Source organism: Chryseobacterium sp. JJR-5R, assembly GCF_034047335.1.
In the GTDB taxonomy this organism is placed as follows: domain Bacteria; phylum Bacteroidota; class Bacteroidia; order Flavobacteriales; family Weeksellaceae; genus Chryseobacterium.
In genome coordinates, this window is the sequence record NZ_CP139137.1 from 1326438 (window position 1) to 1384108 (window position 57671).

General features: G+C 41.0%; 51 protein-coding genes (2 of these 51 cut by a window edge). 32 read left to right on the plus strand and 19 right to left on the minus strand.

The window, feature by feature from the left end:
• The 5 genes from rpsA to SD427_RS06145 form a co-directional block, all read left to right on the plus strand.
• Positions 1-612 carry the 3' portion of a 30S ribosomal protein S1 gene (gene rpsA, locus SD427_RS06125; RefSeq protein WP_320560394.1) on the plus strand. It extends 1194 nt beyond the left edge of the window, so only the last 612 of its 1806 coding nucleotides appear in the window; the start codon falls outside the window, past its left edge; the stop codon is at positions 610-612.
• A 380-nt stretch (positions 613-992) separates the two neighbouring features.
• A complete protein-coding gene (locus SD427_RS06130) occupies positions 993-3605 on the plus strand; it encodes a T9SS-dependent M36 family metallopeptidase (protein ID WP_320560395.1) in 2613 nt (870 codons plus the stop codon).
• 125 nt (positions 3606-3730) lie between these two features.
• The gene (locus SD427_RS06135) at positions 3731-6343 is read left to right on the plus strand and encodes a T9SS-dependent M36 family metallopeptidase (RefSeq protein ID WP_320560397.1); all 2613 of its coding nucleotides are present in this window, start codon (positions 3731-3733) and stop codon (positions 6341-6343) included.
• A 134-nt stretch (positions 6344-6477) separates the two neighbouring features.
• A complete protein-coding gene (locus tag SD427_RS06140) occupies positions 6478-7458 on the plus strand; it encodes a DMT family transporter (protein ID WP_320561022.1) in 981 nt (326 codons plus the stop codon).
• Between the two features lie 86 nt (positions 7459-7544).
• The gene (locus tag SD427_RS06145; RefSeq protein ID WP_320560398.1) at positions 7545-8540 is read left to right on the plus strand and encodes an alpha/beta hydrolase; all 996 of its coding nucleotides are present in this window, start codon (positions 7545-7547) and stop codon (positions 8538-8540) included.
• 157 nt (positions 8541-8697) lie between these two features.
• Here SD427_RS06145 and rplS read toward each other — a convergent pair whose 3' ends face one another.
• The gene (gene rplS / locus SD427_RS06150) at positions 8698-9054 is read right to left on the minus strand and encodes a 50S ribosomal protein L19 (protein ID WP_027386339.1); all 357 of its coding nucleotides are present in this window, start codon (positions 9052-9054) and stop codon (positions 8698-8700) included.
• Between the two features lie 290 nt (positions 9055-9344).
• On the opposite strand from rplS, the gene SD427_RS06155 reads away from it, so the two are divergent.
• Positions 9345-12083 (plus strand): fibronectin type III domain-containing protein, encoded by a 2739-nt coding sequence (locus tag SD427_RS06155; RefSeq protein ID WP_320560399.1) that lies wholly within the window; start codon positions 9345-9347, stop codon positions 12081-12083.
• Positions 12084-12198: 115 nt separating this feature from the next.
• Here SD427_RS06155 and SD427_RS06160 read toward each other — a convergent pair whose 3' ends face one another.
• Positions 12199-12576, minus strand: coding sequence for a hypothetical protein (locus SD427_RS06160; RefSeq protein ID WP_320560400.1), 378 nt, complete (start codon positions 12574-12576; stop codon positions 12199-12201).
• Positions 12577-12838: 262 nt separating this feature from the next.
• Between SD427_RS06160 and SD427_RS06165 the strand changes: the two genes are divergently transcribed.
• Together SD427_RS06165 and SD427_RS06170 are read left to right on the plus strand one after the other, a co-directional pair.
• Entirely contained in the window at positions 12839-13540 is a 702-nt protein-coding gene (locus SD427_RS06165; protein WP_320560401.1) for a CoA transferase subunit A, read from the plus strand.
• Positions 13541-13757: 217 nt separating this feature from the next.
• The gene (locus SD427_RS06170; protein ID WP_320560402.1) at positions 13758-14411 is read left to right on the plus strand and encodes a CoA transferase subunit B; all 654 of its coding nucleotides are present in this window, start codon (positions 13758-13760) and stop codon (positions 14409-14411) included.
• Positions 14412-14478: 67 nt separating this feature from the next.
• Here SD427_RS06170 and SD427_RS06175 read toward each other — a convergent pair whose 3' ends face one another.
• A complete protein-coding gene (locus SD427_RS06175) occupies positions 14479-15309 on the minus strand; it encodes a DUF4197 domain-containing protein (RefSeq protein WP_320560403.1) in 831 nt (276 codons plus the stop codon).
• A gap of 133 nt (positions 15310-15442) precedes the next feature.
• On the opposite strand from SD427_RS06175, the gene SD427_RS06180 reads away from it, so the two are divergent.
• The 14 genes from SD427_RS06180 to gldG all read left to right on the plus strand — a co-directional run bounded on the left by SD427_RS06180 (position 15443) and on the right by gldG (position 35369).
• Positions 15443-17665, plus strand: a complete 2223-nt coding sequence (locus SD427_RS06180; protein ID WP_320560404.1) for a beta-N-acetylhexosaminidase — start codon at positions 15443-15445, stop codon at positions 17663-17665.
• A 61-nt stretch (positions 17666-17726) separates the two neighbouring features.
• Positions 17727-18719, plus strand: a complete 993-nt coding sequence (locus SD427_RS06185) for a N(4)-(beta-N-acetylglucosaminyl)-L-asparaginase (protein ID WP_320560405.1) — start codon at positions 17727-17729, stop codon at positions 18717-18719.
• A 40-nt stretch (positions 18720-18759) separates the two neighbouring features.
• Complete coding sequence (locus tag SD427_RS06190; RefSeq protein WP_320560406.1) at positions 18760-19422, plus strand: copper homeostasis protein CutC; 663 nt, start codon at positions 18760-18762, stop codon at positions 19420-19422.
• A gap of 28 nt (positions 19423-19450) precedes the next feature.
• Positions 19451-19957 (plus strand): hypothetical protein, encoded by a 507-nt coding sequence (locus SD427_RS06195; RefSeq protein WP_320560407.1) that lies wholly within the window; start codon positions 19451-19453, stop codon positions 19955-19957.
• Positions 19957-22449, plus strand: coding sequence for a beta-mannosidase (locus SD427_RS06200; protein WP_320560408.1), 2493 nt, complete (start codon positions 19957-19959; stop codon positions 22447-22449). The genes SD427_RS06195 and SD427_RS06200 overlap by 1 nt, the downstream gene beginning before the upstream one ends.
• 266 nt (positions 22450-22715) lie before the next feature.
• Positions 22716-23624 carry an AEC family transporter gene (locus SD427_RS06205; protein WP_320560409.1) on the plus strand — a complete coding sequence of 303 codons (909 nt, stop codon included), beginning with the start codon at positions 22716-22718 and terminating at the stop codon, positions 23622-23624.
• A gap of 731 nt (positions 23625-24355) precedes the next feature.
• Positions 24356-26803 (plus strand): primosomal protein N', encoded by a 2448-nt coding sequence (gene priA / locus SD427_RS06210; RefSeq protein WP_320560410.1) that lies wholly within the window; start codon positions 24356-24358, stop codon positions 26801-26803.
• A 159-nt stretch (positions 26804-26962) separates the two neighbouring features.
• Positions 26963-28435 (plus strand): D-alanyl-D-alanine carboxypeptidase/D-alanyl-D-alanine-endopeptidase, encoded by a 1473-nt coding sequence (gene dacB / locus SD427_RS06215; protein WP_320560411.1) that lies wholly within the window; start codon positions 26963-26965, stop codon positions 28433-28435.
• Positions 28436-28516: 81 nt separating this feature from the next.
• Complete coding sequence (locus SD427_RS06220; protein WP_320560412.1) at positions 28517-30439, plus strand: M1 family metallopeptidase; 1923 nt, start codon at positions 28517-28519, stop codon at positions 30437-30439.
• A gap of 91 nt (positions 30440-30530) precedes the next feature.
• Entirely contained in the window at positions 30531-31727 is a 1197-nt protein-coding gene (kbl, locus tag SD427_RS06225; RefSeq protein ID WP_320560413.1) for a glycine C-acetyltransferase, read from the plus strand.
• An 11-nt stretch (positions 31728-31738) separates the two neighbouring features.
• Entirely contained in the window at positions 31739-32266 is a 528-nt protein-coding gene (locus SD427_RS06230) for a hypothetical protein (protein WP_320560414.1), read from the plus strand.
• Between the two features lie 68 nt (positions 32267-32334).
• Complete coding sequence (locus SD427_RS06235; protein ID WP_320560415.1) at positions 32335-32889, plus strand: CopD family protein; 555 nt, start codon at positions 32335-32337, stop codon at positions 32887-32889.
• Positions 32890-32965: 76 nt separating this feature from the next.
• Entirely contained in the window at positions 32966-33694 is a 729-nt protein-coding gene (locus SD427_RS06240) for an ABC transporter permease subunit (protein ID WP_320560416.1), read from the plus strand.
• Between the two features lie 4 nt (positions 33695-33698).
• Entirely contained in the window at positions 33699-35369 is a 1671-nt protein-coding gene (gene gldG, locus SD427_RS06245) for a gliding motility-associated ABC transporter substrate-binding protein GldG (RefSeq protein ID WP_320560417.1), read from the plus strand.
• 76 nt (positions 35370-35445) lie between these two features.
• Here gldG and SD427_RS19055 read toward each other — a convergent pair whose 3' ends face one another.
• From SD427_RS19055 to SD427_RS06305, 14 genes are all read right to left on the minus strand, one after another.
• Entirely contained in the window at positions 35446-35682 is a 237-nt protein-coding gene (locus SD427_RS19055) for a type II toxin-antitoxin system RelE/ParE family toxin (protein ID WP_414017710.1), read from the minus strand.
• Between the two features lie 83 nt (positions 35683-35765).
• Positions 35766-36005, minus strand: coding sequence for a hypothetical protein (locus SD427_RS06250; RefSeq protein WP_320560418.1), 240 nt, complete (start codon positions 36003-36005; stop codon positions 35766-35768).
• Between the two features lie 53 nt (positions 36006-36058).
• Positions 36059-36256, minus strand: a complete 198-nt coding sequence (locus SD427_RS06255; RefSeq protein ID WP_320560419.1) for a hypothetical protein — start codon at positions 36254-36256, stop codon at positions 36059-36061.
• A gap of 81 nt (positions 36257-36337) precedes the next feature.
• Positions 36338-36781 carry a hypothetical protein gene (locus SD427_RS06260; protein WP_320560420.1) on the minus strand — a complete coding sequence of 148 codons (444 nt, stop codon included), beginning with the start codon at positions 36779-36781 and terminating at the stop codon, positions 36338-36340.
• Positions 36782-36966: 185 nt separating this feature from the next.
• A complete protein-coding gene (locus SD427_RS19060; RefSeq protein WP_414017721.1) occupies positions 36967-37050 on the minus strand; it encodes a bacteriocin-like protein in 84 nt (27 codons plus the stop codon).
• 262 nt (positions 37051-37312) lie between these two features.
• Positions 37313-38230: a helix-turn-helix transcriptional regulator gene (locus tag SD427_RS06265; protein ID WP_320560421.1), complete on the minus strand. Its 918-nt coding sequence runs from the start codon at positions 38228-38230 to the stop codon at positions 37313-37315.
• A gap of 273 nt (positions 38231-38503) precedes the next feature.
• Positions 38504-39343, minus strand: coding sequence for an SDR family NAD(P)-dependent oxidoreductase (locus SD427_RS06270; protein ID WP_320560422.1), 840 nt, complete (start codon positions 39341-39343; stop codon positions 38504-38506).
• Between the two features lie 103 nt (positions 39344-39446).
• A complete protein-coding gene (locus SD427_RS06275) occupies positions 39447-40250 on the minus strand; it encodes a hypothetical protein (protein WP_320560423.1) in 804 nt (267 codons plus the stop codon).
• A gap of 10 nt (positions 40251-40260) precedes the next feature.
• Positions 40261-40563: a hypothetical protein gene (locus SD427_RS06280; protein WP_320560424.1), complete on the minus strand. Its 303-nt coding sequence runs from the start codon at positions 40561-40563 to the stop codon at positions 40261-40263.
• Positions 40564-40854: 291 nt separating this feature from the next.
• Entirely contained in the window at positions 40855-41445 is a 591-nt protein-coding gene (locus SD427_RS06285) for a Crp/Fnr family transcriptional regulator (RefSeq protein WP_320560425.1), read from the minus strand.
• Positions 41446-41531: 86 nt separating this feature from the next.
• Entirely contained in the window at positions 41532-42269 is a 738-nt protein-coding gene (locus tag SD427_RS06290) for an SDR family oxidoreductase (RefSeq protein WP_320560426.1), read from the minus strand.
• Positions 42270-42463: 194 nt separating this feature from the next.
• Positions 42464-43033, minus strand: a complete 570-nt coding sequence (locus SD427_RS06295; protein WP_320560427.1) for a Crp/Fnr family transcriptional regulator — start codon at positions 43031-43033, stop codon at positions 42464-42466.
• A gap of 245 nt (positions 43034-43278) precedes the next feature.
• Positions 43279-44772 carry a hypothetical protein gene (locus SD427_RS06300; protein WP_320560428.1) on the minus strand — a complete coding sequence of 498 codons (1494 nt, stop codon included), beginning with the start codon at positions 44770-44772 and terminating at the stop codon, positions 43279-43281.
• Positions 44773-45230: 458 nt separating this feature from the next.
• The gene (locus tag SD427_RS06305; protein WP_320560429.1) at positions 45231-45659 is read right to left on the minus strand and encodes a DUF4268 domain-containing protein; all 429 of its coding nucleotides are present in this window, start codon (positions 45657-45659) and stop codon (positions 45231-45233) included.
• Positions 45660-45785: 126 nt separating this feature from the next.
• Between SD427_RS06305 and SD427_RS06310 the strand changes: the two genes are divergently transcribed.
• The 6 genes from SD427_RS06310 to SD427_RS06335 all read left to right on the plus strand — a co-directional run bounded on the left by SD427_RS06310 (position 45786) and on the right by SD427_RS06335 (position 50614).
• Positions 45786-46193, plus strand: coding sequence for an RrF2 family transcriptional regulator (locus SD427_RS06310; protein ID WP_056221567.1), 408 nt, complete (start codon positions 45786-45788; stop codon positions 46191-46193).
• Positions 46194-46278: 85 nt separating this feature from the next.
• Positions 46279-46971: a phosphoadenylyl-sulfate reductase gene (locus tag SD427_RS06315; protein ID WP_320560430.1), complete on the plus strand. Its 693-nt coding sequence runs from the start codon at positions 46279-46281 to the stop codon at positions 46969-46971.
• Between the two features lie 17 nt (positions 46972-46988).
• Positions 46989-47897 carry a sulfate adenylyltransferase subunit CysD gene (gene cysD / locus SD427_RS06320; RefSeq protein WP_320560431.1) on the plus strand — a complete coding sequence of 303 codons (909 nt, stop codon included), beginning with the start codon at positions 46989-46991 and terminating at the stop codon, positions 47895-47897.
• Positions 47898-47989: 92 nt separating this feature from the next.
• Entirely contained in the window at positions 47990-49231 is a 1242-nt protein-coding gene (locus tag SD427_RS06325) for a sulfate adenylyltransferase subunit 1 (RefSeq protein WP_320560432.1), read from the plus strand.
• 116 nt (positions 49232-49347) lie between these two features.
• The gene (locus SD427_RS06330; protein ID WP_320560433.1) at positions 49348-50232 is read left to right on the plus strand and encodes a sulfite exporter TauE/SafE family protein; all 885 of its coding nucleotides are present in this window, start codon (positions 49348-49350) and stop codon (positions 50230-50232) included.
• A 91-nt stretch (positions 50233-50323) separates the two neighbouring features.
• Positions 50324-50614 carry a putative quinol monooxygenase gene (locus SD427_RS06335; protein WP_320560434.1) on the plus strand — a complete coding sequence of 97 codons (291 nt, stop codon included), beginning with the start codon at positions 50324-50326 and terminating at the stop codon, positions 50612-50614.
• A 130-nt stretch (positions 50615-50744) separates the two neighbouring features.
• Here the strand turns inward: SD427_RS06335 and SD427_RS06340 are convergent, their stop codons facing one another.
• Positions 50745-52049, minus strand: a complete 1305-nt coding sequence (locus SD427_RS06340; protein WP_320560435.1) for a T9SS type A sorting domain-containing protein — start codon at positions 52047-52049, stop codon at positions 50745-50747.
• 192 nt (positions 52050-52241) lie between these two features.
• Positions 52242-53069 (minus strand): T9SS type A sorting domain-containing protein, encoded by an 828-nt coding sequence (locus SD427_RS06345; RefSeq protein ID WP_320560436.1) that lies wholly within the window; start codon positions 53067-53069, stop codon positions 52242-52244.
• 95 nt (positions 53070-53164) lie between these two features.
• Here SD427_RS06345 and SD427_RS06350 point away from each other — a divergent pair, with 95 nt between their 5' ends.
• The 4 genes in view from SD427_RS06350 to SD427_RS06365 are tightly spaced (at most 35 nt apart) and all read left to right on the plus strand, a layout consistent with a single transcriptional unit that may run on beyond the window.
• The gene (locus tag SD427_RS06350; RefSeq protein WP_320560437.1) at positions 53165-55267 is read left to right on the plus strand and encodes a TonB-dependent receptor plug domain-containing protein; all 2103 of its coding nucleotides are present in this window, start codon (positions 53165-53167) and stop codon (positions 55265-55267) included.
• Between the two features lie 12 nt (positions 55268-55279).
• The gene (locus SD427_RS06355; protein WP_320560438.1) at positions 55280-56395 is read left to right on the plus strand and encodes an HmuY family protein; all 1116 of its coding nucleotides are present in this window, start codon (positions 55280-55282) and stop codon (positions 56393-56395) included.
• Between the two features lie 35 nt (positions 56396-56430).
• Complete coding sequence (locus SD427_RS06360; protein ID WP_320560439.1) at positions 56431-57309, plus strand: heme/hemin ABC transporter substrate-binding protein; 879 nt, start codon at positions 56431-56433, stop codon at positions 57307-57309.
• A protein-coding gene (locus tag SD427_RS06365) for an iron ABC transporter permease (RefSeq protein ID WP_320560440.1) crosses the window boundary here: on the plus strand, positions 57293-57671 show its 5' end (the start). 665 nt of this gene lie beyond the right edge of the window; the window shows 379 of its 1044 coding nt (coding positions 1-379); its start codon is at positions 57293-57295; its stop codon lies beyond the right edge, outside the window. The genes SD427_RS06360 and SD427_RS06365 overlap by 17 nt, the downstream gene beginning before the upstream one ends.

The following is a 57671-nucleotide window of genomic DNA, read 5'->3' on the forward strand; positions in this document are numbered from 1 at the left end:
GTAGGTACCGTAAGAAACTTTACCAACTTCGGTGTATTCGTAGAATTGGAAGAAGGAATTGACGGATTGATCTATATCTCTGATCTTTCTTGGACTAAGAAAATCAAGCACCCTTCTGAGTTCTGTGCCGTTGGTGATAAATTAGATGTTATCGTTCTTGAACTTGATATCCAGGCAAGAAGATTATCTTTAGGTCACAAGCAATTGACGGACAACCCTTGGGATGCTTTCGAAACCAAATATGCTGAAGGAACAATCCATGCAGGTAAGGCGGTAGAAGTACATGATAAAGGTGCTTCAGTACAGTTTGAAGATGTTGAGGTTGAAGCTTTCTGCCCGTCAAGATTATTGGAGAAACAAGACGGATCCAAAATCAAGAAAGGTGAAGAGGCTGATTTCAAAGTAATCGAATTCAACAAAGAATTCAAGAGAGTAGTGGTTTCTCACACAGGAATCTTCAGAGACGAAGAAAAGAAAAATTCCAGAGAATCTTCTAACAACAGATCTAACAACAATAACATGTCTTCTTCTTCAAACAATGAAGAAAGATCAACTCTTGGAGATATCGATGCATTAGCAGAATTGAAAAGAAAAATGGAAGAAGGTAAATAATCCTTTAATCACTTCATTTGATAATATTGAGCCACTCGTTTGAGTGGCTTTTTTTATTTTAATATTACATTTTCAACCTTAGAAGACAGTTTAAGAATCATAGCTTTACATTTTTTAAGCAGGTTTAAATCTTATTCCGGGATACACGCCAGAAGATCCAGCAGTTTTTTTATGGGTATTCAGATCTGCTTCATCACCTCTGATCTGCAGGATATTGCACTTTAAGCTGAATGTAAACGGGCTCTAATATGAAAAAATATAATGCTTAAAGAAACAGGATTATTCTGATAGCCGATAAAGTAGAGTTATTTTTAAATAAATATAAATAATATGTTATTTTATTATTAAATATTTGTAGATTAGCGACTCTATTAATGTATATGAAAAAAATAGTTTTACCCCTATTGTTTGCAGTTTCTGCAATCATTCCTTCCGTTCTGTTCGGACAAGACAATGAGAAGTTGATTAAAGATTATATTTCTCAAAATAAAATCAGGGAATATAAAAAATCTGATCTTACCGGATTTATTATCGGAAATGTGGATACATCAAAATCAATGAATGGCGATGTTGTAAAATTTCAGCAGATGTACAATGGCTTTCCTGTATATAATGCTGAAGGGACTGTGCTGATAAGGGAAAATAAAGTGGTTTATTATACAGATACATTTTTAAAAGATTATCAGTCGGCAGCCCCGAACAGCGTTTCTGTCAATAAAATTACAGCATTACAAAAAATTGCACAAGATCTGCAAAAACAGGAAATTGGATCTTATCCGATTCTCGGATTTAATGATCCTGACCCGGGAAATATAAAAGTTGTCAAGCAGAGATTAGTATATGTAGAAGATGCGGGAAGCTTAAAACTGGCGCATGAATTTTCTTTTCCTGAACCGGGATCATCGAGTTACTGGGATATTCTGGTAGATGCGTCCAATGGGAAGATCATCAGCAAGTCTGACCTGAATGTATCATGTAATTTCCATCATGATGCTTATTCCCATGATTATGACCATTCTCATAATCACAATGCATTTGTGGGTCCAATTAATAAAACGCAGCAGTCGGAGTCAGCAGTTTCATTTTTAGCACCTGATAACGCTTCCTATAATATTTTTCCGTTGCCGATAGAAGCTCCTACATTCGGATCAAGGTCTGTAGTCAGTAATCCGTGGATTCTTGCAGCATCACCGGAAGGATGGCATTATGACGGAACAACGCGCTATACCAATACAAGAGGGAATAATGTGTATGCTTACGAAGATGGTTCTGCTACGAATATACCAGGGCTTTCTCCGGATGCAGGCGCGTCCAGAAACTTCAATTACCCTTTCAGTATTAATGCAGACCAGTTCAGCAATCAGAATGCCTCTATTACGAACTTATTTTATGTAAATAATAAAATCCATGATATTTTCTACTTGTTTGGTTTTACACCGGCAGCGAGGAATTTTCAGAATGCCAATTTTAGTCTGGGTGGTGTAGGAAATGATTATGTGCAGGCCGAAGCCCAGGATGGCGGAGGAACGAACAACGCAAATTTTGCCAGTCCCAGTGACGGAAACAGGCCAAGGATGCAGATGTTTATGTGGAATACTGTAAACAGGCTGTTTTTTTACAATGCACCAAGTACAGCCGTACCACGCCAGCCGGCAACGGGAGCCGCCCAGTTTGGAAACCCTCTTGATCCTACCGGCGTTACGGGCAATGTTCAGTTATCTTCAGTACTGGATGGATGTACAGCAATACCTGCGGGTTCACTTACGGGGAAAATCGGCTTAGTGGAAAGAGGTACCTGCGCTTTCACCGTTAAAGTTAAGAATGCACAGAATGCAGGAGCAAACGCTGTGATAATTTACAACAATACAGCTAACGGAAATACCATCGGCGGTATGTCCGGGACAGATGCTACCATTACAATCCCGTCAGTATTGATCACCAATACAGAAGGAGAATATATCAAAAGCCAGCTTGCCACGGCTACCACAGTAAATGTTACTTTGAAAGATGACCCCGCCACCAGTGTAACTCCGGATGGAAGTTTTGATAATGGGATTGTCATTCATGAATACGGACATGGAATCTCCAACCGGTTGACAGGAGGCGGAGCAAACTGTCTGAATTCGTCAGCAGATAAAGAACAGATGGGTGAAGGATGGTCTGACTTTTTTGCTTTGATGCTGACTAATAAGCCGGGAGACAATGCTTCTGTTGCAAGAGGTATGGCTACTTATGCTGCCGGACAGGCAAATTCGGGAGGAGGAATAAGGCCTGCTAAATATTCTCCGGATTTTACGGTCAATGACTATACATACGTTGATAGTAACGGAATGGAATATACAAACTCAAGCGGACAGATTGTTCCGGATGTTCATTCCATAGGATTTATATGGGCAACCATGCTTTGGGACCTTCACTGGCAGTATGTTGCAAAATACGGGTATTCTTCAGACGTAACGGCCAATGCAACAAATGGGAGTTCCAGAGTACTTCAGCTGGTTACTAATGCTTTAAAGCTTCAGCCGTGTAATCCTACCTTTGTTGAGGGCAGGGATGCAATTCTGCAGGCAGAATTGGCCATGACACAGGGTGCAGACCGTTGTATGATTTGGAGGACTTTTGCGAAAAGGGGACTTGGGGTAAGTGCTTCTGCAGGGTCCAAAACCAGTATCAATGACCAGGTCCAGGACTTCAGTGTGCCGGCAGACTGTGTACTGGCAACCGATGAAGTAAACGGCGTAAAAAATACAACCATATCCATTTACCCGAATCCGGCAAAGAATGAATTTTTTATCAACTTCCCGGATAAAACATTAGGAAAAGCAAGCGTTGAAATCTATGACATGTCCGGAAAACTGGTTTCTTCCGAAGATAAAATTTCTCCGGATTCAAAGAAAGCCATTTCTACAGAAAAATTAATTAACGGGACGTATATGGTAAAAGTAAAAGGAATCGGTATCGATGCCGCCTCTAAAGTTATCATTAAAAAGTAGTGTTGCACTGAATATAATATTATAATGACTGTTCTTTATAGAATGGTCATTATTATTTTAAAATGAATCACTAAAAAAGTTTTCGGTTGAATAATATTTGTAAATTAGCACCTTTATTAATCAATATGAAAAAGAGAACTCTACCCCTGATTTTTGCTGCTTTGGCAGTATTCTCATCTTCGGATTTATTTTCTCAGGATAATGAGAAATTAATTAAAGACTATATCTCTCAAAACAAAATCAGAGAATTTAAAAAACCTGATCTTAATAATTTTAATATAGATGTAAGTGACCATGCTGAAAGCATGAATGCTGATATTGTTAAAATACAGCAGATGTATAAGGGAATACCTGTATATAGATCTCTCGGTTCTGTTCTAATAAAAAATAATCAGGTTGCTTATTATAATGATTCTTTTGAAAAGGACTATGAAAGCGTGGATCCGAATGTTCCTGCAATTACCAGAGAAGCAGCTTTTAGAGCTGCCGCAAAAGATACGAATATAGAAGATCCAGGTAAAATTGCCATTCTGAATTTCCATGATGCTGATACTAAAGATATGCTGTTTGCAAAGCAACAGTTGGTATATGTAAAGAAAGATCAGAAGCTTATTTTGTGCTATGAATTCACCTTCCCTGAAAAAAAGACTTCAAATTACTGGGACATCTTGGTAAACGCTGCTACAGGAGAAGTTGTTGAAAAAAATGACCTTAATCTGAGCTGCGATTTTATAGATCATCCTTATGAGCATTCCCATGAACATGCGTTAGTGGCATTTCCTTTAAATAAAGAGAATCATCAACAGTCCAGTCTGTTACTTGCTCCGGATAATGCGTCTTATAATGTATTTCCTTTCCCTGTTGAAGCTCCCACATTTGGCTCAAGATCAGTAGTTGCAAATCCGTGGAATCTTACAGCTTCACCCGAAGGATGGCATTCTGACGGAACAACTCACTATACGACTACTCAGGGAAATAATGTTTTTGCCTATCAGGATTTATATGATGATGATCTTTTTTCAGGCATAACACCGGATGGCGGTTCTGGCAGGAACTTTAATTTTCCTTATACGGCAGGGGCACTTGCTTTAACTAACCAGGATGCCGCTATTACCAACCTGTTTTATGCCAATAATATGGTGCATGATATTTTCTATAAATTTGGTTTTACACCGGCAGCAAGAAACTTCCAGAATAATAATTTTGGCTTGGGCGGATTAGGAAATGATTTTGTGAATGCTGAAGCGCAAGATGGCGGGGGTACTGTACCTACAAATACCGTTTCCAATTATAACAATGCAAACTTTGCAACACCTCAGGACGGAGGAAACGGAAGAATGCAAATGTATCTTTGGGTAAATGATTCTCAAAAATTATTCTATAATGCACCTGCTTCTGCAGCAGCAAGAACTCCGGTTTCTTTTACTGCCCAGTTCGGACAGCAGATTACAGGAGTTCCTGTAACAGGCAGCGTTAAATTATCACCCGTTTTAGATGCATGCACTGCTTTACCGTCCGGTTCGTTAAGTGGTTTTATCGGTCTTGCGGAAAGAGGAAATTGTGATTTCAGCATCAAAGTTGAAAATATGCAGAATGCGGGTGCTACAGGTGCTGTTATTTATAATGCTGCATCTTCAGCTGCTCCGGGAAATATGGGTGGGACTAATGCTAATGTTTATATTCTGGCAGAGCTGATCGATAATACAGAGGGTGAGTATATTAAATCCCTGTTAGCCAACAATACAACTGTTAATGTGTCAATGGGATACAGTACAAAACAGGACGGAAGTTTTGACAATGGAGTTATGATTCATGAATATGGTCATGGAATTTCAAACAGATTAACGGGTAATGGCTATTCTTGTTTACAGGCTTCACAAAGTAAGGAACAGATGGGAGAGGGCTGGTCAGATTTTTTTGCATTAATGCTGACTAATAAGCCTGGGGATAATGCTTCTGTTCCTAGAGGTATGGGTACCTATGTGTCAGGTGAAGGTATATCAGGCAACGGTATCCGGCCCGCTAAATATTCACCGGATTTTGCGGTTAATAGTTTTACATATGGAAATACGAATGGAATGGAATTTTTAAATGGATCCACTATGGTTCCTAATGTTCACTCTATCGGTTTTGTTTGGGCAACCATGCTTTGGGACCTTCACTGGCAATATGTTGCGAAATATGGATATGCATCCAATGTGACTTCCAATACAACAAACGGAAGTTCCAGAGTATTGCAATTGGTTACAGATGCACTAAAACTTCAGGTCTGCAGTCCGACTTTCATAGATGGAAGAACTGCAATTTTAACAGCCGAACTGGCAACTACACAGGGTGCAGACCGTTGTATGATCTGGAGGACTTTTGCGAAAAGAGGATTGGGTGTAAATGCTTCTGCAGGATCTAAAACCAACATCAATGACCAGGTTCAGGATTTCAGTGTGCCGGCAGACTGTGTACTGGCAACCGATGAGGTAAACGGCGTAAAAAATACAACCATATCCATTTACCCGAATCCGGCCAAGAATGAATTCTTTATCAACTTCCCGGATAAAACATTAGGAAAAGCAAGTGTTGAAATTTATGATATGTCCGGAAAACTGGTTTCTTCCGAAGAAAAAATTTCTCCGGATTCAAAGAAAGCCATTTCTACAGAAAAATTAATTAACGGGACGTATATGGTAAAAGTAAAAGGAATCGGTATCGATGCCGCAACCAAGCTTCTTATCAAAAAATAGTACGTAATATAATACAATATAATACATCACTTATTCTGACCCGGCACAAGCTTTGCTTGTGCCGGGTTTGTTTAGGCCATACGTCCTAAACAAACCTTATTGAAAATGTCGTACCTTTGCAGGCTGAAAAAAGAATTATGAAGAAGAATATACTGAAAGGAGTTTTGTTTGTAGGGATTGGCGCAAGCATCTATGGGATGTTGGCCACTTTTGTGAAGCTTGCGTATGAGGAAGGGTATACCACTTCGGAGGTAACAACCTCCCAGTTTGTCCTGGGATTAATCGGGCTTTTGCTGCTGAATTTTATCCAGACCATTACCTCTAAAAAAACGCTGCCTTCACCTACCTCAAAAGAAGTAAGGAATCTGATATTGGCCGGAACTTCATTGGGCTGTACAAGCTTATTTTATTATCTGTCGGTACAGTATATCAATGTTTCCATTGCCATTGTTTTATTGATGCAGTCGGTATGGTTCAGTGTTGTGGTGGAAAGTTTTTTAACAAAGAAATTACCCAATGCCAGAAAAATTATATCCGTAATTATCGTTTTAACAGGAACGGTCCTGGCCATCAATCTGATAAACACTGAAATTCATCTTGATGCAAAAGGTATTTTCTGGGGCCTGATGGCGGCGGCTTCTTATACAATGACGATGTTCACCTCCAATAAATTAGCGACTCATTTACCGGTTTTCAGAAAAAGCATCATCATGCTTTGCGGAGGTTCCGTAGTCATTTTTGTTTTCCTGTTTTTTGCTCAGCTCGGGCCTCTTCATTTTGAAGGTTTAAAATCAGTGTATCTGAACTTTACGGATAACACCGAACACATTCATGCGTTCCGGTATTCTATTTTATGGAAATATGGATTTGTTCTGGCTTTATTCGGAACGATTATCCCTCCGATTTTATTTAACATCGGTTTTCCCAATGCAGGATTGGGACTCGGAAGCATCGTTTCTTCACTGGAGCTTCCGGTTTCCGTGACGATGGCTTTTATTTTATTGGGAGAAAAAGTAGTGTTTATCCAGTGGGTAGGCATTGCTCTGATACTTTTTGCGATTGTTCTGATGAATTTACCTTCGAGAAAAGAACCAGCTGTTGCAGAAATATTATGACAACTGCAAAGCCATAAAAAATAACAATGAAAACCGTTCCTTTTGAAGCGGTTTTTTTAATTTTATAGATCTTTAAATTAAATTGTATGAAATATATTAAGAAAGCTGTTGTGGTCATGATGCTGTCCGTAGGTTCCAATGTACTGTTTTCGCAGGTAAAGCCTCTGGATGCAGAACTTGCCAATTATCAATATCCTTATACAGTATATTTTCTCAGTCTTAAATCTCAGAATAATGATCTGAAAATGGCCTATATGGATGTAAAGCCAAAAGCATCCAACGGAAAAACCATTGTACTCTTTCACGGGAAAAATTTTAACGGAGCATATTGGGAAAAAACGGCACGTGATCTTTCGGATAAAGGATTCAGGGTGGTCATTCCGGATCAGATCGGGTTTGGGAAGTCTTCAAAACCTCAGCATTACCAGTTTTCCTTTGCTCAGCTCGCAGAAAATACAAAAGCGGTTCTGGATGAACTGAAAATTGAAAAAGCCATAGTACTGGGACATTCCATGGGAGGGATGGTAGCCACACGGTTTACTTTGCAGTATCCTGAGACGGTACAGAAATTAATTTTGGAAAACCCGATCGGACTGGAGGATTACAAGACTTTTGCATCCTATCAGACCATTGATGATGCGTATCAGTCGGAATTAAAAAACACAGCTGAGTCATACAAAAACTACCAGTTGAAATTTTATTATGACAATAAATGGAAATCTGAATATCAGCCCTGGCTGGACCTGATCGCAGGCTGGACCCTCCATCCTGATTACCCTAAAGTAGCCTGGGATGCGGCACTGACTTCAGACATGATCTATAACCAGCCGGTATGTTATGAATTTAAAAATATTAAAGCCCCGACCTTGCTGATTATCGGGACCAGAGACCGAACGGCAATTGGAAAGGACAGGGCTCCTAAAGAATTACAGGATAAAATGGGGCAGTACCAGGAATTAGGAAAGAAAACGCAGCAGCAGATTCCCGGGTCCAGGCTGCTGGAAATTGAAAATGTGGGGCACCTTCCGCATATTGAAGTGTATGATAAATTCTGGAATGCGCTGTATGGTTTTATAAAATAGCGAAATTGGGCCAGTATCATAGCCCCGATTGCAGCGTAAATCCTTTTTTGAAGGAAAAGATTGCAGCGGAAAGCGGGAAACAGCTCCTGAAAATTAGCCAAGTAAAAAGCGACTGCTCAATAGGAACAGTCGCTTTTCGTATGTATTGTTGTCTGAATTATTTCTTTTTGTAAGCAGCGTCTTTAATTCTCGCTTTCTTACCTCTAAGATCTCTGAAGTAGTAGATTCTTGATCTTCTAACCTTACCTCTTCTGTCAACTTCAATTTTTTGCAAAGCTGGCATGTTGATCGGGAAAACCCTTTCTACACCAATATCACCGCTCATTTTTCTGATGGTGAAAGTTTTTGTAGATCCTGCACCTCTCAACTGGATTACCGTTCCTTTGAAGAACTGAGTTCTTGTTTTCTGGCCTTCTTTAATCTCGTAATACACAGTGATGGTATCACCGGCTTTGAATTCAGGGAATTCTTTTTTTGTAATGTACTTGTCTTGTACGTACTTTAATAAATCCATTATTAATAAATAAAATGTTTAGGCTAAGCAACTTACACGGACTTCGTCAGAGGTTGAATAACAGGTTGCAAATATATAAATACTTTTTAAATATTCAAAATAATTGTTTATTAAAAATAATGAAGTTCCGCATGCAATTCTGACTTAAAATTAACATTTCCTTTAAGTTGCCATCAGCCTTAGTTTATATGGCAGTTATAGTTTTGCCGGGTGATAAAAACCTGTCCGTACATGCTCTGGGCCATACAGTTCACCTTGTAAACGGACCTAAAACTTAAAACTGAAATTTTATGAAACATTATCTTCTCTTTTTCTTCTTTGTCGTCCAGATCGCATTTGGGCAGTCTTTATTTCCCTATCTTCAGAATCCGACACCCAATTCCATGATTGTTACCTGGAAAACGGCATCTAATAATGAAACCACAGTCACGTACGGAACTTCACCGGCTAATCTGAACGTTACCGTTACCGGGACCACCAATATTTTTTCAGATACCGGTTACAATAACAATTATTATTACCATACCGCAAAAATTACCGGCCTTCAGCCGAATACGAAATATTATTATAAAATTAAAACCGGCACCAGCGAATCTGCAGTATACAATTTCCGGACACTTCCTTTACCGGGGCAGGCGGCTACCGCAAACGGGAAAATCCGGTTCCTGATTATGGGAGACAACCAGATCAAGGCTGAACCGAGGTACGATTCCTTAACCTTAAATGCATATAAAAAGCTAAAGGAAAAATTTGGAGCGAATTCAGACCCTTCGGATAATATTGCTTTGACATTTATGGTGGGAGACCAGGTGGATGTAGGCACGCTGGATCATTATGAGAACGTACACTTCAAAAAGAACATCAAACTTTCGCCATACCTTCCGATCCAGACCACGGTGGGAAATCATGAAACCTACGGGACACTGGGAATGAATTCCTATTATGCCCATTTTTATATTGATGAGATTAAGTACAAAAATATCTCTTCGGGAAATGAGAATTATTATGCCCAGCAGGCCGGAAACGTTTTGTTTGTAAGCCTGAGCTCGGAACATACGGGTACCGCACAGCAGACCTGGCTTCAGCAGGTGTTGAATGAAGCCAACAATGATCCTACAGTAGACTGGATTATTTCTTTAAGCCACAGGCCTTACCAGGCGGAGCAATATGTAGGGGATATTTCAACCTGGGTAAGAAATACTGCCGTCCCGCTTCTGACAACATCCAATAAATACCTGATGCATGTAGGAGCCCATCACCATTTATACCACAGGGGACAGTTGAAAAACACCCCGAATTACCAGATCATTTCAGGAGGCACGGCCTGGGACCAATACTGGGGAATGTCCAATGAACAGGATTTTGATGATGTTCAGAAAACATTAACCGACTGGACATATCAGATTGTCGAGGTTGATGTCAATACAGGGAAAGTCGATATCGAGTCTTATTCAATCGGAGGTGTTTACCATAAGAAATACAATGAGCTGGTGGATACCTTTCATCGGTATAAAAATCAGCCTAAGCCTGTCAAGCCGTCGGTTACGAATATTTTTACCGCTCCCGTAACTTTACCTTTAACCTTGAACGGCAGCACTTTTTCAACAACAAACGGGGAATTACTGAACACCACACAATTCCTGATCAGCAAAGCGTCAGATTTCTCTGTGGTTGAAAAAGAACTGTACCGCGATTATGAAAACTGGTTCGGGAAAGACGGAAACGGAACGCCGGATCTCACAAAGAACCTGAATGCCAATGTTGATATTACAAAAGCAGAGATTGCAGCCAATTCAATAACCAACGGGGTCTATTATGTAAAAGTCCGTTACCGGGACAGGAACCTGGAGTGGAGTGACTGGAGCGATGCAAAACAGTTTGAAGTAACAGGAAGTATGGTATCCAACCCGACTTTTACTTTGAATAAAACCGAATATCTTCAGAACGAACCGATTACGGCAACTTTTACAGACGGTCCCGGGAATAACCAGGATTGGGTAGGTATTTATAAGAAAGGGCAGACTCCGGCCTCTGTAACTTCACAGGCGTATGTGTATACCAACGGGCAGACTTCAGGAACGGTTACCATCAATAATGGGTTGCCGAACAAAGGCCAGTATTTTGCAGGGTTCTTTGCCAATAATGGCTACACGGATATTGCGCCCAGAAAAAGCTTTTATGTAGGGCCGAAAGTTGTTTTAAATACAAGTGCAGATGAATATCCCGTAGGCGGAACTGTGGTTCTGAATTTTAACAACGGTCCTAACCTTACAAAAGACTGGATCGGGATTTATAAAATGGGTCAGGTTCCCGGGCCAACACCTTCCGTAAAATGGAGTTATGTAACCACCGCTTCAGGAACGCTTAACTTCACAGGGCTCCCGAAAGGATATTATTATGCCCAGTACTTTCTTGAAGACGGCTACACCTCGGTAGGAGAAAAGGTTTTCTTTAAAGTAGGGGATATTGTAACTGAGCTCTGGACGAACAAACCGGTGTATACATTGGGCGAAAATATTACGGCTTCATGGACAGATTCCCCGGGAATTATCAAAGACTGGCTGGGAATTTATCCGCAAAGTGTGACAACACCTGATGACAATTTTGTTTCATATACCTATTTCGACGGAATCACCCAGGGAACAAAAACCATTCAGGGCACAGCAGTTCCTGCAACGCCGGGCAGCTATTACCTGGTGATGTTTACCAATGATTCCTATACAGAAGTTTCAAACAGGGTTCAGTTCCAGGTTTCCGGGACATCGCTGGGAACAGAGGAAGTGAAGAGCACAGAGAAAAATGTGATTTTATATCCGAACCCAAGCAAGCCGGGTGAGCCGACCTTTATTAAAAGTGATTATCCGATTGAAAAAATACAGTTGATGTCAGTCAACGGGGATTTGCTGTACGAATCTAAAAATATCAACAACCAGCGGTTCTCTCTGGTGAATGAAAATCTTCCGAAGGGAATTTATTTTGTAAAAGTCCATACCAGGAAATTGTTTACGCTGAAACTGATTATCCAATAATAGTTGAGTACAGAATACTCTTAAAAAATTAAAGGTTTTAAGGAAACAGAATTAAATTGGATTAAAAAATGCGCGGGAAAATTTTAATTTTCCCGCGCATTTTATGTTGTGTACATTAATCATCTGTAGATTTTAATGCCCAGGCAATCAGGGGAGCCTGCATGAAAAGCCTTGCAAATCTCCGGTTGTCCGTATTCAGTCCGAATGAATCCCTTCTGTTTTTATACTGGGCAATATTGCCGGGAAGGACAGCTGCGAAAAATCCTGCAACAATTTTTCCCATCGTTTTTCTGTATTTTTCCGGGGTGGCAATCATGGCCGTACCCAGTGCAATCTCCGCAATTCCTGAATACACCACAGTATTATCTTTTTTCAGCGGGACCCATTCCGGGACCTGGGCCTGGAATTCTTTTCTTGCAAAAGTAAGATGCCCTATTCCTGCCGTGATAAGAAATGCGCCGAGCGCAATTCTTGAAATGTCTTTCGTTTCCATAATGTGATATTTAATTGTAACAACTGGTGCATCATACAGTAACCAAAATTCAGACCATGATAAGATATGCATCATGTACACTGTTCTAATATCGGATCTGTTTAATCATTTAAAAATCAAAATTTATCTGTATTACTCGCAGTTGCTGTTTAAGCAGGTCATTATTTTATCCGGAGAATTTTATCTTATGTCAAAATGAATCGCTGTTCTTCAGAATAAAGAAAAAGTATTAAATTAGGCCAACAGAAAAATCTGATATTTCATGATAGATAAAAGAGTAAAAAATGCAAAGGAAGCCATCGCCGGAATTACGGATGGAATGACGCTGATGCTGGGCGGATTCGGGCTTTGCGGGATTCCTGAAAATTCAATTAACGCTTTGGTAGAGAGCGATGTAAAAGACCTTACCTGTATTTCAAACAATGCAGGCGTTGATGATTTCGGCCTGGGGCTGTTGCTTCATAAAAGACAGATTAAAAAAATGATCTCTTCCTATGTAGGCGAAAATGCAGAGTTTGAAAGACAGATGCTTTCCGGTGAACTGGAAGTGGAACTGACCCCGCAGGGTACCCTGGCGGAAAAATGCAGGGCAGCACAGGCAGGCATTCCGGCCTTTTATACCCCGGCCGGTTTCGGGACGGAAGTGGCGGAAGGCAAGGAAGTAAAAGATTTCGACGGCAAGCCGCATATTCTTGAACATGCGTTTAAAGCAGACTATTCTATTGTAAAAGCCTGGAAAGGCGACCATGCCGGAAACCTTATTTTTAAAGGGTCGGCAAGGAATTTCAACCATCCGATGGCTGGTGCCGGAAAGATTACCATTGCTGAAGTGGAAGAACTGGTAGAGCCGGGGGAACTGGATCCCAATCAGGTTCACATTCCGGGAATTATGATCCAGAGGATTTTCCAGGGTGAAAAATTTGAAAAAAGAATTGAACAGCGCACCGTCCGGAAAGAAGGATAACGTCCGGAAAGAAGTTCAATTTTAAAATTCAGCAGTGGAAAAATGAAAGCCTGATAACCAGTACATAGTTTTTCTGACATGTTATTGATCGATATTTCAGAAGAAATTTAATTGAATGGTTCATTTCCGGCTGACGGAACCAGCAGATTATTTCCAAAAATAAAAAGATCGCAGCAGCTTTCAGATTGCCGCATCATCAAATTTTCAAATTAAAAGTATGTTAAGTAAAGAAGATATAGCAAAACGTATTGCCAGAGAAGTTAAAGACGGATATTACGTAAACCTGGGAATCGGAATTCCTACTTTGGTCGCCAATTATGTTCCGGACAATCTTTCCGTAGAATTTCAGAGTGAAAACGGAGTTCTGGGAATGGGGCCTTTCCCTTTTGAAGGACAGGAAGATGCAGATGTCATCAATGCCGGGAAACAGACCATCACCATCCTGCCGGGAGGTTCATTTTTTGACTCCGCATTCAGTTTCGGGATGATCCGCAGCCAGAAGGTAGATCTTACCATTCTCGGAGCCATGGAAGTTTCAGAAAACGGAGACATTGCCAACTGGAAAATCCCCGGAAAAATGGTGAAAGGAATGGGAGGTGCGATGGACCTGGTGGCTTCGGCCGAAAATATTATCGTGGCCATGATGCACGTCAACAAAGCCGGGGAAAGCAAGATCCTTAAAAAATGTACGCTTCCTTTAACCGGAATCAGCTGTGTTAAAAAGATCGTTACCGAATTAGCCGTTTTGGACGTTACACCAGCCGGTTTCAGGCTTGTGGAACGGGCACCCGGCGTTTCCGTGGAGCACATTATAAAATCTACGGAAGCAGACCTGATCATTGATGGTGAAATTCCTGAAATGCAGTTTTAAACAAAGTAAACCTTGTCAATGAACCGACAAGGTTTTTTTTAAGCTTCTTATTCAATACAAAAGAAAGCTATTTTCCATCCTGAGCCCCGAAAACCTTCTGCAGAATACTTGTCGTTCTCATGGCTGGCGTATTTCTGATGCCGCTTTCTTTCTGGGCTACCATCTTGAAAACACCGTTAATGGTTTCGGTAGTTACATATTCATTAAGATCAGTTGTCACCGCCTGTCCTGTAAACGTATTGTATTTTGAAATTAAATTAGACCATACTTTATCTGCACCTACTTTTCCCAGTGATGCTTTTACTTTCGGCTGAAAAGCAGTAAATAGCTGGCTTTGGGTTTTCCCCTGTAAATAGTTCGTAGCCGAATTATCGCTTCCCAGCAGGATATTCTTAGCATCCGTAATCGTCATTGAGGTAATGGCTTTGGTGAAGATCGGGGCCGCCTCTGTTACCGCGTCTTCCGCAGCTCTGTTCAGTAATTTCACGCCTTGGTCTGCCAGGCTTCCCAAACCGATCGAACGGAGGGTTGTATCTATTTTTCTTAATTTTTCGGGCATCAGGATCTTTACAGCTTCATTCTTTAAAAAACCGTCAGTCACACCCAGTTTTTTCACGCCTTCTGTTACGCCGAGGCTTAAAGCTTCTTTTAAACCTGAGGAAATTTGAGTTGAAGTCAGACTGCCGGTATTGACAGGGAAATTTATCCCTGAAGCATTCTGAGTTTTTGTGGTTGTAGTCGTAGCCGTGGAAGTACCGGTGTTTGTTGTTGTTTTTACCGGAGCATTCAGGTCAATTCCGGTTCTGTCTTTTACCTTAGATTTAATCGCATCGAAAATCTGTGCCTGCGCAGAAACTGAAAACAGCAGTATGGCTGCCAATCCAATCGTTTTTCTCATCATTTTACTTTTACAGGATTAGATGTTTTATTTTTTAATAAGTTAAAGCTTACTAAATTTTAGGAAAATAATTATCTTAGCCCAAACCTAATCCAGTACGATGATACGCTCAGCTTTTATACTTTTTATACTTTTGTCAAATACATTTTTTTCCCAGCACCGGTTAAATTTAATTCCTTATCCGCAGAAAGTTGAGCTTCAAACGGGAGAATTTGTTATTCCTGAAATAATGTCCCTGGATAAGGCGCTTCCAAAAGAAGAAACCGAATACTTTAAAAAGAAATCGAATTTAATCTTGAAATTTCAAAATTCCGGAAAGCCAAGCGCACATCTGGTATATTCCCAATTGACAGACTCAAAAAACTCAAAGCAGAATGACGAGTTTTATTCCCTGGAAATTACTTCCAGACAAATTTCAATTCAATCCTATACAAAGCAGGGTTATTTTCTGGCGCTTCAAACATTAATTCAGTTATTTGAAGAATTTAAAGAAAGCAAAAAGATCCCGGCCATGAAAATTGAGGATGAGCCGAGGTTTGCATGGAGGGGGATGCATCTTGATGTCTGCCGCCATTTTTTTACGGTGAACGAAGTAAAGCAATATATCGATTATCTGGCCATGTATAAGCTCAATACGTTTCACTGGCACTTAACCGATGACCAGGGTTGGAGAATCGAAATCAAAAAATATCCGAAACTGACACAGATCGGTTCAAAACGCAAAGAATCCATGATTGGAGCGTATGTTGACGATACCTATGACGGAAAACCGTACGGGCCGTTTTTTTACACACAGGAACAGATTAAAGAAGTGGTAAAATATGCTCAGGAAAGGCATATTAATGTAGTTCCGGAAATAGAAATGCCCGGCCACGCACTGGCTGCCTTATCGGCATATCCGAAACTGGCCTGTACCAAAGGGCCTTTTGAGCCGGCTACGAAATGGGGCGTTTTTGATGATGTCTTCTGCCCGAAAGAAGAAACATTTACATTTTTGGAAAATGTACTGGATGAAGTGATGGCGCTTTTTCCTTCACCATATATTCACATCGGCGGCGATGAATGCCCGAAAACAAGATGGAAAGAATGTGCACATTGCCAGGCTTTGATTAAAAAATATAACCTCAAAGATGAGCATGGCTTGCAAAGTTATTTTATTCAGAGAATTGAAAAATATGTAAACAGCAAAGGCAGGAAAATCATCGGCTGGGATGAAATTCTGGAAGGCGGATTGGCTCCGAATGCGGCTGTGATGAGCTGGACCGGGATCAAAGGAGGAGTGGAAGCTGCCAAATCAGCTCATTTTGCGGTGATGACTCCGGGTTCCTACTGTTATTTTGACCATTATCAGGGCGATCCGCAGACGGAACCTAATGCTTTCGGAGGTTTTACGCCTCTGGATAAAGTATACTCTTACCATCCTGTTCCTGAAGAGCTGAATGCTGCACAATCCGAATACATCCTGGGTGTACAAGCTAATTTATGGACAGAATATATCCTTGATTTTAAACAGGTTCAATACATGATTTTCCCAAGGTTATTTGCACTTTCCGAAGTAGGCTGGGGGACTTCTAAACCGGAAAATTACAAGGAATTTGAAAACAGGGCGGTTCAGCATTTTAAAATTTTAGATAAACTGAATATTAACTATGCGAAAAGCATCTACAATATTTCCGGAAAGGTAATTCCTGATCATAAGGGTGTTTCTTATGAACTTTCAACATCGCAGAATCCGGACGGCATTAAATTTACGATTGATGGAAGCAATCCGGTATCAAATTCAGCAACCTATCAGGATCCGATACCGGTTTTAAAAGCGATAACCATAAAATCTGCTTATTTTGAAAATGGAGAACTAAAATCTGCTGTTTCTTCCCAGGATTTTTCCCCTTCAAAAACAACTGGGAAAAAGATCATTTTAGAACATCAGCCCGGAGAAAATTATGCTTTTGGCGGCGCATTCACTTTAGTTGACGGAATTACCGGAAATGTAAAGCAACTGGGGAAAACCTGGCTGGGTTTTCAGGGGAAAGATGTGGTGGCAACCATCGATTTCGGACAGAACATGCCATTTTCAGAAGTGTATTTCAATACGCTGGATAATAAGGGAAGCTGGATCCATCTGGCAAAATCAGCGACGGTTTCTCTTTCGGATGATGGTAAAAACTTTAAAATAATCAAAGAAATCGGAAGAGAGGAAATTGTTTCGGCAAAAGGAAAAATCAATCTTAAAGTCGGAAATCAAAATTCTAAATATATCAGAGTCAAGATAGAAAATGCAGGGATTATTCCGGCAGGAAACCCGGGAGCAGATTCAAAAGCATGGTTGTTTGTGGATGAGATCGGAGCGAAATAAATGTACGCTTATTATTCATTGTATGAATACACTATTAAAATGATAATCTAAACTTTAAAAAATGTCTTCAAGAAGAAAATTTATAAAAACAACAGGGATATTGTCATCCGCACTCCTTTTAAACCCCTTGGATCTGTTCGCTGAAAACAGTCCTCAGCATAATACAGCGGTCAATAAGCCTGTCGTTCTTTCTACCTGGGATTTCGGTTTGCGGGCTAATGAAGAAGCGTGGACTATCTTAGGAAAAGGCGGAAGGTCTATGGATGCCGTTGAAAAAGGGGTACGCTTGATAGAGCTTGATCCGAATGAGAGAAGTGTCGGTTATGGCGGACGTCCGGACAGAGACGGCAGAGTGACGCTGGATGCCTGCATCATGGACGAAAATTATAACATCGGTTCGGTAGCCGGCCTGGAAAATATCAAGAACCCGGTTTCTGTAGCAAGAGCCGTGATGGAAAAAACGCCCCACGTTATGCTCGTAGGCGACGGTGCTCTGCAGTTTGCCCTTTCACAAGGCTTTAAAAAAGAAAACCTCCTGACGCCTGAATCTGAAAAAGAATGGAGAGAATGGCTGAAAGACAGCAAATACAAACCTATTGTAAACATTGAAAATCATGATACCATCGGGATGATTGCTATGGATGCACAGGGCAACCTTTCGGGAGCCTGTACCACGAGCGGAATGGCTTTCAAAATGCACGGAAGGGTAGGTGATTCGCCGATTATCGGAGCCGGATTGTTTGTTGATAATGAAGTAGGCGCAGCAACCGCAACCGGCCACGGTGAAGAAGTAATCCGGATGGTGGGAACTCATCTCGTAGTGGAACTGATGAGGCAGGGCAGGCATCCGCAGGAGGCCTGCAAAGAAGCAGTGGAAAGGATTGTGAAAATTACCAAAACAAGGAATAAAAACCTGAAAGATATCCAGGTCGGCTTTATTGCCATCAATAAAAAAGGGGAATACGGTTCGTACTGTATGCAGGACGGATTTAATTTTGCGGTCCATGACCGGAAAGGAAACCGGCTGGAAAAACCTGAATTCGCACTGAAATAATAGCAATAAGCAATAAATTTTCTATAAATTATAAATTCAAATGTCAAAAATAGAAATCGCCTGTTTCAACCCGGAATCTGCAATGGTTGCTTTTGAAAACGGTGCCGACAGAATAGAGCTCTGCGACGGATTAGCCGAAGGCGGAACAACGCCTGATTTTGAAACCGTGAAACAGCTCAGGCGAAAAATAAGCATTCCGCTTTTCGTGATGATCCGTCCCCGGGGCGGAGACTTTACCTATTCCGATGCCGAATTTGAACAGATGAAAAATGACCTGACCCAATTAAAATCTCTACAGGTCGATGGTTTTGTATTCGGGATTTTAGACGAGAATGATGAGGTAAACACGGAACAGAATAAAGAGCTGGCTGAACTTGCAAAACCTTATCCGTGTACGTTTCACCGGGCCTTTGACCGGGCCAAAGATTTAGAAAATTCTTTGGAAAAAGTAATTGAATGCGGTTTTACAACCATTCTCACATCCGGGCAGAAATCCAATGTTTCTGAAGGAAAAGAAAACCTGAAAAAACTGGTCGAATTATCTGCCGGAAAAATAGAAATCCTTGTCGGAGGAGGTCTGCGTTCCACAAATATTGAAGACATCAGGGATTTCACTAAAGCTGAATATTTCCATTCTTCTGCAATTACGGATGGCGGTGCTTTTGCGGATGCGGATGAGGTGGCTGCTTTGAAGCATACTTAACCTTTTTATTTTTAAATACAAAGTTTTTATGATGAAAAAGATAAGACGACAACTCACATTGTTTGCTGATAAAGCGGATGCTTTGGAGATAGAATATATTCGAAGTGAGTATAATCCTATACAAAAAGCAATGATTGATTGTCATATAACGCTTTGCAGGGAAGATGAGATTACACATTTAGACAAAGTACTGGTTAATTTATCTGCTTTAAAATTTCACCAACTGATATGTCAGCTTGGCAAGCCAAAACTTTTTGAGGATGAAAAGGGAATTTTTATTCCTGTATATGATAGTGAATCTCAATTTAATGAACTCAGAACACGCATTCTGAAAAATGGTATCGAAGCTCCACGGATACAAAATCCACATATCACGCTTTTACACCCAAGAAATTCAGTATGCTCCCAAGATATTTTTATTGACATAGTAAAAAGACAATTGCCGGCTCAGCTTACGTTTAAGACAATATCATTAATAGAGCAGAAAAATGATGAAAAATGGAAAATACTGCGAACATTTAAACTCTTGAATTAATGTTTAATAAATATTTCATCTTGTTCATTTCCTTACTAAGTTTTACAATCAAAAGTCAAACTTCTGTCAGAAATTTAAATCAGGAAAAATGGCAATTTAAAAATGCAAAAGAAACTTCCTGGCAGGCTGCCACGGTACCCGGAACGGTTCATCTTGATCTGCTGGATCATCAAGTAATTCCAGATCCTTATAAAGATGAAAATGAGAAAAACGTCCAGTGGGTAGAAAATGAAGATTGGGATTATCAGGCTTCATTTAAAATTTCACCAGAAGAGCTTGAAAATCAGAATGTTGATCTGGTGTTTAACGGATTGGATACGTTTTCTGAAATTTATCTGAATGGAAAACGGTTGAAGAAAACGGATAACATGTTCAGAAAATGGGAAATTCCGGTGAAGCAGTATTTAAAAACTGGGGATAATGTACTGCAGGTTAAATTCAGGTCTTCGGTAAATGCCGGAAAAGAATTAGCGAAAAAAGTCCCGTTTACAATGCCGGAATCTCCGCGAAGCTTTGCCAGGAAAGCACAATACCAGTTCGGATGGGATTGGGGTCCCAGACTGGTAACAGCCGGAATCTGGAAAGACGTACAGCTGAATTTCTGGAACCGCGCTAAAATAAAAAACGTAAGGATAGAGCAGAAAACAGTAACCGGCAAACCGGCAGAATTACAGATCCACACTGAAATTATTGCTCAGCGGGCCGGGAAATACAGTATTTCAGTAAACAAAAATATTCAGAATATTTCTTTAAAACAGGGAGCAAATACAGTTTCAGTCCCTTATCAGATCAAGAACCCGAAACTCTGGCAGCCTAACGGATGGGGTGAACCGAAGTTATATGATTTAAAAATTGCTTTATATAAAGACTCTGAAATTATAAGTGATGTAACGGAAAAAATCGGTTTAAGAACCGTTGAGCTTGTTCAGGAAAAAGATGCGGAGGGCAAATCTTTCTATTTTAAAGTCAATGGTAAACCGTTGTATGCAAAAGGAACCAACTGGATTCCTTCCGACAGTTTTACCCCAAGAATTACAAAAGAAAAATACAGGAAGCTGATCAGAGACTGCAAAGAGGCCAATATGAACATGATCCGTGTGTGGGGCGGCGGCATTTACGAGGACGAAGAATTCTACAGAGCCTGCGACGAAAACGGGATTCTGGTCTGGCAGGACTTTATGTTTGCAGGCAGTTTTTATCCGTCTGATGAAGATTTTCTCAACAATGTAAAAGAGGAAGTCAAAGACCAGGTCAAGAGGCTTCAGAACCATGCATCCATCGCGTTGTGGTGCGGGAACAATGAAATTGACGAAGCCATCGTCAACTGGGGCTACCAGAAGCAGTTCAAATATTCCAGGGAAGATTCATTACAGGTCTGGAAAGATTATAAAAAGCTCTTTCATGAATTTATTCCCCAAACACTTGATGAAGTTGCCGGAAAAGGTCAGGCGATCTATTGGCCGAGTTCGCCGTCAATCGGGTGGGGCCATAAAGAAAGCTTAACCGAAGGGGATTCTCATTATTGGGGCGTCTGGTGGGGCGAGCAGCCGTTTGAAATCTACAATGAAAAAGTTCCGAGATTTGCTTCGGAATACGGCTTTCAGGGAATGCCGGGCCTTGAAGCCGTAAAATCCATGTTTTCGGGAAAACCGGACTTAAGTCTGGAAAATCCAACCATAAAGGCACACGAGAAAAATTCCCGGGGCTTTCAGATTATTGATGAATACATGAAACGTGATTATACCGTTCCTAAAGATTTTGTGAAATATAATTACGTATCTCAGTTGCTGCAGGCCCGTGGGATGCAGACAGCCATTGAAGCGCACCGCCGTGCAAAACCGTACAATATGGGAACTTTATACTGGCAGCTGAATGACTGCTGGCCGGTGATTTCCTGGTCATCGGTTGATTATCTGGGCAACTGGAAAGCACTGCATTACCAGGTTAAGAGAAGCTTTGAAGGCCAGGTAGTTTTAACGGAAGAGAAAGGCGGAATGCTGAATTTTTACGGAATTAATGATGATTTCATGAAGTTTAATGAAGTCTATGTGAATTTCGATATTATTAAATTCAACGGTGAAAAATTAGGTTCGGCAGGAACTGCGGAAGGTAAAGGTTTAAATGATAACGGTATCGTAAAGTTTGATCCGTTTTCACTTGAGGAGATCATCGGGAGTTCAGACAGGAATGAGGTTTTTCTCAATATTCACATGAAGGACAAAAACCAGAAAATTATTGCCCGGAGTACCCATTTCTTTGCAAAACCGAAAGATTTAAAACTTACCAAACCCAATCTTAAAATCAGGAAAATTTCTTCCACGGAAATCGAAATTTCCACCGATGTCCTGGCAAAAGATGTTTATCTGATTGGAGATGTACATTTCAGCGACAATTTTTTTGATTTGCTCCCGAAAATGTCAAAGCGAATTATCCTGTCAAAACCTCTGGGAAAAATTGAGGTAATGAGCCTCTGGGATACGATGAATGAGTAATTCTGTGCTTGTGATCTGAATCAAATAAAGCAAAGCCAAGAATCTCAGGTTCCCTTAAAATCCTGAAAGTTTAAAATGCATATAAATATAAACACATTCCTAAAATCTCAATACATCTTAATGGTTCACTTAAAGAAAGATCTTCATTCAGGAGAATAGAAAACAACTGTTGCATTAAAAAATTACATGGCACTCTCAATTAAGATAGATTTCCATTCCCTAACTGAAAAATCAGCCGTAAATTTGCACCAGATTTATAAAAAGCAATGGTAAATTTTGTTCTGATCGCAGTATGCATTATCGCAGGGATGGTTTTCAAAGCAACAAAATCCATCCATCCTGATGCGCACAAAGGCATCAATACATGGATCCTCTACCTCGCGTTGCCTGCCGTTTCGTTCAAATATTTACCGAAGCTTCACTGGACCAGTGAAATGCTTTTTCCGATCATCGCCACTTTCCTGACTTCGGTTTTCTGTTTTTTCTTTATGATGTTTTACAGCAGGAGCAAAGGCTATTCCAGGCGGTCGAGAAGTACGCTGGAGTTGGTAAGCGGTTACAGCAACACGTCATTTCTGGGCTTTCCGCTCGTTTCCGCGTTTTATGGCGAGAGCCTTTTGAGCATTGCGGTCATCTGTGACCAGACCATGTTTTTCTCCCTTTCCACGTTGGGGATCATAGCCGCGATAAAGGGCGGAAGCAAATCAGGCAAAGTAAGCGCACGGCTGATCTTAAAACGGCTGCTTACCTTTCCGCCGTTGATGGGATGTATCGCCGCATTGATTTTATCCCAGTTTATCGATTTCACCTGGGCAGAACCATTCTTTGATAAACTGGCAGCCACCGTAAGCCCGCTGGCTCTGTTTTCGGTCGGATTACAGCTGAAATTCAACGGCTGGAAAAAATTAATCCCGCAAATGTCCGTTTCAATGCTGTACAAATTAATTTTAGCGCCCGCCGTTACTTTGTTGCTTGCCTTGCTTTTCGGCATAAAAGGGAATATTGCCAGAATCACTATTTTTGAATCGGCAATGCCGGCCGTTTTAACGTCAAGCATCATTGCAGAACAGTTCAGGTTGAATACCAAACTGGCCAATTTAACCATCGGATTCAGTATCGTTGCCGGACTGTTTACTTCCGCATTCTGGTATCAGATTATTAAAGTCCTGTTCTGAAATAAATCATACTGAAAGAAGTAAGCATCTGTTATTTTCCCATTACCCATTATTTATTTTCAGGAGCTGTTTCCCGCTTTCCGCTGCAATCTTTTTTTCAAAAAGGATTTCCGCTGCAATCGGGGCTAGGGTCGAGGCGGGTTTTATTACTGGTAATATAAGGTATTTAATTCACCAACTCAAAGTCATAAAGGAAAATAAAATCAACAGCATCTTACCACTGTTCCACGGAAGTAAATTGCTGTGGACAGGCATAACAGAATCAGCGTAATATGAAGAGGTTCATTTTAATCTGATCTTCGCTTTAAAATTCATCTTTTTTCCTGTCTTTTGAACAGTGAATAAAGTGAAAATAAAACTGTTCATTATTTTTGCCTCGGAAAATGTAAAATCCGTAGCATTGTCTTTTTTTGGTGTCCTTTTTAAAATTCTCAAGCATGTCAAACAGATCTCTCTTCTCTGTACCGTTTTCTTCAGATACAATCTCAAAGTCCGTTATTTTATCATTTTCAAATATTGGTTTTAAAATAACTTTTTGCCGGACGGAATGGTAATCTCCCCTTTTTTTAACAATATCTTTTCCTGAGCGTGAATAGCCGTGATAAAAGCAGAAGAAATAAAGAAACGGTGTTTTTCATGGTTGATCTATTAACTGATATCAGGTCTGTAAACGTAGAAAAAATTGCAGTTCTCTGAAGAAAAATCTAATTTTACACTTTAAAATATTTCACTTGCTGTACGCACAGATTGTTTTGCCGTTGAATTTAAAAGGGTCTTTTACCTATAAAGTCCCGGAAGAGCTGCAGCCCCAGATCCGGACAGGGATGCGGGTACTCGTTCCGTTCGGGGGAAAGAAAATTTACACGGGAATTGTTTTTGAGCTTCACGGCAACCAGCCGGAAAGCTTTATCGCCAAAGAAGTAATCAGTATCCTGGATGACAAACCCATTGTCCCGCAGGAACAGATCAGGTTCTGGAACTGGCTTTCAGATTATTACCTGTGCAGCTTAGGGGAAATTTACCGTTTTGCCTTCCCTTCTTCCCTGAAACTGGAAAGTGAAACCTACCTGAAACTAAAACCCAATGCAGCAGTTGATTTCGAGAACCTGGACGGCAATGAAATATACCTGATCCAGGCTCTGGAAATCAGGCAGCTGATCAACCTGACAGATATTGAGGCATTTATCCCGAAAAAGGATATCATTAAAACCATCAATTCCCTGATTGACCTGCAGTACATTGAAATTGATGAAAAAATTGCTGAAAAGTACAAAGCCAAAGAAATTGCTTACGTTAAAGTAAATCGTGAGGCCGTAAACAATCACAACCTTACGGACATTCTTCTGGGCCTGAAAAGGGCACAGAAACAGAAAGAGCTCCTGCTTCATATCCTGGAAAAACAGGCGGAACACCCTGAAGGGCATATAAGAAAATCGGAATTGTTTGAAGACGGATATTTTGCGAGCTCGCATTTTAGATCATTGGCCGATAAAAACCTGGTTGAAGAATATTCCATGCAAAAAGACCGGATTGAAAGCTATGAAGGGGAAATTGAAGCCCTGGAAGCACTTTCCGAAGCCCAGAAAGAAGCCAAGGCTGAGGTTGATGAAGCTTTCGAGGAAGGGAAAAATGTGCTGCTTCATGGCGTGACTTCATCCGGAAAAACCCATATTTATCTTGAAAAAATAGAAGAATGCATCAGCGAAGGGAAAAACGTCCTGTTCCTGCTTCCTGAAATTTCCTTAACCAAGCAGATTACCCGGAGGCTGGAAAAAAAATACGGGCGGCAGCTCGGGTTCTATCACCAGAAGCTTACCGATTTTGAACGGGTGGAAGTGTGGCGGAGGATCAGGCACAATGACATTAAAATCCTGATCGGGACACGGAATGCCCTTTTTCTGCCATTTGAAAACCTGGGACTGGTAGTAGTGGATGAGGAACATGATTCCGCCTACCGGCCAAGAGAGGTTTCCCCCTATTTCAATGCAAAGGATGCGGCGCTGGTACTGGGAAATTTTTATGGGGCAAAAGTGATTTTAGGTTCTGCGACCCCTTCCGTGGAAAGCTATTACAACGCCCGGAAAGATAAAATGAAATATGTTTTCCTGGATGAACGTTTCGGAAATGTCAGCCTGCCTGAATATGAGCTGGTTAATTTTAAGGAAGCTCAGGATTCCAAAAAAGTCTCCGGTAACTTTTCGCTGCAGCTGATTGATGAGCTCAAAAAAACCATCGAAGAAAAAAATCAGGCTATTGTCCTCCACAACCGCCGCGGCTATGCCAATGTAGTGGAATGTGAGACCTGCGGCTACGTAAACTACTGTTCCAACTGCGATGTGGTGATGACCTATCATAAAGCGGCCAATGAAATGAAATGCCATTACTGCGGCCAGCGGGCTTCCAAACCGAAGACCTGCCCGAAATGCCACTCCGAAAACCTCAATGAAAGGGGCGTGGGGGTAGAGCAGATCCACGAAGAAGTATCCAAATTATTCCCCGACCATGAAGTGGACCGCATGGACGTGGATTCCATGCGGAAAAAATTTGCCTATGAAAAGTTGTATGAAAAAATTGAAGAGGGCGAAACGGATATCGTAGTGGGAACCCAGATGATTTCCAAAGGCCTGGATTTTGACCATATTGAACTGGTTGCCATTCCCAAGGCAGATTCCATGCTGTACGTACAGGATTTCAGGGCAGAGGAAAGGGCATACCAGCTGATTACGCAGGTTTCCGGGAGAGCGGGAAGGGTTTCCGGGAAAGGGAAGATCATGATTCAGACCTTTAATCCGGAGCATTCTGTTTTCCAGCTGATTAAAATGAATAATCCGGCCAAGGTGTATAAATATATCTTAACGGAACGGAAAAAATTCCATTATCCGCCGTTTACGAAACTGATTATGATCGAGCTGAAGCACCGTAAGGAAGATAAGGTCAACCGGGCGTCCCAGTTTCTGGGGTCGGTGCTCAGGAAATACCTTCCCGAAGACTGTGTTTTGGGTCCCGAAAAAGCACAGATTGCAAAACTCAACAATCTTTATCAGTTCCAGATCATGCTGAAGCTCCCGCGGGGGAAAAAGTATGAAGAATATAAAAAGCTGGTCCTGTTAAGCCTGAATGAATTTTCAGAAATTACAGCTTACCAGAGTATCAAAAAAGATATATTTGTAGACTTTTAACATTTTTTAACAAACTTTATAAAGTTTTTATAAGGCCCCCGGGAACCTAAGTACAGCAATATTTTCTACATTTGGCCGTTGATTATATGTTTGGGCTCTTATTGTCAATTTAACCAATTGATTTTTAACCGATCCAAACTATAAGAAAATGAAAAATAGATGGTAAATTTCAGAAAGTATATTTCAGGTGTTGCGGTGCTGGCTTCAGGCTTTTTCCTTGCACAGTCTACCGTTTCCGCAGTTCTTTATTCTCAGGCTTATGACAATCAGAAAAGTAATCTAAACTTACCTTCTCCCATCACCGCGATGGCGGAGAAAGCTATTTTGTCGCCTAAGGAAATTGTTGATATTAATGTAAACACGATGATGGCCGACCCGGTGCTGAAAAATGCAACCTGGGGATTCGTAGTGTATGACCCGAAAACGAAGAAAGTAATCTCTTCATATAACGAAAATACGCCTTTGGTTCCGGCTTCCACCACCAAATTATTAACCACGGAGACGGCGATGAGCATGCTCGGTGAGAATTACCGATGGAATACCCAGCTGGAATATTCGGGAAGTATTGATGAAAACGGAGTATTGAACGGAAACCTTTATATTGTAGGAAGCGGTGACCCTTCCCTGGGAACCAACAAGGCGGGCGCCTGGTCTTACAGCAATATTGTTTCAGACTTCAGAGACGGGCTTTTACGTGAGGGAATCAAAAAGGTAAACGGTGATATTATCATTCAGACAGCGCTTTTCAAAGGCAATATTTCTAAGCTTCCGGAAAATGTTGTCTGGCTGGAAAATAATAATTACTATCTGCCTGCAGGAACTACCCGCGAAATCAACCCGGCCAATGAAAAACTGATCGTAAAAAAAACCGGTAACTTATCTGTAGAAAAGAAGTTTTTCTATGTTTCTCCGTACAACAGTCAGATGGTATATGCCGATATTTATGAAGGGAACGGTATCTTAACCACAAAACTGCCGGACGCTCCGGCTTATCTGGCCAATTCTTTCAGGACAAATCTGGTAAAAAGCGGAATTGCCGTAACGGGAAAAGTAACCCCGAAGATGACGGATGCTAATCCTGAAAACAGGAAACTTCTTTCAGTATACAAATCTCCGACTTTGAGTGATATTATTTATTATACCAACCAGCACAGCGATAACGGCCTTGCAGAGGCTTTGTTAAAAACGGTAGGATTCCAGAGCTTGGGAGACCAGACTACTGAATCCGGCAGGAAAGTGGTAACCCAGCATCTGAAAAACGAAGGTTTTGATATGATCGGCCTGAATTATATCGACGGGAGCGGATTGTCTAGAAGCAATAATGTAACCCCGATTGCGCAGGCTAAGTTCTTAACTTCTTTAATGGATGAAAAATATTATAAGACCTATTTCAGTTCATTACCGGTTGGAGGACAGTCGGGAACCTTAAAGAGAATGTTCATCGGTACCGGGAACGGACAGGTTTTTGCAAAAACCGGAACATTGAATAAAGTGAAGACCCTGGCGGGATATATGAAAACAAACTCAGGAAAGACACTTGTTTTTTCCCTGATGGTAAACAATTATGCAGGTTCGGTAGATATGGTGAAGAAAAGAATGGAAAAGATTCTGGAACCGGCTTTGGATTTGTAGAATGTTTTATACAGATATTGCAAAAACCTTTTAATCCATGATTAGAAGGTTTTTTTTATCTTTGACTTAATTTAATGGAATATGAAAAAAATATATCTTTTTGTTTTGAGTGTTGCTGTTTTTCAGCAGCTGTATTCTCAAAATGACAATCTTGAAAAAAAAGGACTGATTGCAAAGGAAATGAAATCTTTTGCCCATAAAATGGCTGCAGGAAATACCAATCCCAATACACTGAATTATGATCTTCAGTACCAGCGGATGGATGTTACCATTAATCCTTCTGTGTATAACATTTCAGGCTCAGTGACCTCGCATTTCAAGCCGAACCAGGCTATTAACAGCATTTATTTTGACCTCAACAACCAGATGCCGGTTTCACAGGTGACGTACCATGGCCAGAATCTCAGCTTTCAACAGCTTTCCACCAAAGAGCTGAAAGTTAATTTTACGGCTTCGCTGGCTGCCAATGTGCTGGATTCGCTTACCGTTTATTATTCCGGAGCCCCTTCCAACGCTAACAATGCTTTCTTCAACGGCACTCAGGGCGGAACAGCAGTCCTGTCAACATTAAATGAGCCGTACGGTGCACAGGACTGGTTCCCGACCAAACAGAGCCTGAACGATAAGATTGAAAAGTTCGATATTAAAGTCACCACGCCTTCCCAGTACAACGTAGCTTCTAACGGAAAACTGATGTCTGAGACTGCTGTGGGCAACGGACAGAAACGTACCTTCTGGAGAACGCAGTACCCAACGGCGGCCTATCTCGTTGCGCTTTCGATTACCAATTTTGTGAAGCTTAACGATACCATGGGAAATCCTCCCTTTCCGTTTGTAAATTATGTATTCCCTTCAACAGCTTCCAATACGTCCAGCATGAGCAATATTGAATGGACCAAAACCGTAATGAATACTTTTGAAACCTATTTCGGGCCTTATCCTTTCAGGAATGAAAAATACGGGCACATGGAATTCCAGGCCGGAGGCGGAATGGAACACCAGACCATGTCTTCAATGGGTTCGTGGGGCAGAGGGCTGATTGCCCATGAGCTTGCCCACCAGTGGTTCGGCGACAAAGTAACTTGCGGGGCATGGAATGATATCTGGCTGAATGAAGGCTTTGCAACCTTCGGGGAACACCTTGCCAATGAAAAACTGCTGATGTCCAATACGGAATTTTTAAACTACCTTCTAACCCAAAAAAATTATGTCACCGGCGCCCCTGGAGGAAGCGTATATGTAGCAGATTCAGATCTGGGAAATACCGGCGCTATTTTCAGCGGAAGGCTTTCCTATTCAAAAGGAGGCTATGTGCTGAGGATGCTGAAATGGATTTTAGGGGACACCGCTTTCTATCAGGCGCTTCAGCAATACCACTCAAGGCCGGCCCTTGCCTATAATTATGTAAAGACCCAGGACTTCAATGCTTCTTTATTACAGTCTACAGGACAGGATTTTACGGGGTTTTTCAATGACTGGATCTACGGGGAAGGCTATCCTATATATGACATCCGCTGGAAACAGACGGGAAATACACTGACATTCAGGGCATCCCAGACCCAAAGCAGTCCTGCGGTAAGCTTTTTTGAAATGTCGCTGCCGGTAAAAGTCAATGGAACAGGCGGTCAGGTAGCTTATTTTTCGCTCAACAATACAGTTAACAACCAGTATTTCGTACAGTCGGTAACCTTTCCGGTAGCCAGTGTGGAGTTTAATTATGACTATCAGATCCTGGAAAGGAATTCTACGGTAAGCATGGATGCCAATTTAGGAACTTCTGAATTGATAAAGGAAGCATTTGCTTTATACCCGAACCCTGCGAAAAACGAACTATATATCAAAGGAATTGATAAGCCTGCAGACTTTATTATTTATTCTGCAGACGGTAAATTGGTGAGAAGCGGAAAATGCGAGCCTGAAAAAGCGGTTGATATTTCAGCGCTTGTTCCCGGAATGTATGTTTTTAAAATAAAAGACAAGCCGGTTAAATTCATCAAAAAATAGCGGAGCTTGCTGTCAGCAAATAACACAGCCGTTTCATCATCGTGAAACGGCTTTTTTTTATTAAATTAGCACATCAAAAATTTATCAGAAAATGATCTCTAAAAAGTATCTTGAAAACCTACAGAACGAACTGCAGAATATTGAAAATGACGGTCTTTACAAAAAAGAAAGGATTATTACTTCTCAGCAGAGTGCGGAAATAGAAGCCAACGGGAAAAAGCTTCTGAACTTCTGTGCCAACAATTATCTGGGATTATCCAACCATCCGGAAGTGATGAAGGCTTCCCAGGATATGATTGGATCCCACGGGTATGGAATGTCGTCTGTTCGTTTTATCTGCGGGACTCAGGATATCCATAAGCAGCTGGAGCAGAAAATTGCTGAATTTTTAGGACTTGAAGATACCATTTTATATGCTGCCTGCTTCGATGCCAACGGCGGGGTGTTCGAACCTTTATTTACAGAAGAAGATGCGATCATTTCAGATGAACTGAACCACGCTTCGATCATTGACGGAGTCCGTCTCTGTAAAGCCGCAAGATACCGCTATAAAAACAACAACATGGAAGATCTGGAGGCGCAGCTGATTGCCGCTTCCGAAAAAAACCACCGTTTTAAAATTATCGTAACGGACGGCGTATTCTCTATGGACGGAATTGTTGCAGACCTGAAAGGCGTTTGTGACCTGGCAGATAAATACGATGCCTTGGTTATGGTAGATGACTCCCATGCAACGGGTTTCATAGGGAAAACAGGCCGCGGGACGCATGAAGCCAACGAAGTGATGGGCCGGGTAGATATCATTACCTCTACATTAGGGAAAGCTTTAGGCGGTGCCCTGGGCGGATTTACCTCCGGTAAAAAAGAAATTATTGATATGCTGAGACAGCGTTCAAGGCCTTATTTATTCTCCAATTCACTCGCGCCCGGAATTGTCGGGGCAGCGCTGAAAGTTTTGGATATGATCTCTGACGATACTTCTCTCCGTGACCGGGTGATGGAAAATGCAGAATATTTCAGAAAGGAAATGAAGGCAAAAGGCTTCGATATCCCGGATGGTGATGCCGCAATTGTTCCCGTAATGCTTTATGATGCGCCTCTGGCCCAGAAAATGGCTGAAAAATTGATGGATGAAGGAATTTATGTAATCGGATTCTTCTATCCTGTAGTCCCGAAAGGAAAGGCAAGGATCAGGGTTCAGCTTTCTGCAGCACATACCCGGGAACATCTTGATAAAGCCATTGCTGCATTCGAGAAAGTAGGGAAAGAGCTGGATGTGATTTCTTAAAAGGCAGGCGTATGAAAAAAATATTGCTGATCATCGGTTTTGTCTGTCTTCAGAGCCTCTCTGCACAAAACATTATGGATTTTGATCTTAAAAATGTTGAGCTGCAGGGCATGCAGCCTGTAAAAATAAACCGGGAAATGAAATCTGCCGGTATTACCGGGATGCCTTTTGTAACGGACAGTCCGGATGTAATTTCTAAAATTGCAGATGCTGGCATTGCCTCTAAAATTGCCAAAGTCTACGGGTTCATTTATAATAATCCCAAAGATGACCTGCATGACAGAGGGGTATATATTTATCAGTTCAAGACAAAAAAAGACCTTAATAATTATCTTGCCAAAAATTTTGAACAGCCCAACTACCGTGTTTTAGTGAAAGACCTTTTTTATATCCGCATCTGGAGCGATTACAGCTACCAGATAAAAGGCAGGGAAACAAGTGATGACCACTTAAATAAACTGGAAAAATATTATACCGGTTTAGGAGCGGAAAAAATCCTGTTAAAACCGGACAAATCCATTATTACCGTTGTGCAGTAAATCGTGAAAATGAATTACTGTGCAATGGGAATAAAACCGACCGTATTTCTTTCAAAAAATAAATAAAAATGCTTTATACAATAATAAAAGCGCTTCACATTATTTTTATGGTCAGCTATTTTGCGGGAATTTTTTACCTCGTTAGAATTTTTGTGTACTATAAAGATACCGACGGATTTCCGGAGGAAAAGAAAAAGATTTTAAGGGAGCAGTATATTTTTATGGCAGGAAGGCTGTGGAACATCATCACCGTTCCGGCCGGAATAATCATGGCGGTCTGCGGTCTGGTCATGATTTTCTTAAATACCGGATTAATGAAGACGCCCTGGTTTCATCTGAAACTGACCTTCCTTGTCGGACTGGCATTTTATCACTACTGGTGCTGGAAAAAAGTGCTGGAGCTAAAGAAACTTAACGGAGCTGAACTCGATACGGCAAATATCAAACTGAGGCAGGCCAACGAGATCGCCACCTTTATCCTGTTCCTTGTGGTATTTACAGTAATCCTGAAAAATGGAGTTATTGAATACTGGTGGCAATTAATCACCGGATTTTTCGTTCTGGTATTTCTGATTATGATGACCGTAAAACTGGTTAATAAAAGTAAAAAAAGTAATACATAAAATCAAGTTAAGAATGATGAAATATAAATTCCTTCGCCATTCATAACTTATGATTTACAACTCATAACTATAAAACATGTTTGCAATTTTAAAAAAAGAACTTTGGAGTTATTTCGGGAACTGGAGCGCATGGCTGATCATTGCGGCTTTCAGCCTGATTGCGACGCTGTTTCTGTTTTTTTTCGATAATGATTCCAATATTTTTGAAATCGGGACCGCTTCGCTCCAGAGCTACTTTGTACTGGTGCCGTGGTTCCTGATGTTCATTATCCCCGCGCTTTCCATGAAAACTTTTGCTGAAGAACAGCAGACCGGAACCTTAAACTGGCTGTTTTCCCAGCCGCTGAAAGTTTCAGACCTGGTATTCGGAAAATTTCTTTCTGTCTGGATCGTCGGGATTCTATGCCTGATCCCGTCATTGATTTACCTGTATACGATATATGTCTTAGGCGTTCCTGCGGGAAATATTGACCTGGGAATGACCTTCGGGAGCTATATCGGGCTGATTATTCTGATTGCCGCATTTTCAGGTGTAGGCATTCTTGCATCTTCTTTTTCCCAGAACCAGATCATGGCGTATCTGCTGGGTGTTTTCATGTGCTTCATCATGTATTTCGGGATTGAACAGCTGGCCAGTTATAAACTGCTGGGCGGTGCAGATTTTATTTTGCAGAACATCGGTTTTTACCAGCATTTCTTAGGGTTTACCAGAGGGCTTATCGATTTTAAGGATGTCGCTTATTTTGTGTTGGTCATTGGGGTCACTTTGGTATTGTCCAATCATTTTATCAATAAAAAGAAGTAAAATTATGAAGAAGATACAGTTCAGGTCCCCGGCAGGAATTTTGCTCTTTTTGGTGTTGCCGCTTGCGGTAATCCTGGCCGTTTCAGGAATCAGGTTGGATTTAACCAAAGAAAAAAGGTATACCCTTTCAGATAATACCATCAAGGTTTTGGAATCCGTGAAAAAGCCGGTTATGGTTGAAGTTTACCTCGAAGGTGATTTCCCTGCGGATTTCAAACAGCTTCAGAGCGAGACGAAATTCATGCTTGAAAATTTCAGGAAAGTGAATTCTAAGGTGGATTTCAAATTTATCGACCCGATTGAAACAAAGATCCCGAAAGACAGCTTATTATCTCACGGAATATACCCGTCTGTCCTGGATGACCGGAAAAGCGGGAAAACTTCACAGATCGAAATTTATCCGTATGCGCTGATTAAGAACGGGAAAGTAAAAGTAACCGTACCGTTGGTGGTGGAGCAGAATTATACGGATAACGCCGAACTGCTTAATAAATCCATTGAAAACCTGGAGTATAATTTTATTTCCAGATTAAAAATAGCCACCAATGAAAGCTTTAAGAAAGTAGGCGTTCTGGTGAACCAGGATGAGCTGAGCCCGGGAGAATTCCAGGGATTTATGAATCTTGCACTTGAAAATTATGATGCCGGACCGATTATTCCTAAAAACCGGACTGAACTTTCATTAGCCGATGTCCCGTTGCTGAAACAGATGAGCGCCCTGGTGATTGCAAAGCCCAGGAAAGCGTTTACGGATGGCGAGAAAGTAATTCTTGACCAGTACATCATGAACGGCGGAAAAACCCTCTGGATGATCGATGCCGTGAATGCGGAAATGGATACCCTGATGCGTTCTGAAAAGCTGATGCCCTATCCGGTTGACCTTAACCTGACGGATTTCTTTTTCAATTACGGGATCAGGATCAATCCGGCTCTGGTAAAAGATGTGAAGAAGTTTGCCAAGCTGAAGTTCGTTGCCGGAGAAGTGGCCGGAAACGCACAGTATTCTACCCAGCCATGGCCTTATTTTCCGTTGGGCATTGCCGAAAATGAGAATCCGATTACTAAAAACATCAACCCCGTAAAATTCGAGTTCCCGACCTCGATTGATACATTGGGCGGAAGAAAAAATATCAGGACAGACGTCCTTTTTGAATCCAGTGAAAGGACATCCCTGAAGCAGGTCCCGAACTACGTAAGCTTAGAGGAAATCAACAGTGTGGACAGCTTAGGGCAATTGGAAAAACCGAGCACGCCTAAAATCTTTGCCGTGGCACTGCAGGGTAAATTTACTTCTGCGTATGCTTCAAGGATCGAAAGGAAATCCTATCCCGGTTTTAAAGCGTCAAGCCCTGAAAATAAAATGATCGTTATTGCAGATGGGGACATCGCCAGAAATAAAGTAGTGAACGGAAAACCAATGCCTTTGGGAATGGATGTCCTGACACAGGAGCGTTTCGGAAATGAGCAGTTCCTGAAAAATGCACTGGATTACCTTTTGGATGACAGCAACCTGATGGAATTAAGAAACCGCAATATCGAAGAAAGGCTTCTGGACCGTTACCTGATCAATGAAGAAAGGAATTACTGGCAGTGGTTCAACCTGCTGCTTCCTTTAGCGATTATTGCCGTTCTGGGAGGGTTGTTCTTCTGGCTGAGGAAGAGGAAGTTCGGATAATGATAACAATAACAGTAAATAGAAAAAGAGAAGTGCAAGCTTCTCTTTTTTATTTTGAATATGATGAATGGGTTATTTATTTCTTATCCCGACTCTCATCTGTCATTTTAATTGGATTCTGTCTTACATCGAACACATCATTAATCACAATATTTTTATTTTCTACTCTGTAAATGATTTTATAATTACTGCTTACAACGTACCTGTGCTGTTTATTCAGGCTTTCGAGATACAATTCAAGTTGACCGGATTCCGGATTTTGAGTCAGCTGTTTTGTTGATGCGAGGATTTGTTTCCGGATTTTATGGGCCACTTTTCGGTTGGCATTAATTGCGTAATAATCAAAATACTTTTTAAATTTTCAATGGCAAAATCAGTCCAGATAATTTTCATCACTTACCAATTTGTAGACTGGTTTTCTAAATCTTCCTGGGTTTTAAAGTTGCCTTTTTTTAAATCTTCTTCAGATTTTTCAATACGGCTGACTAATGCCTCAACACTAAAAGGAACAAATTCAGAGTGATCTTCCTTTTCCAATTTTGATAAAATATATTCCTCAATTTTCTCAAAGAAACTCTCATCCTGAAGCTGAGCAAGATAAGTGATCAGATTTAATTTTCTCGTTTGAATATCCACGACTGATGTGTTTAAATCAAAATTACAAATTAATTTTATATTGTGTTCATATATTACCAGTTCATAAATTCCCTGAATTTTGGATACGTCAGGAGTTTATAGATAAAAATAAGCATTCCCAAAGATTCAAGGATTGAAGCGATTACGAAAAATAGATTAGCATTTGGATAATGGGTGATTTTTAAAAAGGCACCGATCAGGTTTGATAAAAATCCGGTCAGGAAAATAATAACAGCATATTTGGTTTTCATGAAATAAGTTTTAATTCCAAATATACCATAATTTCAAATGAATTCTAAATATATAAAATTCAGCATAAGATACAGCAGGGGTCAAATGTTTGAATATTTAAACGGAAGATTAACGATATCAATTACTTTTTCACATTTGTTGTTTTTTCCGGCATCCCATTTAATGTTATAAGTCGCTTTTTCAGCAGCTTTTTTCACTTCACTGTTAAAAATTTCATCATTTCCGTATGTAGAGATGTTCATAACACTGCCGTCAGTACCGATTTTAAGGATGATTTTGGTTTTTAAATCTTTATTTAAAGGTTTTAGTGCAGCTTTGTTCAGGTTTTTACCGACATTATTGATGAAAGCTTTATTTCCGTCAGGGTATTGGGCAGGGAAAGCAACCATAGGCGGAGGCGGAGCCGACATGTCCTGAGGCTGCCGTGATTCAAATTTATCCTTTGCTTTTTCTTCTTTTTTAGTTTTTTGGGCAAATCCGGACCCGAAGATCATGATCAGAAGGAGTAAGCATATTTTTTTCATGGTGATATTTAATATTAAAGGGAAATTATTTAAAGAATGAATAGTTTACCTTAAGTTAACTATTCATTCTCATTGTTTAATTAGCACCAAAATCCACCTCCGCAGGCATAATTGTGGCAACTTGTACCTCCGGTTGAGGATGGACACATTCCATAGCCGTAACTTCCATCGTCATTAGCATGGCATCATTTCCATCCGTCACAAGGAGCAGCCAATGCTCCGCTTACTGATTTCATTTGGTTTCTTGAAAGTTTTTTCAAATTTTTCATGGTAATATTGTTTTTAGTTTTCCTACTCTGTTTAAGCTTTCCGAATTCCGCTTATTCAATTCCTAAGGTAGTGAATTTTTGATATGATTTTAATTTTATTTAAAAAATATTTAAAAAATTATTTTTATAATGTATTGTTAGGTAGTGTAATAGATGTTGTAGATAGAATAATTGGCGAATCCATCAAGCATTAATTATTCATTTATAGAAATATTTTTTAAAAGAGTAATGATTGCTAAAATTACATAACTCTATATTTTTCTCAATTAAACAACCGCCTAAACTCCCCCGGCGACTGGTTCGTTTTCTGCTTAAACAGCTTACTGAAAGACTGCGGATGCTCAAACCCCAGTTCGTAAGCAATCTCACTTACCGAAAGATTTGTAGTGCTCAGGCGTTCCTTTGCCGTGTCAATAATTTTATTCTGGATGTGCTGTTGGGTATTTTGCTGCGTATGGATGCGCAGTAAAGTACCGAGGTAATTGGAGGAAATATTCATTTGGGCGGCAATGGTTTTCACGGAAGGAATGCCGCTTTCAATGAGGTTTCCGTTTGTAAAATATCCGTCCAGGACTTCTTCAAATTTATCCAGCAGCTCATGGCTGGATTTTTTCCGGGTAAGGAACTGGCGTTCGTAAAAACGTTCGGCGTAAATAAGGAACAGTTCAAGCTGGGCGACAATCAACTCCTGTGTGAATTTGTCCATATTGTTCCGGTATTCCCTTTCAATATTTTTAAAAAGGTCTACGATGATTTTCTCTTCCTTGTCAGAAAGGAAAAGCGCTTCATTGATCTGGTAGCTGAAAAATTCGTACGATTTTATTTTTTTGATCAGGGAAGTGCCCCAAAGAAAATCCGGGTGGATCAGCAGTAAATAACCGGTTGGTTTTACCTCCACATCGGGTTTCATTTCAAGGCTCAGAAACTGAAGCGGTGATACAAAACAAAGTACGCCGGAGTCAAAATCATATTCCTGCTGGCCGTAATTGAACCTGGCATTGACGTTCCGTTTCAGTCCGATGGAATAAAAATTCTGGATCCATTTCAGCTCGGTGTCATTATCAGTGGGATAACTGATCTGGCTGTAATCGATCAGGCTGATCAGCGGATGTTCCGGGCCCGGGAGATTGCTGAACGTGTGGAAATCAGATAAAGAATTAAAACGGAATGCCTGTTTCATGATGACGAAGTTAGATATTTTTCTAAAAAATACAAGGTAAAATGTGCTCGTAATTTGAGCCATACTGTAATTGTGATTCAGTAACATGCAGTGTTAAGAAAATCAACTCTGTTAACATTAAAAATTCTGCTGTTTAAATGCGGATCAATATTTTACCGAAGCAGAAATATAAAAACCGCACGGGTTTTGAAATCTTTAAATAACAGAGTTCATGTAGTGAAAGTTTCCGGTCCTGATTCTGGTTTCTTTTGTGTTAAGACAGAAGAAAAATGATTAGATGACCGTAAACAACGTCAGGCTTTCCCATCTGTCGGCATCGCCTTTCATCGTTTCAAATTTTTTATCCAGAAACTCGGATGCGCCGCTTCCCAGCAGGAAATGAACAGGCGAATGTTGCGCTTTGCTGATTTCGATGATGGCTTCTGCGCCTTTTTCCGGATCATTGGGCTGGTTACCGTTGATTTCATCCAGGTGAGCCTGTTCAGAATTTCTTGCGGCTTCATATTCTTCAATCACATTCTGAGGCGTCCTCACAGATTCTTTGCTTAAGAAATCGGTCCTGAAGTATCCCGGATATACTACGGTAGCCTTTACTCCGAAGTCTTTGATTTCCTCTGCCAACGATTCCGTAAGTCCGGCAACCGCGAATTTTGTCGCACAGTAAATTCCCCAGCCCGGAAAGTTCCCGGAGTAGCCTCCGATCGAAGAAATATTGAAAATATGACCTGATCTCTGCTTGCGAAGATAAGGCATCGCATTTCTGATCACATTCAGCGTCCCGAAAACATTGATATCGAAATTGGCTCTGGCTTCTTCATCCGAAAGCTCTTCCAGCGTCCCGATCTGCCCGTATCCCGCATTGTTGACTATTACATCGAGCTGTCCGAAATGTTCAATGCTTTTTTCGATTGCTGATTTTACATTTTCAGGATCTGTTAAACTGACTTCAAGCGGTAAGAAATCTTCCGATTGCTCTCCGATTTCCAAACGCAAAGACTGGATAGTTCTGCTTGTTGCCACTACCCGGTAACCTTGTCCCAAGAGTTTTTTTACCAAAGCCAATCCTAAACCTTTTGAAGCTCCTGTTACGAACCATACTTTTTTTGTTTCCATTTTTAAAATATTTTTTGTTTAATTGATGGTACAAAGATGGGAAGACAAATAGCGGAAAAAGTAGCCCGATCCGCGAATGATGTATCCGGATCGTGAATATTGATTACAAGGAAGGATCGTACTTCAGGTCTATGATGGAATCGTCTTTCACGGTAAGGCAGAAACTGTATCCGTTGTTGTAATAATCAGCTATAAGAATTTCAGTATGAATGGTATTTTCAAGGTCAATATCAATCATGACATCCCAGACTTCAAGGCCGTTGAACCAGTCAGGGTCCGTTTTTTCAGGCTTATAACCTGTATCGGCGGTCCTGTAGAATTCCGTCAGTTCTTTTTTGATTCCGGCAAGCCATTCAAAATGGAAGATGAGTTTCATCATCAAAAATTCATCAGGCTGATTTTCTGAAAAGACATTTATCCATTCCGTTATTACATTTTTATTACATACAATAATGTTCTTAACAGAATCGGAAAAAGCAATCTGATACGTGGTACGATTATCATTACCATTACTATTGTGATCCCGCAACGTTTTAAGGTCATCCAAAGAAAGCAGACTTATCTTTTTGGGGCTTGCTGCTTCGCGAAGGTCGCGGTAGACTTTTGCTGTTCTGAACGGAGAAGAGTTCTCTTTTCTGATTTCCTGAAGGAGCTTTAAAGACCTTTCTTGTTCTCTTTTCCGGGGTGAACGGACAGGGGATTCATCTGATTCTAAAATTCTTTCAGCTTCATGATGGGAGCCTAAAAGATGGAGGGTTTTCGCAAGAATATACTGTTCCTGGTGTGACCTGTTCTTTTTACGTAATTCATACAGCAGGTCAAACAATTTATTGATGCTTTCCGCAGATGCACCGGATTTTTCAAACTCCAGAATAAGTGTAGTGAAATAAGGAACCGGTTCTTTCATAGGGTTTTATTCAGTATAATGCAGTTACTGTCCCGTGTCCGGTCAATTTATCGCCTTCATAAAAATCAAAATCCATACCTTCATAAATTGTTGCGGTAAGCTGTTCCGGATTGAGCAGTGTAATGTCTGCATGTACACTGTCACCGGGAAAAACCAGTTCCGTTCCGGCGAATTTCTGTATGCCTGTAAACAGTTTCTCATCAAACGGGAATTTGAATCCGGGTCTGTCTCCCGATGAAACCGGTGCCGTTTTTCCTCCTTCTTCCGTAGACGTATAGGTAAGCAGTGCCGTAAAATGTGGTTTTGTTTTCATGTTAAGGATTTCAATTTTATTCGTCACAGCTTATTATGGCCTGTTTATCCATGAAGCCACACGAATTAAGATTAAAGATAATAAAATTAGTTTTTATACACGTAATCCCGGTTTTATTTTACTGAATTGATTTCACTTCACTTCACAATATAATTTTGTAACCGTCATTTTTACCGTTGTAACAATTGATGGTATTTTTATTTTTCAGGTTTAAATTAACAGATGATCTGAAGCAATAAGAAGATTGATTGCTGTTTGGTGAAAAGAGACTTAAAAGCGGTATTGAAGTGTTTACGTTAACCGTATGTTTTTCCTGATCCTGCTGAGTGACTGCTGCGTAATCCCGAGATAGGAAGCAATATAGGAAAGCGGGACCCGGTTGGCCAGGCCCGGATAGTTTTCCAGAAACTCCAGGTAACGGGTAGTGGCGTCCTGCGAAACAAGCGGACTGATCCTTTCCACCTTTCTTACTAAAGCCCTGGAAGTTACTTTCTGCATCAGGCTGTCCCAGATCATGACGGTACCGGAAATTTCTTCCCAGTTTTTTTTCGGAAAAGTAATAATCCTGCAGTCAGTAACCGCCTGCAGATAGGAAGTGGCAGGAACCTCATGATCAAAACTGGCTTTGCAGATCACCATATTGTTTTCTTCTACGAAATATTTGGTGATTTCCTCGCCTCTGCTGTTGTAATAATAGTTCCGGAGAATACCTTCAGTCATAAATCCGCTCTGCCTCACCACTTTTCCTGCTTCCGCAAAATAAGCATCCTTTCTAAGCTCTGTTTCAATGGCATTTCCGGTAATAAAGCTGATCTGCTGTTCGTTCAGGTCACCGAATTTCAGCAGATAGTCAATAAACTCTTTCATTCCTGCAATATACATTTTCCTGATTTCTGAATCTTTATCATTTGGTAAAAAATAAAGAGAAACCCGGGAGTTTCTCTTTGCTGATTCGTTGAAATTTATTCTTACCAGGGACTGATTCCGGTTTCATCCTCAATATCATGGCTGTAGAACTGTCCGGTCGGTGCATTTTCATCCGTTACAGTGTGCTTAATAATGAATGACGCGGCACTTTCTACGGAACCCGGCCCGCTGTGGTGGTTGAAATCCGTTGCGGTATAGCCGGGATCAATGGCGTTTACTTTAAAAGGCGAGTCTCTCAGTTCGTACGCCAGAACAATGGTGTAGGCATTTAGAGCTGATTTGGAAGGTCCGTAAGCTGCATTTTTCACATGGTAATATTTCCATTCCGGATCGCTGTGCAACGTCAGTGAACCCAGTCCGGAGGTAATATTGCTGATTCTCGGGCTGTCTGATTTTTTAAGCAGGCTTAGGAAAGCCCGGGTAACGCTGATCACTCCGAAAAAATTGGTCTCAAAAACTTCTTTGATACCGTCTACCGGAGTTTCAGCAGCTGTTTGCGGCTGTACTCCCAGGATCCCGGCATTGTTGATCAGGATATCCAGTTTGCCCTGTTCTTTTTCAATCCTGTTTTTTGCGGCTGAAATTGATTCCGGACGGGTAACATCAATTTCAATGGCTTTGATATTTTGGAATCCTTTCTCATGTAATTCATTTACCGCTTTTTCACCATTCTCAAGGCTGCGGCTTCCCAGGTATATGAACAGTCCCTGTTCTGAAAGTTGTTTTGCGGTTTCAAGGCCGATGCTTCTGTTGGCTCCTGTAATTAATACTGTTTTCATACTTTTTTTAATTGATGGTGTAAAATTCCGGCAATTAAACAGGATAACATTTGCCATTTGGCAAAAAGCGGCGAAAAATTATTAATTATATTTAAAATTCAGTCTGAAAACTTAAGTTCAGGATTATCTGCAAATTGATTTATGGCCAAAAAATCATGCGATTATTTGGTATCTGAAATCCAAAATTTTTCAACCTATTTAATATTTTTCCTGATTCTGCTTAAAGAAGACTGTGTGACGCCCAGGTAGGAAGCAACATAGGAAAGCGGAATACGGTTGACCGCAGTAGGGTAGACCTTCAGGAATTTCAGGTATCTCGTGGTGGCATCTTCCGAAACAAGCGGACTCCTTCTCTCCACCTTCTGCATCAGGGCCCTTGATATAATTTTATGGACAATCGCATCAAAACCGACAATGGTCTGTAAGAGTTCCTGCCAGTCTTTCTTCTGGAAAACAATCATTCTGCAATCGGTAACCGCCTGGACATAGACTGTGGAAGAAATTCCGTTATCGAAGCTTTCAAGGTCTACCACCAGGTTATTTTCTTCAATAAAATATTTGGTGATCTCTTCACTTTTATTGTTGTAATAGCAGACACGCAAAATGCCTTCTGTATTAAAGCCTACCTGCCGCGCGATTTTTCCGGCTTCAGAAAAATACGCGTCTTTGGGAAACTCAAGTATTGTGGCTTTAGCGGCAATAAATTCCATCTGCTGCGGGTTGAGGTTCCCAAACCTTAAAATGAAATCAAACAGTTCTTTCATGGGTGCAAGATAAGTAAACCCGGCTTTTTATCATTTGCCATTTGGTAAATATTTTTATGGATCCAGTGTATTATTATAAGGTACTGTGCAGTATGACAGGCCTGTTTTTTTGATCATTGCAATACTTACTAATCCAGCCGGTCCCGTGAAATCAATAATACCATCCCTGCGGATGGTATTATTGATCAATTATTTTTTAATGATGTATTTTAATTCATACAGTGGGAATTTAGCTTTGATATATTTTATTTTATCGTAATGCTCATATTCGGGACAACAATGTCCCCGGTAGAACCTGAATAGCGCTGTGCGAATATCTCAATATAATCATTGTTGACGAGTTCCGTAGTTCCGTTGATAGGCAGTACAACAATATCATTAACGGCAGATCCGCGGCCGTATACTTTGTACTGGTTCAGGACAGTGCCGTTTTTGGCAATATAAATAATGTATGTTCCTGCAGCCGGAACCTGGAATGAAACGGACCCTGAGATCTGGAAGATTCTTTTCTTTTTCCCCAGATATTTCAGCCTGTTGGGTACACCGTCCGTTGAAAAACGGAATAGGTTGGATGAAGTGGAAACGGAACTTGCACTACCTATTTTTACGATATTGCTGGGGTTGGCCGTATTGAAACTGACCCCGATTCCTGTTCCTACTGCGTAATCTACCGCAAAGTCGCCCACTGCATTCGCGTCTGTTTCAGTAGGGATTCCGGCAGCCCTTACCGTCCAGCTGTTGTTAAAATTATATCCGGCATAGGTTCCTGTCGTATAAGCCCTTACATAGCCTGAAGTATTGGTTCCTGTAAAGACAACAGATTCCATAACCGCATCCCCCGTGATGGTAAGACCAGCAGCAGAAACGTCAAAACCGATGGCAGAACCGTTTACCTGACTGAAGCCGCCCTGTTTTTCAACCAGCGTAAAAGTTCCTGTTAATCTTTCATAAGTCCCTGTATTATTCCCAAACCAACCCATATTGCTCAGTAGCAGCTGTGTGATATTATTGTAGGTAATACCGTTGGTGTTGCCTGAAAACTGGATGATGCTTGAGAATACCAGCCCGAATCCCGAAATATTACCCACGCTGTTGGAATTGGAAACAATGCAGTCTCTGAAAATAAGGTTTTGGGTGGATGCACCGTTAAGATTAAAAACACTGCCGCCGGGAGCGCTCAGTGATAAACTCCTGAGACTTCCGCCTGCAGCCCCTTCGAAAATATTACCGGAAGCCCGGGTAATGATGTCATTTTCGGTATCCAGGCCCTGGATGTATGAATTATTCATATCAATCGGGAAATCAAAACTGATCTGTCCGTTGATTTCATACAAGGTATTGGAATTCATGACGTACCTGGATCCGCCTCCGGCAGCAAGCTCGGCAGCCAGCACCGTAGCCAGTACATCTGTGGAGCGTATGCGCTTAAAATTCAGCCTTCCGCTTACACCGCTTGCAATGGGGGACCATGATGCGGAGGTGCTGACATAATAAGAGAACTGTTTTAATGTTGTATCATATACCATCAGGCCGTCTGCCGGCGAAGGTATGGCGTTACGCTGGGCTGTAGTCATTCTCGGAGCAAGCATGCCGCGGGTAGTAGAGGCTATGTCAAGCACAGAACTTGGGTCCGGTGTTGTTGTTCCGATTCCCACCTGGGCGTTTGCGATGAAGGCAAGGAAAAGTAATGCCAGAGAAAATAATCTTTTAGGGTTATAAATAACAGAAAGGTTTACCATAATATAAGAATTAATAATTAGTGATTTACAGCTGTTAATAAGAATTATCTGATTGGATTTTTATTTTATATTGCGGCAAATATAATAACTCATTATATGGTGGTTTATGATTCTAATCATAAGTGTTTGAATAATAGTAGTTTGATTGTTTTTTTATAGAATGTTAGCTGATGCAGATGTAAGAAAACGCCTTACGCAGGGACATTACTGCATTCTTACCGGCTCTTGATCCCGAACCGGATAACCTTATTTACTGCCATTATGTGTTGTGTTTGAATTGGTATGGGAAATTTGTAAAAATCTTAAATCGAATTTTAGATTTGACAGATTAAATGCAGACAGAAAGCATGCGCGATCATCATCTGCAAAAAGATCATTTGTGAAATAATTTTCAAATAGGTTCCGGGAACATATGCAGAAACAAATATTTCCTGTCAGGAAATTGAAAGAAGTATGATTTAAACGTCTTTTATAAAATCTTCATACTCATAATAGAACCTTTCAAAACCGTCCATTTTTTCCAGGAAAAACGCAAAGGTCTGCGGCCATGTATTTTTGTTGAAAATGGAAACACCGTATTGTTCCACCCAGATCCTGCTGATGGTTTTTCCGTTTTCCAGTGTAAAATATTCATCCTTCTGAAATTCCCCGACGTAGTCTTTCAGGATGTCTTCCAGCGACCAGATTTTCTCGTAATAGGCATTCCGGAAAACTTCATCTTTCATTTCGATATCCAGAGAAACCTCTGCTTTTTTATTATCTGCGTAAAATTTGAACGACATATCCTTGATTTTCGTGTCATACAGAATCCATTTCCTCGGGAAAGACTTTCCGAAAGCCGTCCAGAATTCTTTTTTTAACTGCTGTGCTTCCTGTTTACTGAACATAGGACAAATATAGTGATTTAGGCGAAAAAATTAACTGATTATCCCCGTCCGTAACTTCCGTTCTACTTTTTTTATCTTACCGTGAATCACTGTCATATCTCAAACAATTTTCTTACTTTTGTTGAAATGCTGTCTAAAAAATCCCAATACGCTTTTAAAGCGCTGTCATACCTTGTAGAAAAGAGAAATGACGGCCCTGTTCTTATTTCAGAAATTGCAGACCGCAAGAAAGTCCCTTTGAAGTTTTTAGAGAATATCCTGCTCGAACTTAAAAAAGCAGATATCCTGGATAGTAAAAAGGGGAAGGGCGGCGGCTACCTGTTAAAACAAAACCCTGAAAATGTAACGCTGGCAAGGATTATCCGGCTGGTAAACGGGCCTATTGCCCTGCTTCCCTGTGTAAGCCTGAACTTTTACGAGAAATGTGAAGACTGCAATGAAGATCACTGCGGTCTGCATGATGTACTGATTGAGGTACGGGATGCCTCGCTCGGTATCTTAGAAAGCAAAAACCTCATGGACCTGGTAGATTAATTCTGCATGGGCTTAAATAATAGTCTACTCATTTGGTAGGCTAATTATTTTGTCAGATATTTGCATCACTTCAAATGAATAAATTATGATTTCAAAAGAAGATGCAGCCATATTGGAACAGCTTCCGGCCGAAGAGGGGCTTAGATTTGTATCGTCCAGATTGCCGGAAGGCGCTGTTTTCTCTACATCGCTTGGCCAGGAAGATCAGGTAATTACCGATATGATTTTCAGGGCATCCCTGCCTGTAAAGGTTTTTACATTGGATACGGGGAGGCTTTTCAATGAACATTATCAGTTGCTTGCCCAAAACAATTCAAGATATAAAGTAAAAACAGAAGTTTATTTTCCTGATGCTTCAGAGGTGGAAGCCTATGTTAATGAGAAAGGCATCAACGCATTCTATCAATCTGTAGAAAACAGGAAACAGTGTTGTTTTATCCGGAAGGTTAAACCTTTAAACCGGGCACTTGCCCATGCCGGCATATGGATTACAGGGCTGCGTTCAGAACAGTCGGAGAACCGCGAGCAGATGCCGATGGTTGAATGGGATGAAGAACGGCAGCTGTACAAATACAATCCACTGCTGCACTGGAGCTATGAGGATGTTCTGGATTACCTGAAACAGCACAGCGTACAGGAATTACCTCTGCACAGAAAAGGTTTTATCAGTGTGGGATGCCAGCCCTGTACCAGAGCGATCAACGAAGGGGAAAATCCCCGCGCCGGGCGCTGGTGGTGGGAAAACTCGCATAAAGAATGCGGACTGCATACCCATTAATTCTAAAATTTCAAATAATGATTACCCATAAACTAGACTATCTGGACCAGCTGGAAGCAGAAAGTATTTATATGATGCGTGAAGTGGCGGCTCAGTTTGAAAAGCCGGCCCTGCTGTTCAGCGGCGGGAAAGATTCCATTACCTTAGTCCATCTGGCCATCAAAGCGTTTGCGCCTATGAAAATCCCGTTTCCTCTGGTGCATATTGACACGGGGCATAATTTTCCGGAAGCCCTGACATTCAGGGATCATTTAGCAGAAAATATCAATGCAGACCTTGTTGTACGAAAAGTTGAAGATACGATAAAGGCCAGAAACCTGACGGAGCCTAAAGGAAAATTTCCTTCCAGGAACTGGCTGCAGACCCACACGCTGTTGGATACCATTGAAGAATTCGGGTTTGATGCCTGCATCGGCGGTGCCAGGAGGGATGAGGAAAAAGCAAGGGCCAAGGAACGGTTTTTCTCTGTCCGTGACGAATTCGGGCAGTGGGATCCGAAGCTGCAGCGGCCTGAACTCTGGAATATCTACAACGGAAGAATCAGCAAAGGGGAAAATGTACGTGTATTCCCGATTTCCAACTGGACAGAGCTTGATGTATGGAATTATATTAAAAAGGAAAACATTGAACTTCCCCCGATTTACTTTTCGCATGACCGGGATGTGATCGAATTTGAAGGCCAGCTGATTGCCGTTTCAGATTTTATCAATATCGATGATCATGATACGGTTGTGAATAAAAAAGTCCGTTACAGAACTGTCGGAGACATGACCTGCACGGCTGCCGTTGAAAGTTCGGCGGCAACATTGGATGAGGTGGTCAGTGAGATTATGGCTTCAAGGATTTCAGAAAGAGGGGAAACCCGGATTGATGACAAAGTGACGGAAGCCGCCATGGAAGACCGGAAAAAAGGGGGATATTTTTAATTATAATGATAAAATATAATTGATTAATGAGCTCAGATATACACAAAGAAGAAATAATTCATCATCGATCAATTATCATTAATACAACAAACATGGACATATTAAGATTTATCACTGCGGGAAGCGTAGATGACGGGAAAAGCACCCTGATCGGAAGGCTTCTCTATGACAGTAAAAATATATTGATAGACCAGCTTGAAACATTGGAGAAACAGTCTAAAAACCGGAATGAAAACGGGATAGACCTTGCCATTGTAACAGACGGGCTCAGGGCCGAGCGGGAACAGGGGATTACCATTGATGTGGCCTACCGGTATTTTTCTACCCCGAAAAGGAAGTTTATTATTGCCGATGCGCCGGGTCATATCCAGTACACCCGGAATATGGTAACCGGGGCTTCCAATTCGAAGCTGATGGTTATCCTGATTGATGCAAGGCAGGGCGTCATAGAGCAGACCCGCAGGCATTCAATTATTGCTTCTCTGCTGCGGATCCCCCACATAGCAGTAGCGGTGAACAAGATGGACCTGGTAGATTATTCTGAGGAAATCTTTAACGATATAAAGGCCCAGTATGATCTGGTGGCTAAGAAGCTGGGGCTGGAAAACATCAGCTATTTCCCGATTTCAGCATTTCACGGCGACCATATCGTGGAACGGTCAGGCCATATGCCCTGGTATAAGGGTGAAGTATTGCTGGATTTCCTTGAAAATGTCAGCATCCATGCAGACCGGGATTTTGAAAGCCCGAGATTTCAGGTGCAGTACGTTATCCGCCCGCAGACTGATGAGCTGCATGATTACAGAGGCTATGCAGGAGAAGTGATCTCAGGGATTTACCGGAAAGGTGATGCCGTTACGGTGCTTCCCCAAAATATCCGGACCCGGATTTCAAAGATCGAAACGGGAGGCCGGGAAACGGAGTCCGTATTTGCCGGCCAGCCCGCCGTTTTGCATACCGAAGATGATATTGACATCAGCCGGGGTGATTTCTTAGTACAGTCCGGAAGCCTTCCGAAGGTTGAAAATGAGATTGAAGCGGTTGTCTGCTGGCTGGACAGTAAAAGTCTGAACGAAGGCAATAAATATTTTATCCAGCATAAAAGCAGGATCCTAAAAGCCGTTGTAAAGCAGATAGAATATAAAATTGATGTCAATACCCTGGAAAAAATAGCGGTTTCAGACAGCATCGGGCTCAATGAAGTGGTGAAAGTCCGCCTTAAAACAGCTTCTCCGCTGGTCTTCGACCGTTTTGAAGACCATAAAAATACGGGGAATGCTATTCTGATTGATGAAACCAGCCATTCGACTGTTGGGGCGGTCATGATTTTATAATCCGGACCATTATATAGTATTAAAAAAACCGGAAAGAAATATCAAAACTAATATTCATTTATAAGATCAGTATCAATTCATACTGTTTTTAACAACTCAAATAACATAATAGGATAATGGTGATTTCTAAAAAAGTTCAGTTCAGGATTAATTTGTTTTTTATTACGGCAGCAGTATTGCTGGTTGCCGTGTTTTCTATGTACCAATTAGGGTATCTGGATGAGCTGTTTACTGTTCTGGCAAAGGATAACCATATCTTCTACTGGATGCTGCTGGTAGGTGTTCTGGCTGAAATTGTGGCCGGTTCCATGGGGATGGGCTACGGGGTAATATGCACCACAACGCTTTTATTCCTGAATATTCCGCCGCATGCCGTAAGCGCAAGCATTCATTCCGCAGAGAGTTTTACCACGGCTGCAGGAAGCCTGAGCCATATCAGATTAAAAAACGTAAGTAAGAGTCTGGTGAAAAGACTGGCAATACCGGCCGTGATAGGGGCGGTCATCGGGGCGGTATCTTTGACCTATCTCGGGGAATATTATTCCAAAATAACCAAAACGCTCATTTCTTTTTACACCTTATACTTAGGCATTCAGATCCTTTCCAATGCATTTAAGACCATGCAGGATAAAAAAATGAAGAAGAAAACCAACCTGACGAGGCTGGGGCTGATCGGAGGTTTCATTGATTCTTTTGCCGGAGGCGGATGGGGACCGCTGGTGACGGGAACCTTAATTAAAAACTCCTTTACCCCGCGGTTTGCTGTCGGCAGCTCTACAGTGGCAAAATTTATTTTAACCTTAACGGCTGCCGTTACCTTTATGTTTACCCTGGGGATCCAGCACTGGAATATTATCCTGGGGCTTCTGCTCGGCGGAATCGTTACCGCACCGTTTTCTGCCATGCTCACGGCAAAGCTTCCTGTAAAAGGGATGTTTATTCTGATAGGAACCTTGGTGATTGTAATGAGCTCGATAACGATTTATAAATCTGTATTTTAGTATTTAATTTGCTGTCGTGTATAAAAATACAGGGACAGAATAGATCTTTGGTTTTGAAAATATTCTACATTTACATTCTTAAAAAAATAATATGAATGTATATGTTGTCGCGCTTTTCAGGTTTAATGAAAATTATCTGATGGAAGCGGTTGAACTTTTTCAGTCTTTGGTAAGGGAAACCTGTAAAGAAGAGGGGTGCCTGCAATATGACCTGATTGAAGATAAAGTGACGAAGGGAACTTTTTTTATGGTAGAGCTGTGGGAAACCGAAGAGCACCTGAACCGCCACAACGGGCAGGATCATTTGCTGGATTTCCGAAGGGATGTTTCCAAAATATTGGAAAGCTCCACACAGGTATATAAAGGATCTAAAATTTTATAACCTGCCAATCCATCCGGAACTGATCAGCTGAAAGCTTTATTTCAAGGTTCCTGAGAAAAGATAAAAAGGCTGCCCACCCTTGGTGAACAGCCTTTATAGAAAAAATAGAAAGTATTAAAAAGTTTAGATTTTATTTCACGATCAGTTTTTTGGTTTCTGTCTGACCGCCGAAAGTGATTTTTACCAGGTAAGTTCCTGAAGTGAGATGCGATACATTGAGATCCTGCTGATAGAAGCCGGCCTGGTTGGTCAGTTCCTGAGCATATAATTTTTTCCCGGAAAGGTCATATACCTCTGCATTTCCTTTGCTGTTCTGCTTTTCTTTAATGTCAAATAAAACCGTCACCTTCTGGCCAGCCGCTGCTGGGTTCGGATACATCCCGAATGATGCCTTCTTGCCGGCTACATCATGAGTTCCTAGGAAAGAAGTGATATTTTTATATTTGAAGTACATATTTCCCGTAGCGCTTCCCTCGTTGGAAGTGAAATACATCCTGTAGTACTCAGAGCCCTGCTTAATGTAATATACTACATCATTATACAGGCCTGTTGTAGGTTTCCAGGTGTGCCCGACAGCCGTAATATTATTTGAAAATGCTGATGAAGCGGGAAGTGTAGAGGTTGCTGCAGCCTGGGTTTCAGGCTGTACTTTTGCTACCGTAATATTGGTATTCTGGATTACGCCTGCCATTCTGTACTTCATCGTTGCAGGCTGTCCTGTACCCGGGTTGATGTATGAATAATCGGTCCAGTACCGCGTGAACATCAGGTCCCAGTTGGCTCTGGCAGGTTCTGCATTGGTTACTTTATCGCCCGTGGCAAAAGAAAAATAATTGAAATATGCGTCATCGCTTCCGTTGGCAATTGTTTTGGAAACCGTAGCATCCCATGCGCTGTTGGCAGTATTCCATTTGGCATATCTGAAAGTATAGCCTCCGAAGTAATCATCTATCATGAATTTATAGTAAGTTCCTGAAGCATATTTTAAAATGAAGATTACTTTTCCTTCTACGTGGTGGTTTCCGGGGTTGTATTCCCCCCATCCGTAAGTAGCGGTTCCCTGTTCAAAAGCACCCTGTTGAATGACGGTTGTATTATCAAGGTTATACAGAGGAGCTCCGTATGCGGAGACACTGTTGGATGTAATGGCATTCCAGTCATTCGGGTTATTGGAAGCCTGATATACCTCTATGTTCTGCGCATCATTGATCCTTGTCCCGAAATTCATGGACGAATTCCTGTAAAAGGCAATATCCCAGTTATTGGCAGGCTGAGAAACGGTATTGTTTGCACTTAAGTCAAAAAATACACGGTTCTGATAATTGGCTCCCATCGTCATGTTTACCGTGGTATAGCCGTTTGCATCAACCTGTGCCAAAGCAGTTTGCTGAATACCGACAGCAAACATGGCTGCTAAAAGTAGTTTTGTTCCCATAGGATATAAAGTTATTATTATTTAGAATTATTCTACAAAACTAAATAATTATTTTTAATTGTTCTAAATAAAAACATGACTTTTGTCGTGTTTTATAACTTTCTTAGATAAGATCCGATGATACGGTCATCTTATTATAAAAAACCGGCTCATGAAAAATCACAAGCCGGCTGAAATATGCGTACTGATCAATTATTTTTTAATGAATTTTGATTTTACTACCGAACTTTCAGCATTTTCAATAAGGATATAGTAAACACCGGTCTGCAATGCACTGATGTCAAAAGATCTTCCGGATAATTTACCTTCGGCCACTTTCTGTCCTCCGGCTGCATAAACCTGGATGTTCTTAGGATCTTTCTTTGCAATAAATTGTAAGGCTGTGTTTTCAGCATTTACGGCAAACTGTATTCCTTCTTTTAATTTTACCTGATCTGAGGTGCTCAGTACAGATGCATTGTTGTACTTCACATTATCAACGGCCAATGCTGAATGGGAAGATCCCGGAAAGGTAGCTAACGGGTTCCGGAACCTGAATACGATGTACTGTTTTGCTGATGCAGGTACTGTAATAGGTGAAACGGTGGTTTCGGCTGCTGTGCCACTGAATGTAAAAGACTGCAACAGCTGATATGATGCAGGTACACCGCTTCCTGCTGTAAGATTGGCAGGATCATCAATCAATCCTACTTCAAGTGTGGACCCGCCTGTAGGCGTTACGGTAAAAGTTATTTTTTTTGAGCCGTCCGGAGCTGCAATCTGTGGTGAAACCAGAAAAACGTCTGCACTTAGTGAACCTGCTGCATAAAACTGAGCATATTGATTATTGGTCGTGGTATTTTTATCAACATAGATGTTATGGGGAACGGTTGTTTTCTTCGTCCAGCCATTAGCAAGGTTATTGTAATTTACCGGAGTGGATACGACTGCACTCTCAAAATTTTCATCAATCATCGCTACTTGTGCATGCGCTGCAGCAGCCGTAAGCATCAAAGTTCCTAAAAGTAGTCTTAATTTCATAACGTTATTTTTATTTAGAATTATTCTACAAAATTAATTAATTATTTTTAATTGTTCTAAATAAAACATTATATTTGTCGAAATTTTTTGCATCTATGAAGAAGAAAGTGCTCTCCATCCTGTCGTTATCCGTTGTTTTATGGATAAATGCACAGGATAAAGATTCTCTTAATCAGCGTAATATAGAAGAGGTGGTTCTTACCGGGCAGTTTACCCAGCAGTCTATAAATAAATCCATTTACAAAGTTGAAGTCATAGATGCACAGCAGATTAAAAATATGGCCGTGACCAATGTTGCCGAGGTTTTAAATCAATCTCTCAACATACAGATTACGCCTGATACAAACTCAGGAAATTCAACAGCCAATATTTTAGGGCTGGGAGGCCAGTATGTTAAAATCCTGATCGATAATATTCCTGTGGTGGGAGATACCGGCTTAGGAAGCAACATTGATCTTACCAAACTCAGCCTTACGAATATTGAAAGAATTGAAATTGTAAAAGGCAGTATGGGAGTGGAATACGGGAACGGCGCTTTGGCTGGGGTAATCAACATCATTACCAAAAAAAGCAGTTCCAAGAAATTAAGTATAAGGGCAAGCCTTCAGGAAGAAACGGTCCGGGATAATTATAATCTTAGAAAAAAAGGACAGGGAAGGCACATTCAGAACATAAATGCAGCCTATAATTTTAATGATAACTGGTTTACCAATATTAGTTTCAATCATAATCAGTTTATGGGTTATGAGGGTAATAAAGAAGGTTATAAATACTTCCAGCAGGATAATTTACGCGGTTATGAATGGAATCCTAAAGATCAGTACGAAGCCAATGCACTGATAAAATATGCTAAAAATAAAACGTCATTCTTCTATAAAACCTCTTATCTGAATGAAACATTCAATTACTATAATCCGAAAGTAGACAGGATTCCTTTAAACGACGGTTTGGGCGGAGTGGTTTATAAAAGCCTTGACAGGAATTATAATACTGAGCGATGGATTCATCAGTTTAACATTCAAACCCAATTAGGGCAAATCCGTTATATGGGAGATTTTTCCTATCAGAACCAAAACCGGAAATTTTACGATTATAATTATGATATTCCTAACAGGGCAAAAGATCCTAATTATAATGAGCAGTCCTATTATAAGACAGATGTGATATATTCCAGAGGGATGTTCAGTAACTTTTTAGACAGTAAAAAATTTGATTTTCAGCTAGGCTATGAGCTTGATCATACAGACGGTTATGCAGCGCTTATTGCAGGTGAATTTAACGGAAATAACATCTCAAGAAAAATTTTCACTTACGGCACTTTTCTTTCTGCGGAATGGAATATTTCAGATAAGTTCTCTCTTAGGCCCGGTACAAGGCTTTCCGTAAGCAACAGGTTCGATAATCAGTTTAACTATTCAGTCTCCGCAAGATATAAGACTTCTGAAAATTCCAATTTAAGAGGAGTCTTCGGTACTGCAAACCGGTATCCTACCTACGATGAACTGTTTACCTATTTTGTAAATGTAAATCATGATATACAGGGTAATCCTGATCTTAAGCCTGAAACCGGATATTCAGCAGGACTTTTCTGGGATCAGGGTTTTTCATTGGGCAATGGATGGAAATTTAATTATAACCTTGAAGCGCTATATGTAGACTTGAGTGATAAGATTGAAAATGTGATGATTGTACGTCCTTCTACTTATAAATATATGAATCTTGATAAGTACAGAAGCTTGTTATTCGGAGCAAATGCAAATATTACAAAAGATCAGTTTTCAATTGGTGTAAGAACATCGTTGAACGGGATTTCTGTTTCTAAACAGGAAATGGACGCCAGAACTCCGGAAGATTTTCAATATAATTTTCAGGCAGGAGCAAATGCAGGCTATCAGATAAGCGGATCCCGTACAGCATTCAATCTGTACTATAAATATACAGGACCGGCAAGGATATATGTAATTGAAAATGAAACTTTCCGTCTGGCAGAAACAGACGGATTCCATATAATGGACTTCATCGTAAGCCAGCCGTTCTGGAAAGACCGCCTGGAACTCTCGATGGGAGTTAAAAATATATTCGATGTAACTACCATCAACAGTACCAACAATACGGCAACAGGACATAATGCAGCTACGGACCGCCTCAACTTATATTACGGCAGAAGCTATTTTGCAAGATTAATGTATCAATTTTAATAAAATAACAACATGAAACATTTAAAAATAATATCCTTACTTTTTATCATTGCCGTACAATCATGTTTTTCAGCAGATGAAGAACCCGTATCTGTACCTCCGATGACCGGGGCAACATCAAAACCGATGGTAGGAGGGGCCAATCAGCCAAATCAGGTATGGATTGATTTAAGTGATATAGATCCGGTTACCAAAGAACCCAGACAAAAGACTAATCAGAGAACCGATTGGGATTTAGGGTTTTATAACGGTGATGAATTTCGTGTGGTTATTAACGGATCCATCGCAATGGCTGTAGCAAAAATACCGAATGCAACAAGTATAAATGCTGTAAAATCCGCTGACGTGTCGGGGCTGATGGCTGCTGTGCAGGTAGGTACATTTACAGCCAATAACCTTGCCTATATTGATAATCCCGATGGAAATTTTTTGACCCAGACTACCGGAATTGCGGAAATAAAAGCAGATGAGGCTGATAATGCTGTATATCTTGTGAATATGGGCAAAATGTTATCTACAGCTACAGTAGCTAACGGCTCGGTATCATTGACAGGGGATTCAAGAGGATGGAAAAAAATACAGATCCTGAGATCAGGTAACGGATACCGTTTAAGATATGCCAATCTGAATGATAACCAGTATAAGGAACAGATAATTACTAAGAATGCTGATTATAATTTTAATTTTTTCAGTCTTGAAAAAGGTCAGTCTGTTCAGATTCAGCCTCAAAAGGATCATTGGGATATTGCATTTACAAGTTTTACCAATGAGGTATTTACAGCCCCCGGACAAAGTGCGGGAAGCTATTTCTATGCAGATTTTATTATTACGAATATGATCAGCGGGGTAGGAGCTTACCAGATTGATGTTCCTGCCGGAAAAACACTGGATCAGGTGTATGGAGATTTTAAATTAAGTAATGTTGAATCATCCAGATTGATCTTTAATGACCATAGAGCTTTGGGTGATAAATGGCGGACTACTACAGGTGCGAACGGACCTCAAACGTACAGCGACAGATTTTTTGTTCTTAAGGATGCAGAAGGTTTTTATTACAAAATAAGATTTAACGCCATGACCAAAGACGGAGTGCGCGGCTATCCGAACTTTGAATTTCAACCCTTATAAACAAATCAAATAATTAAATAGCAATCAATAATATCATGAAAAAAATAATGCTTGCCGTTTCCGTGCTGGCTGCCGTGTATTCTTGTAAAAAAGAACAAAATGCCAAAACCGGGACCCAAACGGAAATCAGCTCAGAAACTCCGAAATCCAACAATAAAATCGTAACGCTTAACGGCGGGATTACGGAAATCGTAGCTGCTTTGGGCCACGAAAAAGAAATCGTAGGAACCGATGTTACCAGCACGTACCCGGGATCCCTGAAAGCAACGGCAAAGGATCTGGGTCATGTCAGGTCAATGACCATTGAGCCGATCATGGCGGTGAGTCCGACCCTGATTTTAGCCTCCGATAAAGACATTAATCCTGAACTGATGGGGAAAATCAAGTCTTCAGGCATCAAAACTGAAGTCTTTAAACAGGAATTTACCGTAGACGGGACTAAAAAGTTAATTGCTGACGTAGCAAAGGCAGTCGGGAATACAGACTATCAGAAGCTTAATGATAAAATCGATGCCGATTTAAAACAGGTTCAGCCGATTGCCAAAAAACCGAAAGTGCTGTTCATCTACGCAAGAGGCCCGATGCTGATGGTATCAGGTAAAAATACGCCGATGGCTTCATTAATTGAACTGGCAGGCGGTGAAAATGCAGTAAGTGATTTTGAAGATTTCAAGCCATTGACCCCTGAAGCGGTCGTAAAAGCCAATCCGGATGTCCTGTTCTTCTTTACCAGCGGGCTTGAAGGAGCCGGCGGAAACGAAGGCGCACTGAAAATGCCGGGTGTTTCACAGACTAATGCCGGTAAGAACAAGAAAATCATTGCCATGGACGGAGGCCTGGTTTCCGGTTTCGGGCCAAGACTGGGAGAAGCTGCTGTAGGATTAAACAAGCTTTTAATTGAAAACACCAAGTAAATTATACTTTTATATGATCATAAGTGTCCTGCTGCTTATTTCACTGGCAGTATGGTCACTGAACACCGGGGTTTATGACTTCGGCGGGAAATCAGCTTTTGAGGTATTGGGGAAACTGATACAGCAGGATCCGGATTTGTCATTAAGCGATAAATATGTAGTCTGGGATGTGCGTACAGCCAGGATTATCATGGCCATCCTGATCGGGAGCATGCTTGCCGTTTCAGGGACCAGCCTGCAGGGATTATTTAAAAATCCCCTGGCAACGGGAGACCTGATAGGCCTTACTTCGGGAGCCACACTGCTTGCTGCGGTTGCCATTGTTTTAGGAGGGCATTTTCAGCAGTACCTGCCTGAAGCCG

What these genes read in the sequence shown, in the direction of transcription:
- SD427_RS06170 (WP_320560402.1), top strand. Translation starts at nt 13,758, where the DNA reads ATGTTAAGTAAAGAAGATATAGCAAAACGTATTGCCAGAGAAGTTAAA.
- SD427_RS06280 (WP_320560424.1), bottom strand. Translation starts at nt 40,563, where the DNA reads ATGAAAACAAAACCACATTTTACGGCACTGCTTACCTATACGTCTACG.
- SD427_RS19060 (WP_414017721.1), bottom strand. Translation starts at nt 37,050, where the DNA reads ATGAAAAATTTGAAAAAACTTTCAAGAAACCAAATGAAATCAGTAAGC.
- gldG (WP_320560417.1), top strand. Translation starts at nt 33,699, where the DNA reads ATGAAGAAGATACAGTTCAGGTCCCCGGCAGGAATTTTGCTCTTTTTG.
- SD427_RS06265 (WP_320560421.1), bottom strand. Translation starts at nt 38,230, where the DNA reads ATGAAACAGGCATTCCGTTTTAATTCTTTATCTGATTTCCACACGTTC.
- SD427_RS06145 (WP_320560398.1), top strand. Translation starts at nt 7,545, where the DNA reads ATGAAATATATTAAGAAAGCTGTTGTGGTCATGATGCTGTCCGTAGGT.
- kbl (WP_320560413.1), top strand. Translation starts at nt 30,531, where the DNA reads ATGATCTCTAAAAAGTATCTTGAAAACCTACAGAACGAACTGCAGAAT.
- dacB (WP_320560411.1), top strand. Translation starts at nt 26,963, where the DNA reads ATGGTAAATTTCAGAAAGTATATTTCAGGTGTTGCGGTGCTGGCTTCA.
- SD427_RS06260 (WP_320560420.1), bottom strand. Translation starts at nt 36,781, where the DNA reads ATGAAAAAAATATGCTTACTCCTTCTGATCATGATCTTCGGGTCCGGA.
- SD427_RS06355 (WP_320560438.1), top strand. Translation starts at nt 55,280, where the DNA reads ATGAAACATTTAAAAATAATATCCTTACTTTTTATCATTGCCGTACAA.
- SD427_RS06235 (WP_320560415.1), top strand. Translation starts at nt 32,335, where the DNA reads ATGCTTTATACAATAATAAAAGCGCTTCACATTATTTTTATGGTCAGC.
- SD427_RS06285 (WP_320560425.1), bottom strand. Translation starts at nt 41,445, where the DNA reads ATGTATATTGCAGGAATGAAAGAGTTTATTGACTATCTGCTGAAATTC.
- SD427_RS06175 (WP_320560403.1), bottom strand. Translation starts at nt 15,309, where the DNA reads ATGAGAAAAACGATTGGATTGGCAGCCATACTGCTGTTTTCAGTTTCT.
- SD427_RS06130 (WP_320560395.1), top strand. Translation starts at nt 993, where the DNA reads ATGAAAAAAATAGTTTTACCCCTATTGTTTGCAGTTTCTGCAATCATT.
- SD427_RS06240 (WP_320560416.1), top strand. Translation starts at nt 32,966, where the DNA reads ATGTTTGCAATTTTAAAAAAAGAACTTTGGAGTTATTTCGGGAACTGG.
- SD427_RS06360 (WP_320560439.1), top strand. Translation starts at nt 56,431, where the DNA reads ATGAAAAAAATAATGCTTGCCGTTTCCGTGCTGGCTGCCGTGTATTCT.
- rplS (WP_027386339.1), bottom strand. Translation starts at nt 9,054, where the DNA reads ATGGATTTATTAAAGTACGTACAAGACAAGTACATTACAAAAAAAGAA.
- SD427_RS06165 (WP_320560401.1), top strand. Translation starts at nt 12,839, where the DNA reads ATGATAGATAAAAGAGTAAAAAATGCAAAGGAAGCCATCGCCGGAATT.
- SD427_RS06340 (WP_320560435.1), bottom strand. Translation starts at nt 52,049, where the DNA reads ATGGGAACAAAACTACTTTTAGCAGCCATGTTTGCTGTCGGTATTCAG.
- SD427_RS06220 (WP_320560412.1), top strand. Translation starts at nt 28,517, where the DNA reads ATGAAAAAAATATATCTTTTTGTTTTGAGTGTTGCTGTTTTTCAGCAG.
- SD427_RS06290 (WP_320560426.1), bottom strand. Translation starts at nt 42,269, where the DNA reads ATGAAAACAGTATTAATTACAGGAGCCAACAGAAGCATCGGCCTTGAA.
- SD427_RS06345 (WP_320560436.1), bottom strand. Translation starts at nt 53,069, where the DNA reads ATGAAATTAAGACTACTTTTAGGAACTTTGATGCTTACGGCTGCTGCA.
- SD427_RS06155 (WP_320560399.1), top strand. Translation starts at nt 9,345, where the DNA reads ATGAAACATTATCTTCTCTTTTTCTTCTTTGTCGTCCAGATCGCATTT.
- SD427_RS06195 (WP_320560407.1), top strand. Translation starts at nt 19,451, where the DNA reads ATGATGAAAAAGATAAGACGACAACTCACATTGTTTGCTGATAAAGCG.
- SD427_RS06205 (WP_320560409.1), top strand. Translation starts at nt 22,716, where the DNA reads ATGGTAAATTTTGTTCTGATCGCAGTATGCATTATCGCAGGGATGGTT.
- SD427_RS06350 (WP_320560437.1), top strand. Translation starts at nt 53,165, where the DNA reads ATGAAGAAGAAAGTGCTCTCCATCCTGTCGTTATCCGTTGTTTTATGG.
- SD427_RS06315 (WP_320560430.1), top strand. Translation starts at nt 46,279, where the DNA reads ATGATTTCAAAAGAAGATGCAGCCATATTGGAACAGCTTCCGGCCGAA.
- SD427_RS06190 (WP_320560406.1), top strand. Translation starts at nt 18,760, where the DNA reads ATGTCAAAAATAGAAATCGCCTGTTTCAACCCGGAATCTGCAATGGTT.
- SD427_RS06135 (WP_320560397.1), top strand. Translation starts at nt 3,731, where the DNA reads ATGAAAAAGAGAACTCTACCCCTGATTTTTGCTGCTTTGGCAGTATTC.
- SD427_RS06255 (WP_320560419.1), bottom strand. Translation starts at nt 36,256, where the DNA reads ATGAAAACCAAATATGCTGTTATTATTTTCCTGACCGGATTTTTATCA.
- SD427_RS06295 (WP_320560427.1), bottom strand. Translation starts at nt 43,033, where the DNA reads ATGAAAGAACTGTTTGATTTCATTTTAAGGTTTGGGAACCTCAACCCG.
- SD427_RS06300 (WP_320560428.1), bottom strand. Translation starts at nt 44,772, where the DNA reads ATGGTAAACCTTTCTGTTATTTATAACCCTAAAAGATTATTTTCTCTG.
- SD427_RS06230 (WP_320560414.1), top strand. Translation starts at nt 31,739, where the DNA reads ATGAAAAAAATATTGCTGATCATCGGTTTTGTCTGTCTTCAGAGCCTC.
- SD427_RS06275 (WP_320560423.1), bottom strand. Translation starts at nt 40,250, where the DNA reads ATGAAAGAACCGGTTCCTTATTTCACTACACTTATTCTGGAGTTTGAA.
- SD427_RS06200 (WP_320560408.1), top strand. Translation starts at nt 19,957, where the DNA reads ATGTTTAATAAATATTTCATCTTGTTCATTTCCTTACTAAGTTTTACA.
- cysD (WP_320560431.1), top strand. Translation starts at nt 46,989, where the DNA reads ATGATTACCCATAAACTAGACTATCTGGACCAGCTGGAAGCAGAAAGT.
- SD427_RS06310 (WP_056221567.1), top strand. Translation starts at nt 45,786, where the DNA reads ATGCTGTCTAAAAAATCCCAATACGCTTTTAAAGCGCTGTCATACCTT.
- SD427_RS06185 (WP_320560405.1), top strand. Translation starts at nt 17,727, where the DNA reads ATGTCTTCAAGAAGAAAATTTATAAAAACAACAGGGATATTGTCATCC.
- SD427_RS06270 (WP_320560422.1), bottom strand. Translation starts at nt 39,343, where the DNA reads ATGGAAACAAAAAAAGTATGGTTCGTAACAGGAGCTTCAAAAGGTTTA.
- SD427_RS06330 (WP_320560433.1), top strand. Translation starts at nt 49,348, where the DNA reads ATGGTGATTTCTAAAAAAGTTCAGTTCAGGATTAATTTGTTTTTTATT.
- SD427_RS06325 (WP_320560432.1), top strand. Translation starts at nt 47,990, where the DNA reads ATGGACATATTAAGATTTATCACTGCGGGAAGCGTAGATGACGGGAAA.
- SD427_RS06305 (WP_320560429.1), bottom strand. Translation starts at nt 45,659, where the DNA reads ATGTTCAGTAAACAGGAAGCACAGCAGTTAAAAAAAGAATTCTGGACG.
- SD427_RS06160 (WP_320560400.1), bottom strand. Translation starts at nt 12,576, where the DNA reads ATGGAAACGAAAGACATTTCAAGAATTGCGCTCGGCGCATTTCTTATC.
- SD427_RS06335 (WP_320560434.1), top strand. Translation starts at nt 50,324, where the DNA reads ATGAATGTATATGTTGTCGCGCTTTTCAGGTTTAATGAAAATTATCTG.